The 56,860-nt window shown below is 69.7% G+C and carries 54 protein-coding genes (2 of these 54 only partly in view); 23 read left to right on the top strand and 31 right to left on the bottom strand.

The window, feature by feature from the left end; translation table 11 throughout:
* Positions 1-1,265: the 5' portion of an outer membrane protein assembly factor BamB family protein gene (locus AWC03_RS13870; protein ID WP_085241116.1), read on the bottom strand. 64 nt of this gene lie to the left of the window's left edge; 1,265 of the gene's 1,329 nt are visible here — the first part of the coding sequence; it begins with the start codon at positions 1,263-1,265; the stop codon falls past the left edge of the window.
* Positions 1,266-1,412: 147 nt separating this feature from the next.
* Here AWC03_RS13870 and AWC03_RS13865 point away from each other — a divergent pair, with 147 nt between their 5' ends.
* Positions 1,413-2,150, top strand: a complete 738-nt coding sequence (locus AWC03_RS13865; RefSeq protein ID WP_085241114.1) for an acyltransferase — start codon at positions 1,413-1,415, stop codon at positions 2,148-2,150.
* A 178-nt stretch (positions 2,151-2,328) separates the two neighbouring features.
* On the opposite strand, the gene AWC03_RS13860 is transcribed toward AWC03_RS13865, so the two are convergent.
* From AWC03_RS13860 to AWC03_RS13845, 4 genes are all read right to left on the bottom strand, one after another.
* Positions 2,329-2,880, bottom strand: coding sequence for an anti-apoptotic protein (locus AWC03_RS13860; RefSeq protein ID WP_085241112.1), 552 nt, complete (start codon positions 2,878-2,880; stop codon positions 2,329-2,331).
* A gap of 133 nt (positions 2,881-3,013) precedes the next feature.
* On the bottom strand, positions 3,014-4,342 hold the full coding sequence (locus AWC03_RS13855; RefSeq protein WP_085241111.1) for a cryptochrome/photolyase family protein: 1,329 nt from the start codon (positions 4,340-4,342) through the stop codon (positions 3,014-3,016).
* Positions 4,343-4,357: 15 nt separating this feature from the next.
* On the bottom strand, positions 4,358-4,837 hold the full coding sequence (locus AWC03_RS13850) for a TspO/MBR family protein (RefSeq protein ID WP_085241109.1): 480 nt from the start codon (positions 4,835-4,837) through the stop codon (positions 4,358-4,360).
* The gene (locus tag AWC03_RS13845; RefSeq protein WP_211279235.1) at positions 4,834-6,933 is read right to left on the bottom strand and encodes an MMPL family transporter; all 2,100 of its coding nucleotides are present in this window, start codon (positions 6,931-6,933) and stop codon (positions 4,834-4,836) included. The genes AWC03_RS13850 and AWC03_RS13845 overlap by 4 nt, the downstream gene beginning before the upstream one ends.
* Positions 6,934-7,099: 166 nt before the next feature.
* On the opposite strand from AWC03_RS13845, the gene fni reads away from it, so the two are divergent.
* Both fni and AWC03_RS13835 read left to right on the top strand, forming a co-directional pair.
* A complete protein-coding gene (fni, locus tag AWC03_RS13840; protein WP_090423441.1) occupies positions 7,100-8,125 on the top strand; it encodes a type 2 isopentenyl-diphosphate Delta-isomerase in 1,026 nt (341 codons plus the stop codon).
* Positions 8,126-8,136: 11 nt separating this feature from the next.
* Complete coding sequence (locus AWC03_RS13835; protein ID WP_085241105.1) at positions 8,137-9,384, top strand: glycosyltransferase; 1,248 nt, start codon at positions 8,137-8,139, stop codon at positions 9,382-9,384.
* Here the strand turns inward: AWC03_RS13835 and AWC03_RS13830 are convergent.
* The 14 genes from AWC03_RS13830 to AWC03_RS13760 all read right to left on the bottom strand — a co-directional run bounded on the left by AWC03_RS13830 (position 9,381) and on the right by AWC03_RS13760 (position 20,978).
* Entirely contained in the window at positions 9,381-9,965 is a 585-nt protein-coding gene (locus AWC03_RS13830) for a MarR family winged helix-turn-helix transcriptional regulator (protein WP_085241104.1), read from the bottom strand. The two genes, AWC03_RS13835 and AWC03_RS13830, sit on opposite strands and share 4 nt — an antisense overlap.
* 166 nt (positions 9,966-10,131) lie before the next feature.
* Positions 10,132-10,347, bottom strand: coding sequence for a hypervirulence associated TUDOR domain-containing protein (locus tag AWC03_RS13825; protein ID WP_085241102.1), 216 nt, complete (start codon positions 10,345-10,347; stop codon positions 10,132-10,134).
* 13 nt (positions 10,348-10,360) lie between these two features.
* Positions 10,361-11,848, bottom strand: a complete 1,488-nt coding sequence (locus tag AWC03_RS13820; RefSeq protein WP_085241100.1) for an SDR family oxidoreductase — start codon at positions 11,846-11,848, stop codon at positions 10,361-10,363.
* 1 nt (position 11,849) lies between these two features.
* Entirely contained in the window at positions 11,850-12,266 is a 417-nt protein-coding gene (locus AWC03_RS13815; protein ID WP_085241098.1) for a hypothetical protein, read from the bottom strand.
* Positions 12,267-12,445: 179 nt separating this feature from the next.
* Positions 12,446-12,739: a LapA family protein gene (locus tag AWC03_RS13810; RefSeq protein ID WP_085241096.1), complete on the bottom strand. Its 294-nt coding sequence runs from the start codon at positions 12,737-12,739 to the stop codon at positions 12,446-12,448.
* Positions 12,740-13,036: 297 nt separating this feature from the next.
* Positions 13,037-13,441 (bottom strand): DUF2784 domain-containing protein, encoded by a 405-nt coding sequence (locus tag AWC03_RS13800; RefSeq protein WP_249025879.1) that lies wholly within the window; start codon positions 13,439-13,441, stop codon positions 13,037-13,039.
* Between the two features lie 11 nt (positions 13,442-13,452).
* Positions 13,453-14,463: a Rieske (2Fe-2S) protein gene (locus tag AWC03_RS13795; protein ID WP_085241092.1), complete on the bottom strand. Its 1,011-nt coding sequence runs from the start codon at positions 14,461-14,463 to the stop codon at positions 13,453-13,455.
* Complete coding sequence (locus AWC03_RS13790; protein WP_085241090.1) at positions 14,460-16,007, bottom strand: FAD-dependent oxidoreductase; 1,548 nt, start codon at positions 16,005-16,007, stop codon at positions 14,460-14,462. Before AWC03_RS13790 ends, AWC03_RS13795 begins: the two co-directional genes overlap by 4 nt.
* Complete coding sequence (locus AWC03_RS13785; RefSeq protein ID WP_085241088.1) at positions 16,004-16,729, bottom strand: class I SAM-dependent methyltransferase; 726 nt, start codon at positions 16,727-16,729, stop codon at positions 16,004-16,006. Before AWC03_RS13785 ends, AWC03_RS13790 begins: the two co-directional genes overlap by 4 nt.
* Positions 16,716-17,027 carry a lycopene cyclase domain-containing protein gene (locus tag AWC03_RS13780; protein WP_085241086.1) on the bottom strand — a complete coding sequence of 104 codons (312 nt, stop codon included), beginning with the start codon at positions 17,025-17,027 and terminating at the stop codon, positions 16,716-16,718. Before AWC03_RS13780 ends, AWC03_RS13785 begins: the two co-directional genes overlap by 14 nt.
* A complete protein-coding gene (locus tag AWC03_RS13775) occupies positions 17,024-17,347 on the bottom strand; it encodes a lycopene cyclase domain-containing protein (protein WP_085241084.1) in 324 nt (107 codons plus the stop codon). Before AWC03_RS13775 ends, AWC03_RS13780 begins: the two co-directional genes overlap by 4 nt.
* Positions 17,344-18,300, bottom strand: a complete 957-nt coding sequence (locus AWC03_RS13770; protein WP_085241082.1) for a phytoene/squalene synthase family protein — start codon at positions 18,298-18,300, stop codon at positions 17,344-17,346. Before AWC03_RS13770 ends, AWC03_RS13775 begins: the two co-directional genes overlap by 4 nt.
* Entirely contained in the window at positions 18,297-19,829 is a 1,533-nt protein-coding gene (crtI, locus tag AWC03_RS13765) for a phytoene desaturase family protein (RefSeq protein WP_085241080.1), read from the bottom strand. The genes AWC03_RS13770 and crtI overlap by 4 nt, the downstream gene beginning before the upstream one ends.
* Positions 19,830-19,856: 27 nt before the next feature.
* Positions 19,857-20,978 carry a polyprenyl synthetase family protein gene (locus tag AWC03_RS13760; protein ID WP_085241190.1) on the bottom strand — a complete coding sequence of 374 codons (1,122 nt, stop codon included), beginning with the start codon at positions 20,976-20,978 and terminating at the stop codon, positions 19,857-19,859.
* Positions 20,979-21,259: 281 nt separating this feature from the next.
* Between AWC03_RS13760 and AWC03_RS13755 the strand changes: the two genes are divergently transcribed.
* A complete protein-coding gene (locus AWC03_RS13755; protein ID WP_085241078.1) occupies positions 21,260-21,769 on the top strand; it encodes a MarR family winged helix-turn-helix transcriptional regulator in 510 nt (169 codons plus the stop codon).
* Positions 21,770-21,981: 212 nt separating this feature from the next.
* Complete coding sequence (locus AWC03_RS13750) at positions 21,982-22,659, top strand: phosphodiesterase (RefSeq protein WP_085241076.1); 678 nt, start codon at positions 21,982-21,984, stop codon at positions 22,657-22,659.
* 55 nt (positions 22,660-22,714) lie between these two features.
* On the opposite strand, the gene AWC03_RS13745 is transcribed toward AWC03_RS13750, so the two are convergent.
* From AWC03_RS13745 to AWC03_RS13725, 5 genes are all read right to left on the bottom strand, one after another.
* Positions 22,715-23,701, bottom strand: coding sequence for an alpha/beta fold hydrolase (locus AWC03_RS13745; RefSeq protein ID WP_085241074.1), 987 nt, complete (start codon positions 23,699-23,701; stop codon positions 22,715-22,717).
* Positions 23,702-23,768: 67 nt separating this feature from the next.
* The gene (locus AWC03_RS13740) at positions 23,769-25,124 is read right to left on the bottom strand and encodes a TIGR01777 family oxidoreductase (protein ID WP_085241072.1); all 1,356 of its coding nucleotides are present in this window, start codon (positions 25,122-25,124) and stop codon (positions 23,769-23,771) included.
* Positions 25,125-25,132: 8 nt separating this feature from the next.
* Positions 25,133-26,377 carry a glycosyltransferase family 4 protein gene (locus tag AWC03_RS13735; RefSeq protein WP_085241188.1) on the bottom strand — a complete coding sequence of 415 codons (1,245 nt, stop codon included), beginning with the start codon at positions 26,375-26,377 and terminating at the stop codon, positions 25,133-25,135.
* A gap of 13 nt (positions 26,378-26,390) precedes the next feature.
* A complete protein-coding gene (locus AWC03_RS13730; RefSeq protein ID WP_090423443.1) occupies positions 26,391-27,941 on the bottom strand; it encodes a 1,4-alpha-glucan branching protein domain-containing protein in 1,551 nt (516 codons plus the stop codon).
* A gap of 26 nt (positions 27,942-27,967) precedes the next feature.
* Positions 27,968-28,774, bottom strand: coding sequence for a class I SAM-dependent methyltransferase (locus AWC03_RS13725; protein WP_085241068.1), 807 nt, complete (start codon positions 28,772-28,774; stop codon positions 27,968-27,970).
* 227 nt (positions 28,775-29,001) lie between these two features.
* Here AWC03_RS13725 and AWC03_RS13720 point away from each other — a divergent pair, with 227 nt between their 5' ends.
* On the top strand, positions 29,002-29,793 hold the full coding sequence (locus tag AWC03_RS13720; RefSeq protein WP_068057559.1) for an electron transfer flavoprotein subunit beta/FixA family protein: 792 nt from the start codon (positions 29,002-29,004) through the stop codon (positions 29,791-29,793).
* 39 nt (positions 29,794-29,832) lie between these two features.
* Entirely contained in the window at positions 29,833-30,789 is a 957-nt protein-coding gene (locus AWC03_RS13715; protein ID WP_085241067.1) for an electron transfer flavoprotein subunit alpha/FixB family protein, read from the top strand.
* A gap of 155 nt (positions 30,790-30,944) precedes the next feature.
* On the opposite strand, the gene AWC03_RS13710 is transcribed toward AWC03_RS13715, so the two are convergent.
* The 3 genes from AWC03_RS13710 to AWC03_RS13700 form a co-directional block, all read right to left on the bottom strand.
* Positions 30,945-31,328 (bottom strand): SRPBCC family protein, encoded by a 384-nt coding sequence (locus AWC03_RS13710; RefSeq protein ID WP_085241186.1) that lies wholly within the window; start codon positions 31,326-31,328, stop codon positions 30,945-30,947.
* Between the two features lie 11 nt (positions 31,329-31,339).
* Positions 31,340-32,821: a cryptochrome/photolyase family protein gene (locus tag AWC03_RS13705; RefSeq protein WP_085241184.1), complete on the bottom strand. Its 1,482-nt coding sequence runs from the start codon at positions 32,819-32,821 to the stop codon at positions 31,340-31,342.
* 159 nt (positions 32,822-32,980) lie between these two features.
* Positions 32,981-33,304: a hypothetical protein gene (locus AWC03_RS13700; protein WP_211279234.1), complete on the bottom strand. Its 324-nt coding sequence runs from the start codon at positions 33,302-33,304 to the stop codon at positions 32,981-32,983.
* A gap of 253 nt (positions 33,305-33,557) precedes the next feature.
* On the opposite strand from AWC03_RS13700, the gene AWC03_RS13695 reads away from it, so the two are divergent.
* The 5 genes from AWC03_RS13695 (at position 33,558) to mnmA (ending at position 39,326) form a co-directional block, all read left to right on the top strand.
* Positions 33,558-35,201 (top strand): GAF domain-containing sensor histidine kinase, encoded by a 1,644-nt coding sequence (locus AWC03_RS13695; protein WP_249025878.1) that lies wholly within the window; start codon positions 33,558-33,560, stop codon positions 35,199-35,201.
* A 124-nt stretch (positions 35,202-35,325) separates the two neighbouring features.
* Positions 35,326-36,186 carry a GNAT family N-acetyltransferase gene (locus AWC03_RS13690; protein WP_085241063.1) on the top strand — a complete coding sequence of 287 codons (861 nt, stop codon included), beginning with the start codon at positions 35,326-35,328 and terminating at the stop codon, positions 36,184-36,186.
* On the top strand, positions 36,183-37,031 hold the full coding sequence (locus AWC03_RS13685) for a lysophospholipid acyltransferase family protein (RefSeq protein WP_085241062.1): 849 nt from the start codon (positions 36,183-36,185) through the stop codon (positions 37,029-37,031). The genes AWC03_RS13690 and AWC03_RS13685 overlap by 4 nt, the downstream gene beginning before the upstream one ends.
* Before the next feature lie 39 nt (positions 37,032-37,070).
* Positions 37,071-38,249 (top strand): cysteine desulfurase family protein, encoded by a 1,179-nt coding sequence (locus AWC03_RS13680; protein ID WP_085241061.1) that lies wholly within the window; start codon positions 37,071-37,073, stop codon positions 38,247-38,249.
* Positions 38,250-39,326 (top strand): tRNA 2-thiouridine(34) synthase MnmA, encoded by a 1,077-nt coding sequence (mnmA, locus tag AWC03_RS13675; protein WP_085241059.1) that lies wholly within the window; start codon positions 38,250-38,252, stop codon positions 39,324-39,326.
* Here mnmA and AWC03_RS13670 read toward each other — a convergent pair.
* Positions 39,323-39,967, bottom strand: a complete 645-nt coding sequence (locus AWC03_RS13670; RefSeq protein WP_208859448.1) for a sensor domain-containing protein — start codon at positions 39,965-39,967, stop codon at positions 39,323-39,325. The genes mnmA and AWC03_RS13670 overlap by 4 nt on opposite strands.
* A gap of 97 nt (positions 39,968-40,064) precedes the next feature.
* Between AWC03_RS13670 and AWC03_RS13665 the strand changes: the two genes are divergently transcribed.
* From AWC03_RS13665 to AWC03_RS13645, 5 genes are all read left to right on the top strand, one after another.
* Positions 40,065-41,090, top strand: coding sequence for a uroporphyrinogen decarboxylase/cobalamine-independent methonine synthase family protein (locus AWC03_RS13665; protein WP_085241057.1), 1,026 nt, complete (start codon positions 40,065-40,067; stop codon positions 41,088-41,090).
* A 172-nt stretch (positions 41,091-41,262) separates the two neighbouring features.
* Entirely contained in the window at positions 41,263-43,344 is a 2,082-nt protein-coding gene (gene ligA, locus AWC03_RS13660; protein ID WP_085241055.1) for an NAD-dependent DNA ligase LigA, read from the top strand.
* Between the two features lie 48 nt (positions 43,345-43,392).
* Positions 43,393-43,998: a TetR/AcrR family transcriptional regulator gene (locus AWC03_RS13655; RefSeq protein ID WP_090422980.1), complete on the top strand. Its 606-nt coding sequence runs from the start codon at positions 43,393-43,395 to the stop codon at positions 43,996-43,998.
* Between the two features lie 171 nt (positions 43,999-44,169).
* Positions 44,170-44,616, top strand: a complete 447-nt coding sequence (locus tag AWC03_RS13650) for an MmpS family transport accessory protein (RefSeq protein WP_208859449.1) — start codon at positions 44,170-44,172, stop codon at positions 44,614-44,616.
* Complete coding sequence (locus tag AWC03_RS13645; RefSeq protein ID WP_085241052.1) at positions 44,613-47,528, top strand: MMPL/RND family transporter; 2,916 nt, start codon at positions 44,613-44,615, stop codon at positions 47,526-47,528. Before AWC03_RS13650 ends, AWC03_RS13645 begins: the two co-directional genes overlap by 4 nt.
* Here AWC03_RS13645 and AWC03_RS13640 read toward each other — a convergent pair.
* Positions 47,525-48,181 carry an ACT domain-containing protein gene (locus AWC03_RS13640; RefSeq protein WP_090423446.1) on the bottom strand — a complete coding sequence of 219 codons (657 nt, stop codon included), beginning with the start codon at positions 48,179-48,181 and terminating at the stop codon, positions 47,525-47,527. The two genes, AWC03_RS13645 and AWC03_RS13640, sit on opposite strands and share 4 nt — an antisense overlap.
* A gap of 96 nt (positions 48,182-48,277) precedes the next feature.
* Here AWC03_RS13640 and gatC point away from each other — a divergent pair, with 96 nt between their 5' ends.
* From gatC to gatB, 5 genes are all read left to right on the top strand, one after another.
* Positions 48,278-48,577 (top strand): Asp-tRNA(Asn)/Glu-tRNA(Gln) amidotransferase subunit GatC, encoded by a 300-nt coding sequence (gene gatC, locus AWC03_RS13635; RefSeq protein WP_067918254.1) that lies wholly within the window; start codon positions 48,278-48,280, stop codon positions 48,575-48,577.
* Positions 48,574-50,055, top strand: a complete 1,482-nt coding sequence (gatA, locus tag AWC03_RS13630) for an Asp-tRNA(Asn)/Glu-tRNA(Gln) amidotransferase subunit GatA (RefSeq protein WP_085241049.1) — start codon at positions 48,574-48,576, stop codon at positions 50,053-50,055. Before gatC ends, gatA begins: the two co-directional genes overlap by 4 nt.
* Positions 50,056-50,100: 45 nt before the next feature.
* Positions 50,101-51,132 (top strand): ATP-dependent 6-phosphofructokinase, encoded by a 1,032-nt coding sequence (locus AWC03_RS13625; RefSeq protein ID WP_085241047.1) that lies wholly within the window; start codon positions 50,101-50,103, stop codon positions 51,130-51,132.
* A 395-nt stretch (positions 51,133-51,527) separates the two neighbouring features.
* Positions 51,528-52,469: a MinD/ParA family ATP-binding protein gene (locus AWC03_RS13620; RefSeq protein ID WP_085241045.1), complete on the top strand. Its 942-nt coding sequence runs from the start codon at positions 51,528-51,530 to the stop codon at positions 52,467-52,469.
* 187 nt (positions 52,470-52,656) lie between these two features.
* Entirely contained in the window at positions 52,657-54,168 is a 1,512-nt protein-coding gene (gatB, locus tag AWC03_RS13610; RefSeq protein WP_085241043.1) for an Asp-tRNA(Asn)/Glu-tRNA(Gln) amidotransferase subunit GatB, read from the top strand.
* A 105-nt stretch (positions 54,169-54,273) separates the two neighbouring features.
* Here gatB and AWC03_RS13605 read toward each other — a convergent pair whose 3' ends face one another.
* Positions 54,274-55,395 carry a PQQ-dependent sugar dehydrogenase gene (locus tag AWC03_RS13605; protein ID WP_085241041.1) on the bottom strand — a complete coding sequence of 374 codons (1,122 nt, stop codon included), beginning with the start codon at positions 55,393-55,395 and terminating at the stop codon, positions 54,274-54,276.
* A gap of 261 nt (positions 55,396-55,656) precedes the next feature.
* Between AWC03_RS13605 and AWC03_RS13600 the strand changes: the two genes are divergently transcribed.
* Positions 55,657-56,517 carry a DoxX family protein gene (locus AWC03_RS13600; protein WP_085241039.1) on the top strand — a complete coding sequence of 287 codons (861 nt, stop codon included), beginning with the start codon at positions 55,657-55,659 and terminating at the stop codon, positions 56,515-56,517.
* A gap of 3 nt (positions 56,518-56,520) precedes the next feature.
* Here AWC03_RS13600 and AWC03_RS13595 read toward each other — a convergent pair whose 3' ends face one another.
* Positions 56,521-56,860 carry the 3' portion of a PH domain-containing protein gene (locus tag AWC03_RS13595; RefSeq protein WP_085241037.1) on the bottom strand. The gene runs 17 nt beyond the window's last position, so only the last 340 of its 357 coding nucleotides appear in the window; the start codon falls outside the window, past its right edge; it ends in the stop codon at positions 56,521-56,523.

Genomic DNA, 56,860 nt, shown 5'->3' with positions numbered 1-56,860 from the left:
CCCACCGACACCCCCAGCGGATAGCCGGTGGCCGCCGGAAGCGGGTAGCTGCCCAGCGTGTGGCCGGTGCTCGGATCGAAGACCAGCAGCGACATGCCGGGAGCGCCGTTTGCCGCCGGGCCGTTGATGGCCGTGTAGCCGACGCCCGCGCCGGCCAGGCTCGACGACGACAACGGGACGACGTCGTCGCGGCGCCACGCCTGATCGGCGTGATCGCCCGCGTCCTTGAAGGCGACCAACCGGGTGTCGGGGCCGCCGCCCGACACGATCAGGCCATCCGGCGAGACCGCGGGCGGCGTCTGGGCCAGGAACCCCAGGGGCGCCGACCACTTCACTTTGCCGTCGGCGGCATGCAATGCCCACAGTCGGTCGTCGCGGCCGTTGACGTAGACGGTCGACCCGTCGGAGGACAGCACCGGGCTGGCGATGACACCGGCGCCGACGGCGTCGCTGGTCCACTCCCGGGACAGCAGCGGTGTCTGCCCGGGGTGATACTTCAGCCCGACCAGCCCCGCCGCCGGCGCGTCCGGCTGCCAGACGCCCAGCACCGCCATCTGGCTGGCCGCCGAGAAAGCGGGTGCGGCGGCCACCGGGCAGCCTTGCCGCGCCGGCGCGCAATCGCCCAGCCCGCGCGTGGCATCGGTGGGGTCGACGCCGTCCACCAGGTCCATCGGGCTGCCGACCACCGCGCCGCGGTGGGCCTCGAAGACCAGCACCTGGCCCAGATGGGTCACCACAAGCAGCTGCCCGTTCCCGAGAAACCTTGGGGTGGCGGGCATTCCGATGACCGGCTGCCGCCACCGCGTCCACTGCGTCACCGGGAAGGACAGGAACGCGCCGGGCTGGCCGACGTATAGGTTGTCGAACCCGTCGAACAAGGGGCCCGCGAAGCCGCCGCCCTGGAACAGCCGCACACACCAGCGCTGCCGGCCGTTGTCGTCGTTCTCCCATTCCATCAGCGAACATCCGGCCGGGGTCTGCGCGTTGAGGGCCAGGTAACCGCGCGCACTCAGCGCCGGACCGGCGGCCAGGCTCCCTTTGACTGAGCGCGTCCACCGCAACGACAGCTTGGAAGCCCCGGTGGTGGCGGTGTAGCCGCTGTTGGCGGCGTCGCCGTATTGCGCGGGCCAGCCGGCCGAGGGGGAGGCCTCCACCCACGAGTCGGTGTTGGCGCAGCCGCCGAGTCCAACCGCGATTCCGGCCGCCAGCAACGCGGATGACCACCGCCGAAGCCCGCGCGGGAGATGTCGGTCAAGCACCTCGATTCCCAGATCCTTCTTCCACGGCGTTCGGCACGAGCGGCGAGTGAGTACAGGTGAGGGTAACCCGTCGCGACTCGGCGCCGGGGGATTGCCCGCGCTTCTCAGCCCGCCCGCCGGGCGCGGGGCGTCGGCGAGCTAGGCTGTCCGGCCATGACGAGCATGTGGGGTGCCCCGGTCCATCGCCGCTGGCGTGGATCGAACCTGCGGGACCCACGGCAGGCCAAGTTCCTCACGCTGGCCTCGCTGAAATGGGTGCTGCGTAACCGGGCCTACACGCCCTGGTACCTGGTCCGCTACTGGCGGCTGCTGAAGTTCAAGCTCGCCAATCCGCACATCATCACCCGGGGCATGGTGTTCCTGGGCAAGGACGTGGAGATCCACGCGACGCCCGAACTGGCGCAGCTCGAGATCGGCCGGTGGGTGCACATCGGTGACAAGAACACCATCCGTGCGCACGAAGGCTCGCTGCGGTTCGGCGACAAGGTGGTGCTGGGCCGCGACAACGTCATCAACGCCTACCTCGACATCGAGCTGGGCGATTCGGTCCTGATGGCCGACTGGTGCTACGTCTGCGACTTCGACCACCGCATGGACAACATCAACATGCCCATCAAGGACCAGGGCATCGTCAAGTCGCCCGTGCGGATCGGCCCCGACACGTGGGTCGGGGTGAAGGTGACGGTGCTGCGCGGCACGGCCGTCGGCCGCGGCTGCGTGCTGGGGTCCCACGCGGTGGTCCGCGGTGTGATCCCGGACTACTCGATCGCGGTCGGGGCGCCGGCCAAGGTGGTCAAGAACCGCCAGCTCGCCTGGGAGAGTACGGCCGCCCAGCGGGCGGAACTGGCCGCCGCGCTGGCCGACATCGAACGCAAGAAGGCCGCCCGCTAGCCAGATGGCGGTGACCCGCAGCGCCCGGCTTCGCCGCGCTCGCGATCACCGCTGGCCAGATGGCGGTGACCCGCAGCACCCGGCCTCGCCGCGCTCGCGATCACCGCTGGCCAGATGGCGGTGACCCGCAGCGCCCGGCTTCGCCGCGCTCGCGATCACCGCTGGCCAGATGGCGGTGCTAGCTCCGTGGTCCGGGGTGGTCGTCGACCTTGTATTCGAACCTGACGTCGCCGGCGTCGACGCTGGTGACGGTCACCTCGATGCCGTACTTGTCGGGGCCGTCGACGAGTTGGCACCATAGCGTCGCGCCCCGAGTGCCCTTCAGATTGTCCGGGCAGGTCACCGAATCCGGTCTTTTGCCCACCTGCTGGGCCAGCTTGTCGCTGATGATGCTGGCCACCTGGTTCTTGTCGACCGTCTCGACCATGTCGAATTTGACGTCGTTGCCGTGGACACTGGTCACGGTCACGTTGACGTTGAAGGTCTGGTTCTTGACCTTCATCTCGCAATTGAGTTGCGCCCCAACCTTGGCCGGCAGATCGTTCGGGCAGTTCACCGAGTCGGGCTTGTTGCCCGCGGCGTCGGTCATCTTCGAGGTGATCTGGCCGGCGACGTCACTCTTGCTGACCGTGTGCGACGAGCCAACGGAGCACGAACAGGCGCTGACCCCGGCCAGCAACCCGGCGGCGGCGCCGGAAACCAGCAATGCCCGAACGATGGTGTGTGCCATGGGTGCCTCCCGAGCGGCCCGACAACGCCTGAATCGGCTGATAATCGCATGCCAAACAGCTTCGGGCGGGGAATTGAGCAAACAATCACGCCGCCGATAATCTCGTTGCTGTGCGAGGTTGCCGGCGCGCGGGTCAGATGCTCTGGTAGCGCCGCAGCGCCTCGGCGCGCTCGGCGCCGTGGTCGACGATCGGGGCGGGGTAGCCGGCCGGCCGTTCCCCCTTGCGCAGGTGCGGGTCGTCGATGGAGCGCAGCTCGGACACCCATCGCCGGATGTACTCGCCGGACGGGTCGAACTTCTCGCCCTGCGTGGTCGGGTTGAACACCCGAAAGTACGGCGCGGCGTCGGTGCCGCAGCCCGCGCACCACTGCCACCCGTGCTGGTTGTTTGCCATGTCGCCGTCGACCAGCTGGTCCAGGAACCACTCCGCGCCCCACTGCCAGGGCAGGTGCAGGTCCTTGACCAAGAACGACGCGACGATCATCCGCACCCGGTTGTGCATGAATCCCGTCTCGCGAAGCTGACGCATCCCCGCGTCCACCAGCGGGTAGCCGGTTTCCCCGGCCTTCCAGGACTCGAAGCGGCGCTTCGCCTCGGCCCCGGTGTCGGTGCGGATGCCGTCGAACTGACTGTTCCAGTTGCGCCAGGCGCTCGCCGGCCAGTGATGCAGCACGTCGGCGTAGAAGTCGCGAAACGCCAACTCGCGCAGGTATGCCTGCGCCCCGGGTTGGCCCAGGTCCAGGTCGGCGACCATGGTGCGGGGATGGATGGTGCCGAACTTCAGGTGCGCCGACATCCGGCTGGTGCCGTGCCGGTCCGGCCGATTGCGTTCCTCGGCGTAGTGCCGTAAGCCGTTGTCGACGAACGACTTCCACTGCTTGCGCGCCGCGGCCTCACCGGCGGCGAGGTCGAGCGGGGCCCCGGGATCGGGGATCTCGGCGTGGCGGACCCGCAGCCGCGCCGGATCCAGCCAGCGCGCGGACTTCGCGCTCGAGTGAGCCGGTGCGCGCCAACCGGATTCGCGCCACTGGCGCTGGAACGGGGTGAACACCCGGTAGGGGGAGCCGTCGTTCTTGGTGACCCGCCCCGGCGAGACCAAATACGGCGAACCCGTGGCCACCAGGGGCACCGAACCCAGTGCGGCGCGGACGCGTTCGTCACGGCGCTTTCCGTACGGCGCGAAGTCCTCGGAGACGTGCACGGCCGACGCGCCGATCTCCCTCGCCAGGCGCGGGATCTGCTTCTCGGGGTCGCCCCGCGTCACCAGGAGCCGTCCTCCCAGGTCGTCGCGCAGCCGTCGCAGCGAGTCGCCCAGGAACTGAAGCCTCCGCCGGCCGGCGGAGGCCTCGAGCTTCGGGTCCAGCACGAAGCACGCGAGCACCTCCCCGTCGTCGGCCGCGGCATTCAGCGCCGGATGATCGCTCAACCGCAAGTCGCGACGAAACCACAAGAGTGTCGGCATGATTCGAGGGTTTCCTCAGCGATTGAGGCGCCAAACATGGGTGGCCAGGACGGTGGCGAACGAACACCACAGCGGGTACGCCGACTGCGCCAGCGCGGCCCGCGGGTCGGCTTGCGCGGTGCGGCGCGTGAGGTCGGCGCTGCTCGCCGCGAGCAAGGCGGCGCCGATTGCCGAGGCGCCCAGCTTGTGGAAGCGGAAGAACAGCCAACTCCATCCGGCGTTGAGGACAAGGTTCACGCCGAGCGCGGCGGCGTAGCGGCGTGCCTTGTCGTGCTGTCCCGCCGCCCGGAATCGGTCGATGGCCACCGCGGACGTGACCGCGATGTCACCGTAGAGGGTGGTCCACGCCACCGGGAAGGCGGCGTTGGGCGGCTGGTACGGCGGCTTGCGCAGCCGCGCGTACCAGGCGGGGACGGCCTTGGCGCTCGCGATGCTGCCGGAGCCGGCGGCGACGGCGACGGCGGCGCTGGTGGCGGCCAACGTGGACTTGTTCATGGGATGCTCCGTTCTTGCTGTATTTCGGCTTGTGCTGCAACGGCTTTGGCGGGCGCGGGTGTGGCGGGCCACCAGATGCGGTCCCCGATGAGGGCGAACAGCGCGGGAATGACCAGTGTGCGGACCACGAAGGTGTCCAGCAGGATGCCCAGGCCGACGATGATTCCCAGCTGGGTCAGCACGATCAACGGCAGCACGCCCAGCACGCAGAAGACGGCGGCCAACACGATTCCCGCGCTGGTGATCACGCCGCCGGTGGCCGATACCGCGGCCACCATTCCGGCGCGTGCGCCCCGCTGCGCCGACTCCTCGCGGGCGCGGGTGACCAGGAAGATGGTGTAGTCCACGCCGAGCGCGGCCAGGAACAGGAAGGCGAACAGCGGGGTGCTGTTGTCCAGCGCCGGGAAACCGAAGAGATGGCTGCTGGCCCAGCCGCCCATGCCGAGCGCGGCCAGCGCCCCGAGAATGGTGGCCGACAACAGCGTGGGCGGCGCAAGTGCGGATCGCAGCAGGATATAGAGAACCACCAGGATGACCGCGAGGATCGCCGGGATCAACACGTGGCGGTCGTGGGTGGCGGCGTCGCGGACATCGAGAGCCTGCGCATCGGGCCCGCCCACCAGCGCGGCGGGGCTGATGGCCTTCGTCGTATCACGCAGTGACGCAATGGTCTTGAACGCCCGGTCGGAGGACGGTGGCGCGTCGATCACCACCGACCACTTCGTGAGCCCGGATGTCGAGCGCGCGGAATCGGTCGCCGACACCACGCCCGGCGTGGCCCTGATGGCCTGCGGGACCCGCGAAGCGGTGGGCGCGATGACCAGCGTGGGGTTGGTCAGGCCGGCCGGAAAGTGGGCGGCCACAACCTCATAGCCGGACACCGAGTCCGCGTGCACCCGGAACTGCTCGGTCTGTGACAGGCCGATCCGCGTGCCGAGCAGTCCGGTGGCCAGCGCCGCCAGAGCGGCGATGGCGGCCGCCGCGACCAGCGCCGGGCGCCGATTCACCCACTCCCCGACGCGGTGCCAGGCACCGGTATCCGCGGTTGCGGCGTCGCCGGGGCGGGGGATGAAGGGCCAGAACAATCGACGGCCGCACAGGGCGAGCAGCGGCGGCAGTATCACCAGGGCCGACACCGCCGCGACCAGCAACCCGCACGCCGCCAGCGCGCCCAGGCTGCGCGTGCTCGGGGTCGAGGCGAACAGCAAGGTGAGCAACGCCAGCACGACGGTGGCATTGCTGGCGACGATCGCCGGCCCGGCCATCCGCACCGCGCGACGCAAGGCGTCCCGGTGCTCGCGATGGCGCCGCAGTTCCTGCCGATAGCGGGAGATCAGCAGCAGCGCGTAGTTGGTGCCGGCGCCGAATACCAGCACGCTGGTGATCCCGGACGTGGCGCCGTCGAAGCTGAGCCCGGTCAGCGGCGCCACGGCGGTGCCCACCGCCGCCGCGACCCGGTCGGCGAACCCGACCACCAGCAGCGGCACCAGCCACAGGACCGGGGACCGGTAGGTCGCGATCAGCAGCAACGCCACCACCGCCGCGGTCACCGCGAGCAGGGTGACGTTGGCGTCGGTGAACGCCCCGGCGATGTCCGCGCCGAACGCCGGGCCGCCGGTCACGTGGGCCCGCAGTTCCGTCGGCAGGCCGGCCGAGGCGGCCGCGCGCAAGTGGGTGACCGCGTCGGTCAGGGTGAGACCCGACAGGTCGGCGCTGACGGGCACCACCGCGATGGCGGCCTTGCCGTCGGCCGACACCTGCGGCGGCACCGCGACGGCGGGTCCGCCCTGCGGTGCGGCGGCCTGCATGCGGTCGCGGGCCACCTGGGCGGCGGCGAGGCCGGCGAGGCCGAGCGGCGCGCCGTCGGCGCGGCTGATGACCAGGATCAGCGGAGCGCGGTCCCCGCCGGGAAATTGGCGGGCCAGGGCGTCGACGCGGGCCGAATCGGAACCGGTCGGCACCGACAGCGGCGCCTGCCCGGCGGCCGCGTTGGCGCCGACGGCCGCCATGAAGACGATGCCCAACAGCAGGGCCCCCAGCGCGTACAGCCACGACCGTCGTCCCGTCACGGCCGCGGCCACGCCATCCCACACCACGAATCGAAGTCTTTCAGTATATTAAACATTAATCAACTGAAATTACGCATCGTCACGCAATACGCGCCGACGGCACGCAACAAAGGGGCACTATGGACATTATGGATGTGACGGGCCGGGGGTTGGTCGCGCCGGGGGCCCTGCCGTGACGGTCGACGGCGCGCCGATGACCACCCGCAAGCGGCGGCACATCGACGTGTGCCTCGGCGAGCAGGTCAACTATGAGCACCTCACTACCGGCCTGGAACGGTACCAACTGCCCTACAACGCCCTGACCCAGACCAGCCTCGGCGACATCGACCTGTCGACCCGGTTCTTCGGGGCGAACCTGCGGTCGCCGATTCTGATCGGTGCGATGACCGGCGGTGCCGAGTTGTCGGGCACCATCAACCGGAACCTGGCCTCGGCCGCTCAACAACTCGGCATCGGGATGATGCTCGGATCGCAGCGGATAATGCTGGACAGTGCGCTGGGGGAACGGGCCGCGGCCAGCTTCACCGTCCGTGAGGTGGCCCCGGATGTGTTGCTGTTCGGCAACATCGGCCTGGCCCAGCTGACCAGGGCCGCTGTGCCCGACCTGGCGAAGGCTCTCGACCGGGTGGGCGCCGACGTGCTTGCGGTGCACACCAATCCGCTGCAGGAAGCCATGCAGCGCAACGGGGACACCGACTTCTCCGGCTCGTTGGACAGACTGCGGGACGCCGCCGACGCCATAGATCGCCCGATACTGCTCAAGGAGGTCGGCCACGGGATCGGTGGCGTGGCGGCCGCGGAACTGGTTGGCGCCGAAGGCGACTTGCCGGTATCCGGAATAGACGTCGCGGGCGCCGGCGGCACCTCGTGGTCGCGGGTCGAGCAGTTCGTCCGCTACGGCGAGCTTCGCTACCCGCACCTGGCCGACTGGGGCATCCCGACCGCGAGGGCCATCGTGGAGGTGCGCGAGGTGCTGCCGGACATCCCGTTGGTGGCCTCCGGCGGTATCCGCACCGGCATGGACGCGGCCAAGGCGATCGCGTTGGGTGCCGATGTCGTGGCGGTGGCTCGGCCCCTGCTGCCGGCCGCGATCGAATCCGCTGCGGCCGTGGTTGATTGGTTGCAGCCATTCATCGACGAGCTCCGGGTCTGCCTGCACGGCTGCGGCGCCGCGGGCGTTTCGGCGTTGCGCGCGCTCGACCTCACGCCCGCCTCGTAGCTGCGTGTGACATGGCGGTGATACTGGCCTACGGGTCGCCGGCCCTGGGCCACCTGCTGCCGGTCGGGGCGCTGCTGGCCGAACTCGCCGGCCGTGGTCACGAGGTTCACGCCCGCACCATGGCGGACGGCGTCGCGACGATGCGCGCGGTCGGTGTACACGCCGAGCCGGTCGATCCCGCCATCGAGGCGATCGCCGGCGAGGACTGGCGAGCGCCAAACGCGTTGGGAGTCTTGAAGTCGACGATCGACGTGCTCTGCCGGCGAGCGGTGCTCGAGGTCTCAGACCTGCGCCGGGCGGTGGATAGGGTCCGGCCGGACGCGGTCATCGTGGACGCGAACTGCTGGGGCGCGATGTCGGCGGCGGACGCGGGGCATACTCCGTGGCTGGTGTTCTCCCCGTTCACGCCCTACCTGCGGTCCCGCGGGGTCCCGCCCTTCGGCCCGGGTTTTCGCCCCCTGCCGGGCATCCTCGGCGACATCCGGGACGCCTCGGTGCGGCCGATCGTCCGCCATCTGTTCGACCGGCCAATGCTCCCGCGCGTCAACGCCATTCGCGCCGAGCTGGGCGTGTCGCCGGTCGCTTCGGTCGACGACTTCATGCGCCGCGCGCCGCTGCTGCTGGCCGTCGGGGGCGAGCCCTTCGAGTACCCACACCCTGGCTGGGGCGGGCTGGTCCACCACATCGGTGCCTGCGGGTTCGAGCCGACCACGGCCGCGCCGGCCTGGGTCGCTGCGATCAAGCGGCCGGTGGTGCTGGTGAACACGTCCTCGATCAGGCAGGCCGACGCCGCTTTGGGGCGGATCGCGTTGCGGGCGCTGGCCGATGAGCCCGTCCACGTGGTGGCGACATTTCCGGCGGGGATACCGCCGGATCTCCCGCGACCACCCAACGCGACCATATGCCGCTTCGTCCCGCACGCGGCCGTGCTCGAGCGGGCCAGCTGCGCCATCACGCACGGGGGTATGGGGACGACACTGAAAGCCCTCGATCGCGGCGTCCCCGTCTGCGTCGTGCCGTTCGCGCGCGACCAGGCCGAGGTGGCCCGGCGCGTCGAGGTCGCCCGCTGCGGCACCCGCCTGGCCGCCAGAAACCTCACCCCGGCCCGGCTGAGGACGAAGGTGCGCGCGGCGATGACGATGGCGGACGGCGCGCGTCGAGTGGCGGTGGGATTCGCCGCGACCGGGGGCGTGCCGGGCGGGGCGGACCTGATCGAGCAGCGGGTGCTCGGCTCCGCGGCCCGGCGGCCGGTGCGTTAGGCCGGGCGCTCGCCGGTCTTGCTCACCGCACGTCCCCGGCCCTTGGCCGGCGGGCGCTTCCCGCTCGCCGCCGGCGGTTGGGGAACCGCTCCGTCGAGTTGCGACTCGAAGGTCGACATCGCCTCCATCATCGCCAGGAAAACCCGGTGTGCGGCGGTCAGGTCGCGGTCGGAGATGCCGGCGAGGGCCGCGTGCAGCTCCGCCCCCAGGGGGCTGAAGAACGAGCGGGCCAGCGCCATGCCGGATTCCTCGTAGCGCAGCAGCGTCTTGCGCCGGTCGTCGGGATCGGGCTCACGCCGCAGATGGCCGGAGTCGATCATGCGGTCCACCAGGTAGGTGATCGCCGCGGGCGACACATCCAGGCGTTGGCGCAGCTGCGCCGGCGTCAAGGGCGTCCCGGCCGTTTCGGCGACCATGATGTGCAGCAAGGCGTGCAAGTCGGTGCCGCCCACGTCGTTCTGACGGGCGAAATGCCTGCCGATGCGGTCCGATTGCGCCGTGAGCGCGCGCATGTCGGCCGACATCAACTTCTCGAGTTCGGCTCGGTCCAGTCGCCGATCAGCGGCGCCGCGCTTGGTCACTTAGCTGTGTCCTTCTGCAAGATTCGCCGACCAGCGTATCGGCGACCGCTTCACGCGCCCCACGAACCCCGACAAGTGTCGCGCTTTTCTGTCCGATCGGGCGGTTTATCGGCGAAGCCGAGCGGGCTCGCGCACCGTCTGGTCAGGACTTCGTCGGGTTGCGGCCCTAGCCGACCGGGCGCAGCGCGCTCGGCTTGTGCACGGCGTACGCACCCGACTTGTCGCTGCGGACCCGGTACTGAGGCTCGTCTTCGGACGCCCGGACGGTGCGCCCGGCGGTCTCGGTGTCGGAGGTGATTTCTCCTTCGACGGTGCCCCGGACGGTGTTGCCGTGGCTCCGCCATTCCACCTTGTCGCCGTCATGGAATCTCCGCTCACCCATGTCGGTCCTCCTCTCAACAGTGCGACGGGGCCGCCGCCCGACTCGCGCCGGCGCGTGCGGTGGCCGTGACGTCGCGCGCGATACCGCCGAACACCACATCGCGGTAGGGTGCCGACGCGCTCCAGAAGAGCTGGCCCGCAAGCCCGTACGGCTGGAACAGCGCCCGCTGCCGGTAGCGCGAGCCGCCGTCGTCGTGGGGGCTCGCGGACAGCTCCAGCCACAGGCGCCCCGGCAGCGGGATGTCGGCACGTAACCGGACCAGTCGCGGCGCGTCGATGTGCTCCACCCGCCACCAGTCCAGTGCCTCGCCCTCGTGCAAATTCTGCCCGTCGAGTGGCCGGTGCGACGGCCGGACCATCCCGAACGCGCCGTTGAGCCAGCCGCGCAGCGGCCATTCCAAGGGCAACGCCGACCAATTGCGCGCGGCCACGGCGGTGCGGATAGCCCGCCACAGCGTGTCGGGGTCGGAGCGGCTACGGCGTTGGCGCACATCCTCATACAGCGATCCACCGGCCCACTGCGGGTCGGTGGGCAGCGGTTGGGACGGTGCGCCGTTGGTGTCGGCGCGCGACCATCGGGTGCACAGGTCCTTTTCCCGGGCGTGCGCGAGGGCCCCTTCGACGGCTTCCTCGTAATGCGTCAGCCCACCATCGGGATCGGGTATGTAGCGGGCGATGTCATGGTTGGCGCACACCACGTCGTTTTCCAGCGACTCCATCAGCGAACCGGCCAATTGGCGGGGAATGGGGGTGAGCAGGTCTACCCACGGCGCCGAGAGTCGCGGTGTCAGCAACGGCACCGGTACCGCGGGTCGCCTGGGCAGGCCCGCGATCACCGCGTACTTGCGGATCATTTCGGTGTAGGTGAAGCGGTCGGGCCCGCCGATGTCGAATGGCCCGTTGACCTCGGCGGGCAGCCCCGCCGCGCGGACCAGGTAGTAGAGCACGTCGCGAACGGCGATGGGCTGCACGCAGGTACGCAACCAGCGCGGTGCGACGATCAGGGGCAGCCGCTCGGTGAGATAGCGCAGCATTTCGAAGCTGGCCGAGCCCGCCCCGATGATGGCGGCCGCGCGCAACTCGACGCAGGGGACGCCGGAGGTCCCGAGCACGCGCCCCACCTGGGCGCGTGAGGCCAGATGGTCGGAGAGCTGCTGCCCGTCGGGCGTGATACCGCCGACGTAGACGATGCGGGACAGGCCGGCCTGCCCCGCGCACTCGGCCACAGTGCGCGCGGCGCGTTCGTCGAAGTCGACGAAGTCGGAGCGCATCAGCGAATGCACCAGGTAGTACAGGATGTGCTGACCTTCCAGCGCCCGCCGCACCGTCGTCGCGTCGGCGACGTCACCCCGCACGACCTCCACCCGGCCCCGCCAGGCGACGCCGTCCAGCCTTGCCGGATTGCGGGCCAGCACCCGCACGGTGTGACCGTTCGCGAGCAGCTGGGGGACGAGCCGCGTGCCCAGGTATCCCGTGGCGCCGAACACGACGCAGTGCGTCAATTCACTCCTTTGCCGAGTCGTCGTCGGGGGTGGCGGTATGGGCCGGATGCGCGGGCGTGCGCCGGCTCTCTTTCAGCTGCGCTTCGTGGACGTGACGGCGTCCGCCGGTGAGGCGGTCTCGTACCAGGCGCTCGACTTCTCGGAAGCATCGGTAATAGCCGTCGTCGTATTCGTCGACAACCTGAAAGGTCCATCGGCCCGGTAACACGTTGCGCCCGACCAGCTCGTCGCTGATGTGTTGCGCCAGGTCGGCATGTCCGAGTTCGCGCAGCCGGGCGACAGCGGCATCGAGTTGCAAGTCGGCGTGCCCGGTCAGCTGATGAAACGAGTACAGGTGTCCCCGGGCCCGCTCCACGATCTCGAGGGCCTCGGTGACTTTGCCGACCGCCTCCGCGACCCCGTCGCGCGTTTCGCCCATGATCTTCCCCCTTGCTCGCTGTGGCATTCCCACCCGAATCCGGGCCGAACCCTCCGACGGGCTCGTTTTAGTTAAGAAAATTGATATTTAATTTACTCGGGGGAGGCGGGTCCGGCCATAGTCACAGACTCGTGAACGCCTGCCTGGCAAGGGTTTTGGGGTCCCGCTTGGGCCGGGGATCAGAGGGCCCTGAGTTGCCTCTTGGCGGCGCGCCGCAGCTGGATGATCCGGGCGGCGCCGACGAGCACCGTCGTGGTCGCGCCGGCCACGGCCGACAGCAGGTAGCCCACGCCCACCGGCAAGTTCCAGCGGAAGACGAGGAAATGCACGGCGATCGATTCGGTGTTCTGCGCGACGAAGACGAGCAGAACGATGAGGATCACCAGCCCGACGACCAGCGCCCACCACGCGGCCGCCAGCCGGGTGAACGATCGCGACGACGGCTCGGGGGCAACGCGCGGCTCAGTGCTCATGCTGGTGACTAGCCCGCACGGGCGCGCGCCAAACACCCGGGGACCGCGAAACCCCTGCCGCTCCGCGCCGTTTAAACCGCCGGGTGGGGGGTACCTGGCGTCCGATGACTGTGAAACAGCTGCCGCAGCGTGTCTGGCGCGGCCGACGCAAGGTGATGCGGCTCCAGCGCGATCTGTGGCTTGCGCAGTTGGCCCTCTGGCCCGCCGTGATCCTGTCAGCGGTGCTGCTGTCGGCGGCCGCGTGGGCCTTGTGGCACCGCAACTCTCGTCGGAGTCAACCCGACACGGCGGCGCCCGTCACCGATTCGTCGGTGGCCGGCGCGCCGGGGGCACCGGCCGGCCTGAGCGGCTGACGCGCCCCGCGAACAGACCCCAGGAGACGGCGGCCGACACGAACGCGAGGAACTGAGCCGCGCCGACGCGGCCGGAGGGGACGAATAACCCCTCGACGTACCGGTCGACGAACCCGGTGGCGGGCAAGGGATTCATGGCTGCGCGGCGGCGCGCCCACGATTCCAGAGCCGTCAGCGGGCACGGCAGCTCGAGCGTGACGACGGCGACACCCCAGGCGACTGCGGCACGGTGCAGCGTGATGGTGCGTGGCCAGCGCAGGGCGAGGAAGCCGCCCACCGGCAGGTACGCCAGGTAGGCGAGGTGCATGCCGACCGTGAGGACGACGGCGGCGACATACCCTTTCCGCACGGTCAAGCCCTTCAGCCGAGGCCGCTACGGACCTGATAGCGGCGCTCGGCGTAGGCGAGGTCGTCACGCCAGAGCCTGTTGGCCGCGAAGCGCATGAGCGGCGTGATCACAGGTGCGGCCCGGGAGGCCCGCTGGAACCCCGGCCGGTCCGAATACGCGATGGTGGCTTCCAGCACCGCGGTGCGGGGACGTCCGTCGGGGCCCAAACCGATTGGGGTGGCGTGGGTCTCGACGGTGCTGCCGGTTCCCTCACCGTCCACGATGCGCATCACGATGGTGCGCGCCTCCGGGCAGCTGAATTCCGCGACGACCGGAACGCCCAGACGGCCCATCCGGAAGGTCACCGCCACCAAGAAGCGATCGACGTGTTCGGTCGGCGTGGTGAGCACTTCGAGCCGGGTGAACGAGTAGGGGTGAAACCATGCGCCGTGCCAGGGGTCCAGCCGGTTGGCGATGATGTCGGCGGGCTCGCACACGCCGGCCATGCGGGCGACCGCGGCCAGCGTCTCGCCGGTCGGCCGGGCGGGAATCACCGGCTCCTCCAACGGCGTTTCCCCGCCCACCTCGTCGAGCCGCACCCATACCAGCGTGCCGTCGTCGTGACCGGGCAAGGGGCTCCACCCGAACTCACGAGAATGGCCGTTCAGCGCCAAGCCGTGCCACCGGCAGATCAGCGTGCCGCGGTGCACGGCCCCGGTGGCCAGATCGGCCCCCAGGTGCGGGCAACTGCGGGGGCCCACACAGAGCCGGCGTTCGTCGTCGCGCCAGGCGACGATCTCGACCCCGGCGACGCGCGCGCCGAACGGCCGGCCGGGGCGCACGTCGGCACTCCCGGCGAAAGCGAACCAGTTTCCGGTGGGCCGTTGCCGGGCCCGTTCCAGGGCGGCGTCGATGATGGCGGGATGTGCCTCCCGGTAGGTCGGTCGCTGGTCGGCCCACGACGCGCGCGGGATCACCTGAAGGGGCCAGTCTTTGGACCGGGTCGCCGGCCACAGGTGTTGCAGCTGTTCGCGAATGTTCATCGTCGGGCACGTCCTTCGCGGGTGGCAAGCCATCGCAGCACGGGTGACCGGCCCCGGGTGGGTACGGTGACCAACGCGTGTCCGGCCAGTCCCCATTTTCTCAGCAAATGGTTCGCGGCGCACCACCCCGTGGTGGCGGCGCGCTCCATCAGAGCGACGGGCAAGTCGATGCGCACCGCGTCGCCGGCCAGCACCAGTCCGGGCTGCGGCGTGACGACGGCGGGCCGGTCCGCATAGGACCCCGGAGAGAACAGCGGGCAATCGCTGCGATGCAGCAGTCGCTCGGAAACAACCTGCGCCGCCGCGGTTTCCGGGTAGACCTTGTGCAGTTGACGCAGCGCCGCCGCGCGGGACGGCGCGGCGTCGAGGGCATAGGAGTGCAACTCGACGACCGACCCGTGGTGCCTGCGGGACCATTGGGCGGCCTCGCGTTCGTAGCGCTCCAGCACGCTGATGTTGTCCAGCGGCTCGTGGCCGGCCGTGCCCAGAAACGCCGGTCGCCGGGCGGCGACGGGCCGATCCAGCCACAGCCGGTGCACGGCGAAAGGCGGGGCGGTGCGCAGCCGGGCGATCTGTCCGCGCCAGTCATCGGTGGCCAGCTCGGTCGATGCGGCCACCACCCGCTGCAATCCCGCCACGTCGGTGGCCAGCACGACGGCGTCCGCCTCGACGTGCTCGCCGGAATCGGTCTGCACCCGGAAGGGCGCCGTCTGGCCCGGGTCGATGCGCGCTGCGCCGGTGCCGAGCCGGAAGTGCACGTCGCGCGCCTCGAGGTAGGACTGCAGCGGCTGCCAGAGCGCGGTGTCGTAGTTGGACGTCGGGACGTCGAAGATGAGGCCTTCGGAGGACCCGAGGAAGTAGATGTGGAACATGGTCGCCAACTCCGCCGCGGACAGCTTCGACGGGTCGGCGAAGAAACTGCGGGAGAACACCTCGAATGCCAGATGCCTTGCGGCCGGCGGGAACCGGATGTTCTCCAGGAAGGTCGCGGCGTCGACATGGTCGAGGCGCTCGTAGATGTCGGGCACCGCCACCGCGGCCAGCGGCGCGGCGGCGCGAGCGTCGATCTCGAGGAAGTCGCGAAGCCGGAACGTGGGGCTGCGGGCGGCGAAGGCCACCGCGTTCCACGGTGGCGTGCGCGGCAGTCCCCGGAAGGTGTCGCGCCGGCCCTCCCCATCGATCAGCGGGTAGTCGTCGACGGGCGTCAGCATCCCCAAGTCGGGATCGATGCGCCCGAGCAGGGCCCGCAGGTTGTAGTACTGCCGGAAGAACGCGTGGAAGCCCCGATTCATGGCGAGGTCGGCCCCGTCGTCGTGCTCGGTCCAGCCGCCCACCCGACCGCCGAGGTAATGCTCGCGCTCGACCACCTCGACGGCGACGCCGCGTTCGGCCAGGCCGGTCGCGGCGGTCAGGCCCGCGATGCCGCCGCCCACGACGACCACCCGGGGGCGCGCGGGCAGCGCTCCCGCGTCCGGCAAACCTATTGCGGCGAAGTGTGTTTCGCGCCGGGGATCGGCCTGCTGAGCGTTGCCCGATCCGGTCATGACGGCGCGTCCGCCAGGAACGTGTGGACGATGTTGGCCTCCCAGCCGGGCATCGTTTCGCTGTGCACCGCGGTGAAGCCCGCATCGGCGAGGCGGGCCCGGAAGCGCGCCGCGCCGTCGAACTCCAGCACGCTGCGCCACAGGTAGCGGTACAGCGCGGTGTCCCGGGTGCGCCACCACCCGGTGGGAATGATGATGCCCCAGCACACGGCGTGCCAGATCAGGGTGGCGGCGGGGGAGTCGCGCACCGAGTATTCGTGCACGGCCAGGGTGGCGCCGGGCCGCAGCAGGGCCCGGAACTTTCGCAGTTGGCCGTCCCGGTCGGCGAGGTTGCGGATCAGGTAGGCGGCCAGGATGCCGTCGAAGGGTCCGGTGATGCCGTGTTCGGCCAGCTCCTCGACGGGAGTGTGCACGAACCGGACCGACGGGGGCCAGTCCTTCGCGGCCGCCGCCTCGAGCATGCCCCGCGAGGCGTCGACGGCGACGATCTCGGCCTCGGGGGCCACGGTCAGCAGCGCGGCCGTCGAGGCCCCGGTCCCGCATCCCAGGTCGAGCAGCCGTAAACCCTTGCCGCGGTCGCGGATTCGCATGCGGCGGGCCGAGAGCAGCAGTTGTTCGTGGTACCCGGGGCTGGCGCCCACCAAGCGGTCATATGCCGTCGCTCCGGCGTCGAAGGCGGCCGACAACTGGCCGGGGCTGGGCCGGGCCTCACCGACGCGCACGTTGGCGTTCCCATCCCAGCAACACCGCGGTGGCCAGCGCAAAGCCGAACAAGAAGTCCTCGACGGGAATGTCGAACGGGAAGCGCAGGCCGGTGATCTGACGAGGGTCATAGCTGACGATGGGCGAGCTGAGCTTGGTCAGCCAGCCATCGACGGGGACCTGGAAGCCGAGAACGATCAACATCGACAGCCAATAGGCCGGACGCCGGAACAGCCCGGTGCGCAACACCGCCAATTCCAGTGCGCACACGGCGAACACGGCCGCCACGGCCGGAACCGTGTAACCCAACCCGGTCATCGCCGATTCACCCTTTCCAGGATGGTGGTCACGGCGTTGTAGGTCAGCAGCGCGCAGATCGGGATGACGATGAAGAACAGCACCTCCTCGATCGGCACCCGGAACGGGATGCTCAGGCCGGTGATGTAGGCGCTGTTGTAGGTCCACACACGCGCGGCCACGGCGATCTCGTCCCAGACCAGAAACACCACTGCCACGGGGAAGACCGCGATCACGAGGCGGCGCCATTGCCGGTAGACGCCGGGACCGAACATCTCCAGGGGGGCGGTGATCGCCAGGCATGCGGCCAGGACCAAAAAATATTGCCAGCGATCGGTCATGCGGCCCCCGGAGGATCCGAAACACCGGGCGAACTGTTGCGCGCCCGCCACGACCGTATCAGCCCGATTCCGCCGACCTGCAGCCTTCGAGCCCTGCCGACCGTGGCCCGGCGACTGAACACGGCGAAATCGCTTTGTTCGATGCGGTCCAGGATTTCGGAGTACAGCGTCGCCGCCGCCGCCACGCACGGTTGCGAGCGGGGGCTGAGCATGGCGATGCCGGCGTCGGCGAATCGGTAAGTCTCCCTGGTGATCTCGTGCTGAGCGGCCAGCGCCGTGCGGACGCGCGGGTCGGTGCGTCGATTCTGGTGACACCAGGTCAACAGCTCGCGGTCGACCCCGTGGGCGGCGAGTTCGTCGGCCGGCAGGTAGACGCGCCCGCGCAGCAGGTCTTCGTCGACGTCGCGCAGGAAGTTGGTGAGCTGAAACGCCCTGCCCAGCGCGGCGGCGTAGGGTGCGGCCTCCTCGGCCGGCGTCACCGTGCCCAGTACCGGAAGCACTTGCAGGCCAATGGCTTCGGCGGATCCGCGCATGTAGAGGTTGAGCGCCGCGCGGTCGGGATAGTTGGTGATCGTGAGATCCATCCGCATCGAGGCGAGGAAGTCGTCGAACAGCCCGGTGTCGATCCGGTAGCGGCGCGCCGTGTGGGTGACCGCGGCGAGCACAGGATCGTCGAGATGGTCTCCGCCCGCGAAGAACTTGTCGGCCAACTGCTGGAGCCTCATGCCGCGAATATCGGTGCTCAGCCCGGGATCCAGGTCGTCGAGGATGTCGTCGGCGTAGCGGGCGAAACCGTACAGGGCATGCACCGCCGGCCGCTGGTCGGGCGCCAGTAGCCGGGTGGCCAGGAAGAAGGTGCGGCCGTGCGCGGCGTTGAGTTCGCGACACCGCCGATATCCCTCGCGCAGCCGCGGATCGTCGATTCCGGCCGCGCCCAACTCGCTGCGGATCATGTCAGCCCGGCTCCCATGTCGTGATGTTTCGGCATTCGGTTGGCGCGGCCGCTACCCGGGCCGGTGATGCGGTCGGCGGCGAGTCGGCCCGAGATCAGGGTGGTGGGGACGCCGACGCCGGGCACCGTCGACGACCCGGCCAGCACCGCGTTGTCGACGCCGCGCACCATGTTGGCCGGCCGGAATGGACCGGTCTGCGCGAAGGTGTGGGCCAGCGCGAAGGGGCTGCCCGCGGCCATGCCCTGCCGCGCCCAGTCGGCCGGCGTGACGACGTCCAATACCGTTGCGCTGTCGGGCAGGCCGGGCAGCAGCCGGGCCGCGACGTCGTCGATGAGGGTGTCGACATACGGCTTGCCCGCACTGCCCCAGTCGATGTCCCCGCGATCCAGATTCGGCGCCGGGGCAAGCACGTAGAGCAGATCGTGCCCGTCCGGGGCGAGTGTCGGGTCGCTGGCCGTGGGGCGGGTGACCAGCAGCGACGGGTCCCGCATCAGCCGTCCGTCGCGGATGATGTCGGTAAAGGTCTGGTCCCAGGAATCACCGAACAGGATGGTGTGATGCGCGGTGTCCGACGGAACCCGGCGACAGCCCAGATGAGCCACCACCGCCGACGGCGCCGGCCGCAGCCGCAGGGGCCGACGCGGGGTGCGGCCCAATAACGCGTAGGTCTGCGGCAATTCGGTGGTCAGCACCACCGCGTCGCACGCGATCGGGTCCAGGCGATCCGTTCGCACCGCGCTGACCCGCGGCCCGACCCGATCGAATCCGGTCACCGTGGCGTTGTAGCGGAATTGGACCCCGGCCTCGGCGGCCGCCCCGGCCAGCGCGTCGGGCAGCGCGCGAACCCCGCCGCGCGGAAAGAACACTCCCGCGATGGTGTCCATGTAGGCGATGACCGCGTACACCGCCAGCGCGTTCCGCGGCGCCACCCCCGCGTACAGCGATTGAAACGTGAAGATCCGCTGCAGCCGGGGATCGCTGATGTGGCGCTTGACCATCCGATCCCACTTGCGGAACCCGCCGATCGCGGCCAGCCGCGCCAATTGCGGCGTGAGCAGCGACAGCGGGGAGTCGAAATTGGCGGCGATGAACCCGTCGAATTCGATCCGGTACAACCGATTCAGCCACTCGCGCAACCGACGGTAACCCGCTGCCTGCCCGAAGCCGGCGAATTCTTCAATGGCGGTCGCCATCCGGTCCGCATCGGTGTGGACGTCGAGCGCGCTGCCGTCGGCGAACACCGCCCGGTAGGCCGGATCAAGCGGCAGCAGCTCCAGTCGGCCCGATCGGCTGCGGCCCACGGCCGCGAAAGTCTCGTCGATGATGTCGGTCATCGTCAGCACCGTCGGCCCGGTGTCGATGCGGTAGCCGTCGATGTCGAGCCGGCCCGCGCGCCCGCCCGGCCATGGCTGGCGCTCGACCACCGTCACCGCGCGCCCCCGGCCGGCCAGATGCAACGCGGCGGACAGCCCCGCCAGGCCGGCGCCGATCACCACCACGCGCTCGCTGCGTCCTTCGATGGTCCGCATGTCAGCATGCTCCCAAACTTGTGGCCTTCATTCGATGCGATCCGTACATGCGGTCGCCATGTCGTTCAGCGTGGCACGGACCTGCTCGTCGATCGACGCGTCGCCAAGGTGTTGCCGTGCGGCCGCGACCCGGTCGCTGATCATCTCCTCGATCAGGTCAACGGCCCCGGTCGAGACGATCAGCGCCTTCCACCGGTCGAGGGCCTCGGCGTCGAGGACGCGGGCGGTCATCAGCTCCGTCAGCTCGGCCCGGGCCGGCGGAGCGGCCAGCTGGTGCGCGGTCACCACGAGGCTGGTCGCCTTGCGTTCCAGCAGGTCACCGCCGCAGGGCTTCCCGGTGGTCGCCGGCGAGCCGAAGACGCCGAGCACGTCGTCGCGAAGTTGGAACGCCTCGCCGACGGCCGCGCCGTAGCGGCCGAGCTGTGTCAGCGTTCGGTCGTCGCAATCGGACATCGCCGCGCCGATCTCCAGCGGTCGCCGCACGGTGTAGTTGCCGGACTTGCGCCGCGCCACGTCCAGCACGGTCTCCAGGGACGGCATCTGCCGGACATCGCTGGTCAGGTCCGCGAACTGCCCCACTGCCAGCTCGGTCCTCATCGTGTCGTAGCGTGGCCACGCCCGCTGCAGCCGCCGGGGTTCGACACCGCTTTCGCGCAGCATCTGCTCGGACCAGATCAGGCAGAGGTCACCGAGCAGGACGGCGGCCGACTCACCGAACCGCCGTGACGAGCCGGACATCCCGCGCTCGCGGTGCCATCGGGCGAATTGCAGGTGCGCCGCCGGACGTCCCCGCCGCTCGGTCGACCCGTCCATGACGTCGTCCTGCAACAGGGCGAAGACATGGAGCAACTCGAAACTGGCCGCCGCCCGCAACGCCGCCTCGTCGGGTGCGGCACCGCACAGCCATCCCAGGTACACGAACATCGACCGCAGGCACTTGCCGCCGGACACGAACGCCGTCAAGATCTCGCCCGCGGCATGGATGCGCGTGTCGTCCAGTTCCGCACGCCGCGGGCCGACGAAGTCGACGAGGTGGGCAAGCACTGCGTGCCGCACCCCGGTTCGCCACTCGGTGAAGTTGGCCGTGCCGGTCGATTCGGTCGCGATCACCGACGACTCGGTGGCGGGCGTCAACGACAAAGCACCCATCTTGGCCACGCGCTTCCTCCTGGACGGCTTGGCGTTCCCAGGTAAGAACCGCTCAAACGCTCGCGATCGCGCCCGTCGACCCCGTTCTGGAATGCCACTACCTTCAATAACTTAAACGTTAACTTACTGAACTTCATCGTTCTTGGCCAGCCGTGGCGCATGGTTTGGTGAGCTGCGGCCGCGGCCCGTCCCGTCCTCACGGTTGTTGGAACGAGGCGGCGTCGCGCGCAGTTCAATCTGTTAACCGTTAACAAACTGAATGAAAGACTGCGTTTAGGGATATGCTGCACACCGTTATGGACGCTGACGAACAGCGCGGGCGCCGAGACGCGCTGGAGTCGCTGATCTCGGCCGATCTGCGGGAGATTTCTACCGAATCCGACCAGATCGGCCGTCAGTTCGCGACATCACATAGCCTGCGGCCCAACGACTTCCGGGCGCTGATGTACATCATGGTGGCAGAGACGGCGGGGCGACCGATGACCTCAGGTGACCTCAGCCATCGGATGGGGTTGTCCGGCTCGGCCATCACCTACCTGGTGGACCGGTTGATCAATTCCGGCCACATTCGGCGCGACTCCCATCCCGACGATCGTCGCAAGGTGATCCTGCGGCACGGTGAATCCGGCCTTTCCACCGCCCGGTCGTTCTTCAGCCCGCTGGCCGCCCACACCCGCGTCGCCCTCGAGGAGTTACCCGACGCCGACCTGATCGCCGCACATCGGGTGTTCGCCGCGCTGATCTGCGCGATGCGGCGATTTCAGGGCGAGCTGGGCGCCGCAGGGCGTTGACCGGCGATCTCAGGGGCGGTCGACATCGACGGCCGCGCGCAGAACCAGCAGCAAGAACCGGGCGGGGAAGCGCAGATGATCGGCCGGCGGTGGGCCGCGTGAACGGTCTGCCGGCCGTGACGCGCGGCTGAAACGCAAGAGCCGGAGCGGACTTCGGATATCGGAGCCGCGGCCGGGCGTTTTCCTCGCCGGGAAAGGGGAATCCGCCGCCGGTGAGCGTTTCCGATCTTGTCGCGTTGCCCTTCCAGTGGGGCTCGGCCCTCCGGGGCAAACGGTTGTTCCATCCCGACGGAGTGTTGGCCGAAGGCTTCATCGAGCGCGCCGCTCCCGCGGGGGAGGGGCTGCCCATCTCGTCCTGCGAGGTCGTCGCGCGGGTGTCGAAGGCCAGTGGCACCCCGGGGGCGTTGCCCGACTTCATCGGGCTGGCCTTCCGGGTCGCACCTCCGCAGGCGACGGGCCCATGGGACATCCTGGTCGTCTCCTCGGGATCGGGGATGCTGTCTCGGGCGCTGGCACTGCGGCCGGCCCTCTCGTGGAGCGGCCAGACCCTGACCACCCTGATGCCGCTGCACTATCAGGGGGCCAATTGGTGGCTGCGAGCCCGGATCGAGAGCGAGATCGGCGGTTCGGGCCTGTCGCTGGAAGGCATCCGCAGGCGACTCGAGCACGACACGATCGACGTTTCGCTCGACCAGGCCTGTGGCGGAGCCGAATTCACCCCGCTGGGCCGGCTCACGCTGACCCGCGTCGTCGACCCCCGACGCGCACCGGACGTGTCGTTCGACCCCGTCATCAACACCGCGCCCGGCGTAAGCCTGCATCCGCGGTGGCTCGCCGATCTGCGCGCCCGCGCGTACCGGCGCAGCCGGCACGGCAGAGACGCGGACTAGGAGGCGCGATGTCGCCCCGGGGGCCGCTCACCGCGCGGCGGGATGCCGTGACCTGTCAGGGCAGCGTGGTGATGGTGCCGGCCGTCTCGAGCTCGGTGTAATAGCTTCCGCCCGGGTAGAAGTCGGGTGTGGTCGTGCCCGCGACCATGTCGGCGATCCAGCCCCGGGTCAGGCCCCACACCGCCTCGATGTTGGCCGGCTTCGGACGGCCGCACACCAGGTTTTCGTAAAGGGGCGAGGAGGGACCGAGCGCGTCACCGTGCGCTCCGGTCGTGACTTTCACCCCGTGGAACGGCCGGTCCGCCAGATACCGCTCGATCGCCTTGGTGCCACGTTGGAAGTAGTTGCAGAGCAGATGTGGCGACGCCGTGGCGTAGACGGGCAGTGGGGTGCCTGCCAGACCCGCCAGCGCCTCATCGGTATTGGAACCGATGAACGACTTCACGCCGTCCTCGCTGACGATGCCGCGCAGTTGGGCGAAGGCGGCCGGGTAGCTGCTGTGCAGGCGCTCGGCGACATATTCGACGGCCTCGGCCCCCGCCGAATGTCCCACGAAGACCACCTTGTCGGGCAACGCCGCCACCGGTCGGCCGACGTCAGCCGCCGCCCTCGCGAAGGACGTCGCCAACGCGCCGTTCGGGTCGTCTTTGTGCGCGAAGACGTCGGCGATGTTGTCCAGGAAGCCCCTGTTGTCGATCAGGTGCTCCACGGTGCAGCCGAACGCGCTGAGGGTGGGCAGCGTGGTTGCCACGACGAGGTACCCGCTGCCGGCGAGCTCGGCGCCGAACGTGGACCACACCTTCTTGCCCTCGACGAACCCGTGCTGTAGCCAAACCAGCCCCGTGGGCGGCGTGCTGGGTAGATACCACGTCGTCGGCGCCGCCTGGGTGGTGCTTGCGCAGGCGATGTCGGTCGCGCTGTCGGCCTCGGTGGACTCGGCCCGGGCGTAGCGCGGGGCGAGCACCATCGAGGCCACCGCGACCACGCCCATCACGACCGCGCCGGTCCGGCGGGCTTGCCGGGCCAGCGCTCCTGAGATCATTAAGAAATTGAATCATTTTTGGATGCCGGTCGGGCATGATCAGGCGCGATTGCCGAAGTTGCTCCGATCAGCCCTCGCGCCCGAGCAGGTGCCGCAGCGCCTGCTCGAGGTCGGGGTGGCGGAACCGGTGTCCGGCCGCGGTGAGCTTCTGCGGAGCCACCCGTTGGCTGGCGCACGCAAGCTCGCGGGCGCCCTGCTCGCCGAGCAGCACCCGGGGCCCGAGCGAGGGCACCGGCAACACCGCGGGCCGGTGCATGACGCGGGCCAGGGTGGCGGTGTATTCGCTGTTGCGAACCGGGTGCGGCGCAACGGCGTTCACCGGCCCGGACAGGGCGTTGTCCCACAGCGCGCGGTGATACACGTCGACGAGGTCATCGATCCCGATCCACGAGAGCCATTGCCGGCCGTCGCCCAGCCGGCCACCCAGCCCGGCGCCGAACAACGGGCGCATCAGCTTCAGCGTGCCGCCGAGCGGCGACTGCACGATGCCGGTGCGCACCGGCACCACCCGCACTCCGGCCTGTTGCGCGGGCGCGGTCGCCGCCTCCCAGTCGGCCACGACATCGGCGAGAAAGCCGTCACCGCGGCCGCTGTCCTCGGTGAGGATGTCGTCGCCCCGGTCGTATCCGTAGTAGCCGATCGCCGATGCGGTGACCAGCACGGCCGGCCGCCGCGGGGTGCGGGCCAGCGCCTCGGCGAGTCGGCGGGTTGGGCCAATCCTGCTGTCGCGGATGGCGTTTCGATGCTTCTCGGTGAACCGGCCGGCGATCGAGGCGCCGGCCAGGTGGATGACCGCGTCTACCCCCTCGAACAGGCCGGGGTCTGGCCGGTCGGGATTCCACTCCCGCTCGCCGCCGCCGCGGGCGGGGCCGCGGACCAACCGGATGACGCGATGGCCGCCGGTGCTCAGGAACGCTGACAACGCCGAACCCACCAACCCCGACGCCCCGGTGACCGCGATCGTCAGCGGCGACAGGCCGTTCTCGGCGGCCAGCCGGTGCGCGGCCAGATCATCGGCCAGCTGACGGTGCCGGTAGGTGAACATGGGGCGCAGTAACGAGCCGGGCACCGGCGTGTCGACCCGGTCGATGACCCTGGTGCGGCCGTCGCCGACGTCTTCGAAATCGTGGGTGTGCCGCCAGCGCACCGCGGTTCGCGCCGGCAGCGCTGCCAGCCCGTCACCCCCGATCGCGTCGACGAAGCGCCGCGGCGGGTCGTATCCGTCGGCCTGGTGCACGGCGACCCAGCGCAGGCCGCCCGGAAGCGCCAACGTCGCCCGACCGTCCTTGAGCGAGGTGGCCTCCGTGACCAGCCGCATGGGCTGCCACGGCGGCGAGAGCCGGGTGAATGCGCCCGGTCTGGCGTGCCAGGCAAAGACCTCAGCGATCGGCGCGTCGACCACGCTCGAATATTCCAACCCCATACTGCAGGTTAGCGGTCGGGCAAGGCGTGCTCAACGATGGGCATGCGCGGATGGGGCTGGCGCTCGCCCCGCTTGGCCGCCAGATACACCTGCGCGGTTTCCTCGGCCACGGTCTTCCAGTCGAAAGCGGAGGTGAGTCGGTCGCGGGCGGCGCGGGCGCGCCGCTGGGCGGCTTCCGGATCGTCGAGCACCACCCGTACGGCAGCGGCCAGTCCGGCGACGTCGCGGGGCGCACACGACACCCCGGTCCGGCCGTTGATGACGGCCTCGCCCAGGCCGCCGATGTTCGACGTCACCAGCGGGGTGCCCGCCGCGGCGGCCTCCAGCGCGACGATCCCGAACGGCTCGTAGTGGCTGGGGAGGACGGCGGCATCGACCCGGTGCAGCACCGGGAGTAGCTCGGCATGGTCGAGGTGGCCGGCGAACCGGATTGCCTTGAGCACCCGATGCTTTCGGGCCTGCTCGACGAGCCACTCCTGCTGGGTGCCCTCCCCGGCGATGGTCAGTGTGGTCCCGGGATGGGTACGCCTGATCCGCGGCAGGGCGGCGATGACGTCGTGCACGCCCTTCTCGTACTCGAGGCGCCCGAGGTAGAGCAGTTCGGCGGGACCGGTGCGCGGCCGGCGCTCGGCGAACGGCCAGCGCGCGGCGTCGATACCGTTGCGGATGACCGTGATTGCGGCCAGCCCGGGGCCGAACAGTTCGGTGATCTCGTCGGCCATCGACGCCGAACACGTGATCAGCGAGTCGGATTCGCGCACCAACCACGACTCGACGGCGTGCACCTGCCGGCTGATGGAACCGGACACCCAGCCGGAGTGCCGCCCGGCCTCGGTGGCGTGAATGGTGGAAACCATTGGCACGTCGTAGAACTGGGCGAGGGCGATCGCGGGATGGGCGACCAGCCAGTCGTGCGCGTGCACCACGTCGGGGCGCCACGGCCGGTGGCTGCCCCGCTTCTTCAGCGACAGCCCGGCGCGGACCATGGAATGGCCCATGGCCAGCGTCCACGCCATCATGTCGGCGCCGAAGCAGAATTCGTGCGGGTCCTGTGCGGCCGCGATCACGCGCACACCGTCGACCACCTCGTCGGACGACGGGTGGGTGCTGGGGTCGGTGCCCGAGGGGCGACGGGACAGCACGACGACCTCGTGGCCGGCCGAGGCCAGCGCGGTGGACAGGTGGTGCACGTGCCGGCCGAGGCCGCCGATCACCACCGGCGGGTACTCCCACGACACCATCAGGATCTTCACGCGGCCAACCACCTCATCGGGGCAGCCTGCGCGCGTCGAGCGCGCCGAACAGCCCGTCGGCGCGGTTCCAACCCTCGGCCAGCCGGCCGGCGGTGTCCCGCCGCCCGGACGCCAGCGCCCCGGCGATCTCGCGGGTGGCGTGGGCGTGCAGATGCGCGCGGTAGCGCGCGTAGTCGGCGGCCGAGTCCTTGCTGACCATGAACGGCCAGTCGCTGGAGACCGTGAGCAGCGTCTCGCGCAGGATCTGGTCGGCCACGTGGTCGCGGGGGAGCGGCCCGTCCAGCGAGGCCCGCTGCGACAACGCCTTGTCCACGGTGCTCAGCGCCGTGTCGACCACTTCGGCGTTGAGCTGGACGAGATCGGCAACCTTGTCACCGGCCCACACCTGCCAGTCCTTGCCGGACCCCCACGAACTTGGCGGCAAAGCCACTGCGCGCCCGACGTATCCGTCGGCGATGGCGTCGCTCAGCGTGCCCACCCGCACGCCGGCGGCGGGCAGGGCGCGCAGCACCCGCGCAAGCCACGTCGGGCCCTCGTACCACCAATGGCCGAACAACTCGGTGTCGAAGGCGGCCACCACGTGGGCGGGCCGCCCGATCCGTTCCGATTCGCTCGCCAGCCGGTTGCGGACCACGTCGACGAAATCGGCGACATGGACGTCGACCGCATGGTCGGCGCGCTCGGGATCGTAGGGTGCCTTCCCCTCGGACGGCACGTTGCGGCCGGTCACCCGCGCCGGCTTCAGCCCGGTGAGGTGGTCGTAGGTGTGGAAGTCGCGGTAGGCGGCGTGCCCCGGGTAGCCGGACTTCGGCGACCAAACCCGGTAGCTCACCTGCAGGTCGCGCCCGAACGCGACCACGTCGGTGTCGCCGACGGGACGGCCCAGCGCGGTGTCGCCGTGCAGCGACGGCCCGTCGACCATGAAATGGGTGACACCCGCGGCCGCGTAACCGTCCTCCAGGCCCGGCGCGTACGCACATTCGGGCGCCCAGATGCCGCTCGGGCGATGCGCCATCCGCTGCTGGGGATCGGCCAGCCCCTCGCTGAGCGCGAACTCGCGGAGCCGCGGCGCGAGCAGCGGCTGGAACGGGTGGGCCAGCGGGCCGCCGAGCAACTCCACCGTGCCGGCGTCGATCAGGCCGCGCAACAGCGGACTCCCGCCGTGCCGCCATTGGGTGGCGAACTCCTCGAGCGCCCGATCCGCTTCGGCGCATTCCCGAATCCCCAAGGCCCGCAACGCTTCCGGCGTGCATGATTGGAAACCGGCCGACTTCGACCGGGCTGCGGACCGCACGCTGGCGGCCTCGGCCGCCCGCAGCCGCCAGTTGGCCAGCCAGTGGTGCATGCCGTCGAGGCAGTACGGGTCGTCCAGTTGCGCGTTGACCACCGGAGTGACCCCGAGGGTCACCAGCCCGCGACGGTCCTCGTCGGCGAGCGCGGTCAGCACCCGCATCAGCGGCAGGTAGGCCGCCGCCCACGACTGATAGAGCCACTCCTCGCCGACCGGCCACCGGCCATGGTGGGCCAGCCACGGCAGGTGGGTGTGCAGGACCAGGGTGAACATGCCGGGCACCCGGTCATGCGAATCGTTCACGGCGCTACCGCGATTGCGATCAGATCGAGGCTGTCGTCGATGTCACGGCCGTCCTCGACGATGTCGAAGTCGTCGGTGGTCACCGCGGCCACGTCGGCGGCCAGCTCAGGCGGCCAGGCCGCGCCGGCCATCGCGAGCTCGATCTGCGCGTCGATGATGGAGCCGCCGTGGCGGGCGTCCATCTCCCGCAGCCGCGGACCGTGGAACAAGCCGGAGACCGACACGTCGCGAAAGCCCGCGCCGATCAGCAACTCGGTCAGCTCGCCGGCGTTGAGTTCGCGGGTGTGGAACGGGTTGATCGGGGTGTCGCGGCCCGGGGAGAACGTGATCCGGTTGGGTGTGGACACCATCAGCAGCCCGCCGCGGCGCAGCACCCGGGCGCATTCGGCCACGAATTGTGCCTGATCCCACAGATGCTCGATGACTTGGAAATTGACCACAATATCCACCGACCCGTCGGGCAGCGGTAGCTCGGCCAGGTTCGCCCGCATGACCTCCACGCGGGGGTAGCGGGCGCGCACGTGGGCCACGGCGGCCTCGTCGTAATCCACGGCCACCACCCGACGGGCGACGCCGGCGATCAGGTCGGCGCCGTACCCCTCGCCACAGCCGGCCTCGAGCACGTCGCGGCCCGCGCAGAGCCCGGCCAGTCGCCGGTAAACCACCTGGTGGCGGCGAAACCAATAGTTTTCGACGTCCAGGTCCGGGATGGTGCGCTCGCCGGTCAACGTCAGGACGGGGTCAGCCGCCGGCGTGGGATCGCCGAGGCTGTGCCGGGGTACGTCGGGGACGGTTGCGCTCATCGCATAGGCAGGCTAACGCGAAGTGTCGGATTCGCGAACCGGGGACGAGGCGCCCCCGCTTGCCGACGGTAGACACGCCGCAAGAACCTGCAGTACGACCCGCTATGGTGTGAATGCAGGCCGCACAAAGTTACCCGGTAGTAACACGACCGTGCCCTGCGAAACGCGTACTGAAAGTCTCGTGGTCGACTGCTGCGAGACTCCTTCGAGGAGGACGAACCACACTCATGACGAATATCGTGGTCCTGATCAAGCAGGTCCCAGACACCTGGTCGGAACGCAAGCTGAACGACGGCGACTACACGCTGGACCGAGAGGCCGCCGACGCGGTACTGGACGAGATCAACGAGCGCGCCGTCGAAGAGGCCCTGCAGATTCGTGAGCGCGAGGGCGGCGAGGGGTCGGTGACCGTGCTGACCGCGGGCCCCGAACGTGCCACCGAGGCGATCCGCAAGGCGCTGTCGATGGGCGCCGACAAGGCCGTCCACCTCAAAGACGACGGCATGCGCGGTTCCTGCGTGGTGCAAACGGCCTGGGCGCTGGCGCGCGCGCTGGGCACCATCGAGGGCACCGAGCTTGTCATCGCCGGTAACGAGTCCACCGACGGCTCCGGCGGCGCGGTGCCGGCGATCATCGCCGAGTACCTTGGCCTTCCGCAGCTGACCCACCTGCGCAAGCTGTCGATCGAGGGCGGCAAGGTCACCGGCGAGCGGGAGACCGACGACGGCGTGTTCACGCTCGAGGCCTCGTTGCCCGCGGTCGTGAGCGTGACCGAGAAGATCAACGAGCCGCGCTTCCCCTCCTTCAAGGGCATCATGGCCGCGAAGAAGAAAGAGGTGACGGTGCTGACCCTCGCCGAGATCGGGGTCGAAAGCGACGAGGTCGGCCTCGAGAACGCCGGGTCGAAGGTGCTGTCGTCGACGCCGAAGCCGCCGAAGACCGCGGGTGAGAAGGTCACCGACGAGGGCGAGGGTGGCAACCAGATCTCCCAGTACCTGGTCGCCCAGAAGATCATCTAGCCGAGCACCCATCCCATAGACGAGAAGAGCGAAGAAACCATGGCTGAAGTTTTGGTGCTCGTTGAGCACGCCGAAGGCGCCCTGAAGAAGGTCACCTCCGAACTCATCACCGCCGCCCGCGCGCTGGGTGAGCCGGCCGCCGTCGTGGTCGGCAAGCCCGGCACCGCCGCGCCGCTGGTCGACGGGTTGAAGGAGGCGGGCGCCGCCAAGATCTACGTCGCCGAGTCCGACGACGCCGAGAACTACCTGATCACCCCGGTGGTCGACGTGCTGGCCGCGCTCGCCGAGTCGAACGCGCCCGCCGCTGTCCTGCTATCGGCCAACGCCGACGGCAAAGAGGTCGCGGGCCGGCTCGCGGCCCGGATCGGATCCGGCCTGCTGGTGGACGTGGTCGGTGTCCAGGAGGGCAACAAGGCGGTGCACTCCATCTTCGGTGGCGCGTTCACCGTCGAGTCGCAGGCCAACGGCGACACCCCGGTCATCACGGTGCGCGGTGGCGCCATCGACGCCGAACCGCAGGCCGGTGCCGGCGAGCAGGTCACCGTCGAGGTGCCCGCGCCCGCCGAGAACGCCACCAAGATCACCGCCCGCGAGCCGGCGGTCGCCGGTGACCGCCCGGAGCTCACCGAGGCGTCGATCGTGGTGTCCGGTGGCCGCGGGGTGGGCAGCGCGGAAAACTTCAGCGTGGTCGAGGCGCTGGCCGACTCGCTGGGCGCCGCCGTCGGCGCGTCGCGCGCCGCGGTCGACTCCGGCTACTACCCGGGCCAGTTCCAGGTCGGCCAGACCGGCAAGACGGTGTCGCCCCAGCTCTACATCGCGCTCGGCATCTCCGGAGCCATCCAGCACCGCGCCGGCATGCAGACGTCGAAGACCATCGTCGCGGTGAACAAGGACGAAGAGGCGCCCATCTTCGAGATCGCCGACTACGGCGTGGTGGGCGACCTGTTCAAGGTCGCCCCGCAGCTGACCGACGCCATCAAGGCACGCAAGGGCTGAGTTCCCTCGGCTCGGCGGCCCCCGGCACCCCGGTGCCGGGGGCTCTTGCGTCTCGAGGGTCGCGTCGCGTCTGAGTGCGCAGGGTGCACCATCGCTGGAATTTGATACCGCGGGCGCTATCGAATTTCAAAGTCGCCGAGCGGTTCTGAAGCCGACTACCGCGCCCCGGTCAGCATCGCGTCGATGCGCCGCAACGCGATCGCACACACCGTCAGATACGGTGCCGCCCACCACGGAACGGCCATGCCGACTCGCGCCCCGTGGTCCATCGGCTCCACCCAATGGCGCGTTGCGGGAACGCCCGCCACCGTCCAGGCCCAATGACGCCCCGGCTCGAAATCGGTGACGACGAACGGCACCGGAACCAGCAGCGACGTCTGGACCGTGCCGGTCACACCCAACGCCAACTCGGTATGTGGTTCGTCGAGCCGGGCGCCCCGGATCGTCGGGCCCCACTTCGGCCACGCATCCAGGTCGACCAGCACGCCCCAGACCGCCGCTGGAGGTGCCGCGACCACGCGGTCCACGGTGAGCATCATGCCGCCGCCGATCACGGGGCCGCCCCACCGAGTCGCCGCTGTTGCTCCACCACGTCGTCCAGATCCGTGAGCCGTCGCAACCCCGCCAGCGGTTGGCTCATCCGCCGGTTGGCAGCGAGTCGCCGCTTGTTGCGGTCCAGGAACCACCAGTAGCCGCCCGTATACGGGCAGGCGCGTTCGCCGACCCGCACGGTGGGCCGGTAGGGGCAGTGGCCGCAGTAGTCACTCATCCGATTGATGTAGGAGCCGCCGGCGGCATACGGCTTGGTGGCCATCAAACCGCCGTCGGCATGCTGGGACATGCCGACGACGTTGGCCACCATCACCCAGTCGTAACCGTCGACGAAGCAGCGGTGGAACCAGTCGGCGACCTCGGTGGGGTTCCATCCGCGCTGCAGCGCGTAATTGGACAACACCATCAACCGCGGAATGTGGTGCACCCAGCCGTGGTCGCGCACCTGGGCCAGCACGTCTTTGAGGCAATGCGCCCGCACCGCGTCGGCATCCAGGTCGGTAAACCAGTCGGGCAACCCGGCGTGGGCGTCGAGCGCGTTGCGGCGGCGGTAGTCCTCGCCGAAATGCCAGTAGACGTGCCAGATGTAGTCGCGCCACCCGATGAGCTGGCGGATGTACCCCTCGACGCTGGCGAGCGGTGCACGCCCGGCCCGGTAGGCGTCCTCGGCCGCGTAGGCGCATGCCAACGGGTCCAGCAGGCCGAGGTTCATGGGTGCCGACAGCAGGCTGTGCGCCATGTAGCGATCACCGGAAAGCATGGCATCCTCGTGAGGACCGAAGTACGGCAGGCGATCTCGGAGGAACACCTGGAACGCGGCCTGCGCTTCGGTCGCGGTGACCGGAAATTCGCGCGGGCCGTCGCGGCCGACGAACGCCACGCTTCCGTCTCGTTCCCAACGATCCAGGTCCGCGCGTACCCGCTCGTCGATCTCGTCCTCTTCCGGTTGCCAGGGCGGGGCCACGGAGAGGGCGTCGGCGTTCTTGGGTGGCGGTTGCCGGTTGTCGGCGTCGAAATTCCACCGACCCCCGGCGGGTTGGTCGCCCTCCATCAACACATCGAACCGACGACGGGCGTCACGGTAGAAGTTCTCCAGCCGCAAGGTCCGCTGCCGGCGGGACCAGTCTTCGAATTCGGTACGCGCGGTGCAGAATCCACGCGCGGGCAACACTTCGAGGTCTGGCATCGACCGCACGAATCTGTCCGCAGCGCGCGAGGTGGGCTGACACACGCTGATGCGGTCTTTCACTCGGTCCAACGCCTCGCGGTAGGTCCGGGTCCGAAGAAAGATGGCTTGGTCGCCGAGTTCGGCCGCGCGGTGACGCAGCGCGGAAAGGACCAGGTGGGCCTTGCGGCGGTGGAACCGCCGGCGTTCGAACACCGCCCTGGACTCGATCAGCAACACCGGTTGGTCCGGATGGTCCAGGAAGTGCGTTCCCAACTGGTCGGCGAAGCACCATCGGCGCAGCGCGGCGCTCATGCCGGCCACCGGAGTCGGAGTGCGTTCATCAAATCCGAAATGTCTTCCACCAGAGGACAGCTCGCGGGCGCGAAGTCGGAACGGCGTACCGGACGGGCCGCGGGGTGGCCGCGGTAGCCGAACGATCTGATCACCAACTTAACGATCGTGGGGCAGGTGTCAATCGGGCATCGACGCCCGGCGCGCGGACCGGTTGCCGGGATTTGGATCACCGCTCGAAAATGTCAGTGCCGCACGGGCTTCCGATGCCGCGCGGCGCGCATCCTGGGCGCGTTGCCGGACGACGCGGGCCGACTCACGCGTTTCGCGCGCCTGCGCGATGGCGTCTCCGAGCACGGGCGCCGGCACCGCCTCGTCGGCGGCGCGGCGCCGGAGGCGGGCGCGGTGGGATTTCTGCCGACACGCCGCACTGCAGTAGTGCGCGTCGGCGCGGCCATGGAAGACCGTGCCGCATTCCCAGCACTGCAGCCGGCAAGCGGCCATAACGGAATGTTACGACTAATCGTGACGCTCAGCAACAAATCTGCTATGGCGACTCCGCGCTGGTAAGGTGACCTCTACCGGCAGATCAAGGCTTGACCCCAACGACAGTTCCGCTCGTCAGCAAACATTCCCGCAGTTGGTTCTCGCCTTCACTGCCTGGCCGCCGGGCATCAGTTCTGGAGAAGGTCGGGAGATGCGCGAAGACGAGTGTGGATCGACTTTTGGGCTCCGCCGGCTTGATTTTCTGAGCCGGATGCACGAGCAGCTCGACGAATTGGCCGCGGAACGCCAGCAGATGGCGCAGCTGCTCCAAGTGGCGATCGAGATCGGCTCCGACCTCGAACTCGACGCGATACTGCACCGCATCGTCGCCGCTGCGATAGGCATGACCGGTGCCCGCTACGGCGCCATCGGGGTATGGGGACCGGAGGGAACCCTGGCGTCCTTCGTGCACAGCGGGATGGACGCGGAGACCGTGCGGCGGGTCGGCCATCTGCCGGTGGGCAAAGGTCTGCTCGGCGCCCTGCGCGACCGCACCGAGCCGCTGCGCCTGGGCGACCTGTCCGACCATCCGACCGCCGTGGGTTTCCCGGAGCGCCACCCGCCGATGCGGGCTTTCCTCGGAATGCCCATCACCATCCGCGGCGCGGTGTTCGGCAGCCTGTACGTCACCGACGACCGGCCCGGGCGCTGCTTCCGCGAGGCCGACGAAATCACCGTGCGGGCGCTCGCGTCGGCGGCATCGGTGGCCATCGACAACGCCCGCCTGTTTGACCGGGTCCGCGCGGGCGCCCGGTGGACCGACGCCAGCCGCGAGATCAGCACCACCCTGCTCTCCGAGTCTTGCCCCGACCTGCGGCCGCTGCATCTGATCGCCGAACGCGCCGCCGAGTTGACGGACGCCGAGCAGGCGATCGTCCTCGTTCCGATCGACCCCGACCAACCCGATGACGAACGCCTGGTCGTGTCCGCGGCGGTCGGCCTGCACGCCGATGAGGTTCTGGGGCAAGAGATCCCGGTCGACGGGTCCACCACCGGCGAAGTGTTTCGGTCCGGCCGGCCCCTGCTCACCGAGACATTTCGGCGTCCCATCCCGGCGTTCACCGACGTGGGCGAGCGACCCGCGATCCTGATGCCGCTCAGATCCGACCAGCAGACGCTGGGCGTGATCGTGGTGGCCCGCGGCACGGACGCGGAGCCCTTCGACGAAGCGCATCTGGACCTCGTTCGCGACTTCGCCGACCATGCGGCGATCGCCCTCACGCTGGCCACCGAACGGGGGAACGCACGGGAGTTGAACGTGCTGGTCGACCGGGAACGCATCGCCCGCGATCTGCACGACCAAGTGATCAGCCGCGTCTTCGCCGTCGGGATGGACCTGCAAGGCGTCGTCGCCCGGCTTCGCTCACCGCAACTCGCTTCGCGGCTGACCAAATCCGTCAACGAGTTGCAGGATGTCATCAACGACATCCGGCGCACCGTCTTCGATCTGCAGCGGCCACGAGCCCGGCGGCGCACCTTCGCCGAGCGTATCCAGGACGCGATCGCGCGCCTCACCGACGACGACAACCAGGGGACGATGCTGCGCATGGCCGGGACGATGACCGCGGTGGGCGACGAACTCGCCGAACACGCCGAGGCCGTTGTCAACGAAGCGCTCAGCAACGCGGTGCGGCACTCGCGCGCCGCGACCATCGCCGTCGAGGTCACCGTCACCGATGAGCTGCTCCTCGAGATCACCGACGACGGGTGCGGGATTCCCGCCGACCGCCAACGTGCGGGCGGTCTGGACGACATCGTCCGCCGCGCCAAAGACCTCGGCGGCGACTGCGCGATCACCAGTCCGCTTGGCGGCGGTACCCGGGTCCGCTGGAGCGCGCCGCTGCAGAATTCCTGACCCGGGCTCTGAGGGGGAGCCCGGGTCAGGCCGGCACTCGCAACCACATTTCGTCACCTGACGTGCACGGACACGTCACAGCCACGATGCCGGCTCGCTCATCGGCTACGCAACGTTGGTTGACATGAGCATTGCTTCTGTCCTGATTCCCAGCGACAAGCCGGAAGGGGCGGCGACGGCGTCGCCCGCCGGGCCGCACTACTCACTCCTGTTGTCCACCGACGCCAGCATGATCGAGGCGGCGCAGCGGCTCCGGTACGACGTCTTTTCCAGCACGCCCGGCTTCGCGTTGCCCACGAACGACGACGAACGACGGGACGTCGACAGGTTCGACGAGCACTGCGACCACCTGCTGGTCCGCGACGACAGCACCGGTGAACTGGTGGGTTGCTACCGGATGCTGGCGCCGGCGGGCGCGATCGCGGCAGGCGGGCTCTACACCGCGACGGAGTTCGACATCCGCGCTTTCGACCCGCTCAGGCCGTCGCTGGTGGAGATGGGGCGCGCGGTGGTGCGCGAGGGCCACCGCAACGGCGGCGTCGTGCTGCTCATGTGGGCGGGCATCCTGGCCTACCTGGACCGCTACGGCTACGACTACGTGACAGGTTGCGTGTCGGTGCCGGTCTGCGGGGACTCCGACGACCCGGAAAACCGGGTTCCGGGCCGCCAGCTGCGCGGCGTCCGCGACTTCATCCTGGGCCGTCACGCCGCACCGCCGCAGTACCGGGTGCGCCCGCACCGGCCGGTGGTGGTGGACGGCAAGTCTCTCGACGACATCCCGGCGCCCGCGCGCCCGTCGGTCCCGGCGCTCATGCGCGGTTACCTGCGGCTGGGCGCCCAGGTGTGCGGCGAGCCCGCGCACGACCCCGATTTCGGAGTTGGCGATTTCTGCGTCCTGCTCGACAAGGGCCGCGCCGATACGCGATATCTGAAGCGCCTGCGGTCCGTATCGGCCGCCGCGCAGATGGCCGGCGGCGACCGATGAGCGCCCCCGCTCGCGCCGGGCACTCCTGGCTACCGCGCGCGACGTGTGACGCGGGCTGCGTGGGCTGCGGCGACGTGGCCGCGTCATCGAGACTTGTGACGGCGCTGCGGGTCACGCTTCGCGTCATGCTGGCCCTGCTGCTGGCGCCGGGGGTGGTGCTGCTGGCGGTGCCGCTGCCCGGCCGGACGCGCGTGCAGCGCATCTACTGCCGGATGGTGTTGCGCTGCTTCGGCATCCGGATCACGGTCACCGGCAGTCCGATTCGCAACCTGCGCGGGGTTCTGGTGGTCAGCCCGCACATGTCCTGGCTGGACGTCTTCTCCGTCGGCTCCGTGCTGCCCGGGTCGTTCGTCGCCCGGGCCGACATGTTCACCGGGCCCGCCACGGGGATCGTGGCCCGCATCCTGAAGATCATCCCGATCGAGCGGTCCAGTCTGCGGTTGTTGCCCGCGGTGGTCGACACCGTCGCCCGCCGGCTGAGCGGCGGTCAGACGGTCGTGTGCTTCCCGGAGGGCACCACCTGGTGCGGTCGGGACGGCGGTGCCTTCTATCCCGCGATGTTCCAGGCGGCGATCGACGCCGGCCGGCCGGTGCAGCCGCTTCGGCTGACCTACCACCACGTCGACGGCAGCGTCTCGACCGTGCCGGCCTTCGTCGGTGACGAGACCCTGGTCGGGTCCATCCGCCGGTTGCTGACCGTGCGACGCACGCTGGCGCGGGTGCACGTCGAATCTCTGCAGCTCCCGGGGACGGATCGGCGAGCGCTGGCCAGCCGATGCCAGTCGGTGGTGGGCGGCACAGCCGTCCGGCCCGCCGGTCGCGGACCCCTGCTGGTGGCCTCCTAGCCGGAAGGCCGTCCACCTGCCGGTATCGTGGGTCGCGTCATGGTCTACCTTGATCACGCCGCTACCACGCCGATGCACCCCGCCGCCGTTGAGGCGATGACGGCCGTGCTGGGCACCGTCGGCAACGCCTCCTCGCTGCACACCAGCGGACGGGCGGCGCGGCGTCGCATCGAGGAATCCCGCGAACTGATCGCCGACCGGCTGGGCGCCCGCCCGTCCGAGATCGTCTTCACCGCGGGCGGCACCGAGAGCGACAACCTGGCGGTCAAGGGCATCTACTGGGCGCGGCGCGACGCCGAACCGCGGCTCCGGCGCATCATCACCAGCGAGGTGGAACACCACGCCGTCCTGGACTCGGTGAACTGGCTCGTCGAACACGAAGGCGCCGAGGTGACGTGGTTGCCGACCGCCGCCGACGGTTCGGTCTCGGCCACCGCGCTGCGCGAGGCACTGCGCAGCCACGACGATGTCGCGCTGGTGTCGGTGATGTGGGCCAACAACGAGGTCGGCACCGTCATGCCGGTCGCCGACCTCGCCGCCATCGCGGCCGAATTCGGGGTTCCGATGCACAGCGACGCCGTGCAGGCGGTGGGGCAGTTGCCGGTGGACTTCACCGCCAGCGGGCTGTCGGCGATGAGCGTGGCCGCGCACAAGTTCGGTGGCCCGCCGGGTGTGGGCGCACTGCTGGTGCGCCGCGACGTGGCGTGCGTGCCGCTGGCCCATGGTGGCGGACAAGAGCGTGACATCCGTTCCGGCACCGCCGATGTCGCCGGTGCGGTCGGCATGGCGGCCGCGGCCCGGATCGCGGTGGACGGAATCGACGCGAAAATCGCGCGGCTGCGGGCGTTGCGTGACCGGCTGATCGAAGGGGTGCTCGCGGGCATCGAGGACGTCAGCCTCAACGGCGCCCGCGACCCCATGCGATTGCCCGGCAACGCACACTTCACCTTTCGCGGCTGCGAAGGCGACGCGTTGTTGATGTTGTTGGACGCCAACGGCATCGAGTGTTCGACCGGATCGGCGTGCACCGCGGGCGTCGCGCAGCCGTCGCACGTGCTGCTCGCAATGGGTGCCGACCGCATCAGCGCTCGCGGTTCCCTGCGAATGTCCCTGGGGCACACCAGCATCGATGACGATGTGGATGCGGTGTTGCAGGTGCTGCCCGCCGCGGTGGACCGCGCGCGCCGTGCCGCACTGGCCGCTGCGGGGGCCCCTTAAGTGAAGGTCCTCGCCGCGATGAGTGGTGGCGTCGACTCGTCGGTCGCCGCCGCCCGCATGGTCGACGCCGGCCACGACGTGGTCGGCGTGCACCTGGCGTTGTCGGCCACGCCCGGCACGCTGCGGACCGGCTCGCGCGGGTGCTGTTCGAAAGAGGATGCCTCGGACGCGAGCCGCGTCGCCGACGTCCTCGGAATCCCCTTTTACGTCTGGGATTTCGCCGAGAGGTTCCAGGCCGACGTGATCGACGACTTCGTGTCGTCCTACGCCCGCGGCGAAACGCCCAACCCGTGCGTGCGCTGCAATCAGCGGATCAAGTTCTCCGCCCTGTCGGCGAAAGCGCTTGCGCTGGGCTTCGACACGGTGGCCACCGGCCACTACGCCAGGCTGTCCGGTGGGCGGCTGCGCCGCGCGGTCGACCACGACAAGGACCAGTCCTACGTGCTCGCCGTCCTCACCGCCGAGCAGTTGCGCCACGCCACCTTCCCCATCGGGGACACCCCCAAGGCTCAGATTCGCGCCGAGGCCGCCCGCCGCGGCCTCGCGGTCGCGGGGAAGCCGGACAGTCACGACATCTGCTTCATCCCGTCGGGGAACACCCGGGCCTTCCTCGGCGAGCGGATCGCGGTCCGCCGCGGCGCCGTCGTCGGCGCGGACGGCGCGGTGCTCGCCGAGCACGACGGCGTGCACGGTTTCACCGTCGGCCAGCGCAAGGGCCTGGGCATCGCCGGCCCGGGGCCCGACGGCGGCCCGCGCTACGTGACGGCCATCGATGCCGACACCGCGACCGTTCGGGTGGGGGAGGCGGCCGACCTCGACGTGCGCCAGTTACGCGGGCGCGAACCGGTCTTCACCGCGGGACGGCCGCCGGCGGGCCCCGTCGAGTGCGCGGTGCAGGTCCGGGCGCACGGTGAAACCGCGGACGCGGTAGCGGAATTGGTCGCCGACGAGCTGGTCGTGCGGTTGCGCGTCCCGCTGCGCGGCGTCGCCCCCGGCCAGACGCTGGTGTTGTACCGCCCTGACCCCGACGGTGACGAGGTCCTCGGCAGCGCCACCATCGCCGGGACCGCGCGTTAGGCCGGTACGTTCGCGACGATGTTCGTCATCACGATGTCGGACACCGATTGCGCAAAACCGCAGAAGGTGACCTCCAGCAGGGCCACCGACCGCAGCCGGTAGTCGCGACCGCAGCCACCGGGCCGCAGGCGCAGCGAGCCGGCGTCGGCCTTCCAGTCGCCGACGTACTGCTGGCCACCCGAGCCGTCGGCGCAATTCCCGACCGTGGTCACCAACGCGCCGAATGCGCGCCGCGCGGTGTCGACGTCCCGGTAGGCCGCGGCGCCTTCGGAGATCAGCGCGCCGTCGGGCGGGTCCTGGAACGTCGTCTTGTGGAACTCCTCGACATCGGGACCGAACGTGGCCGTCTCGGCGTAGATGAACCGGCATTCGCGGGGCGTGGTGTCGGCGAGGGCGTCGATGTCCACCGGGCTGGTGCCGTCCATGGACGGGATGATCGTCAGGTGCTCGCCGGCGCCGGTGATCGCGCGCATCCGCGACTGGTCCAACAGGATCGTGTCGACGTTCACCCCGTGCACGGACCTGCGCGCGGAACCGAATCCGGCCACCGCCGCGCCGTCCACCACCCGGGTGCACGCGGCAACCAGCACCACTACCGCCCACAGCAGCAGCGGCCGCCCCCATCTTGCCGTCCGCGACACGTTTCGCATCCTTCTCGGGTCGAACCTACCCGTGCGGTGGCGTGACAGACACCCCTGGTCAACGGCGTGGTGGTTGACGTCGAATACGGTTGGGCGGGTGAGTGTTTTCCCGCCTTCCTTCGCAAAGGCCAGCGGCATCGGGTCGTGGCCCGGCATCAAGCCACGGGAGGCCGCCGAGGTCGTCGTCGGCGAGTTGGCCGACGGGCTGTCGCACATCGTCGAGCTGCCCGCCCGGGGAGTGGGCGCCGACATGCTGGGGCGGGCCGGCGCGCTGCTGATCGACGTGGCCATCGACACCGTGCCGCGGGGCTATCGGGTGGTCACGCGGCCGGGCGCGGTCACCCGCCGCGCCGCCAGTCTCCTCGAGGAGGACATGGACGCGTTGGAAGAGGCCTGGGAGGTGGCCGGACTGCGCGGCGGCGACCGCGTGGTCAAGGTGCAGGCCCCCGGACCGATCACCCTGGCGGCGGAGCTGGAGCTGGCCAACGGCCATCGGGCGATCACCGACCCCGGGGCCGTGCGCGATCTGACCGCGTCGCTGGCCGAAGGCGTCGCCGGCCACCGCGCGACCCTGGCGCGCCGGCTCGAGACGCCGGTGGTGGTGCAGTTCGATGAGCCCTCGCTGCCGCAGGCGTTGGGCGGCCGGTTGACCGGCGTGACCGCGCTGAGCCCAGTGGCGCCGCTCGACGAAGCGGTGGCCGTCGGTCTGCTCGACGCCTGTGTCGCCGCGGCGGGGGGCGCGACGCTGCTACACAGCTGCGCCTCGGGGCTGCCGTGGAAGATGTTGCAGGACAGCAAGATCGATGCGGTATCGGTGGACGCGGGCACCTTGGTCGCGGCGGATCTCGACGGTATGGCCGGCTTTCTCGAATCGGGCCGCACGATCGTGCTGGGGGTGGTGCCCAGCAGCGCTCCGGAGCGGCGGCCGTCGGCCGAAGAGGTGGCGGCCGCCGTGGTGGCGGTGACCGATCGCCTTGGGTTCGGTCGCTCGGCGCTGCGCGACCGGATCGGCGTCACCCCCGCGTGCGGCCTGGCCGGCGCGACGCCCGAATGGGCCCGCCTGGCGATCGGGCTGGCCCGTAAGGCGGCCGAGGCCTTCGCAGACGACCCCGACGCCATCTAGCCATGCGGTGAGAGTCGATGACGACGGCACCCTGGATGCGGCTGGAACCGCAGCTCACCGCCCCTTTGTGGCGGCTACACCGGGACGGCGGAACAACCGGCCTGACGCGCGGCGAACAGGCGGCGGCAGCGCGCATGGGTACGGTGTCGGCGGGCTCGGATAGCCTGCGAGGGTGAGCTCAGCAGAAGCTGATTCGGTGTCGCCCGAGGTGCGGCGGCAGTGGCAGGAACTGGCCAACGAGGTGCGCGAACACCAGTTCCGCTACTACATCAAGGACGCGCCGATCGTCTCCGACGCCGAATTCGACACCATGTTCAACGAGCTTCTCGCGCTCGAGGATCGGTATCCGGAACTGCGCGCCCCCGATTCCCCGACCCAGTTGGTCGGCGGAGCCGGCTTCGCGACCGACTTCACCGAGGCCGAGCATCTCGAGCGGATGCTGAGCCTCGATGATGTCTTCGACCGCGACGAGCTGGTCGCCTGGAGCAATCGCGTCGAGACCGAGATCGGCCGCGATCCCCACTACCTGTGTGAACTCAAGATCGACGGGGTGGCGTTGTCGCTGGTGTACCGCGACGGCCGGCTGGAACGCGCCGCCACGCGCGGCGACGGCCGGGTCGGCGAGGACGTGACGCTCAACGCGCGCACCATCGACGATGTGCCCGAGAGGCTCACCGCCGGTGCGGATCTGCCGATTCCCGCCGTGCTCGAGGTGCGGGGCGAGGTCTTCTTCATGCTCGCCGATTTCGAGGCGCTCAACGCCAGCCTGGTCGAGGAGGGCAAGGCGCCCTTCGCCAATCCGCGTAACAGCGCGGCCGGTTCGCTGCGCCAGAAGAACCCGGCGGTCACCGCGCGGCGCAAGCTGCGGATGATCTGCCACGGCATCGGCCGCACCGACGGATTCGCGCCCAAGACCCTGCACGACGCCTACACGGCGCTGAAGGCCTGGGGTCTGCCCGTCGCCGACCAGACCGCGCGGGTGCGTGGTCTTGCCGCGGTCGAGGACCGGATCGGTTACTGGGGCGAACACCGCTACGAGATCGATCACGAAATCGACGGTGTGGTAATCAAAGTCGACGACTTTTCGCTGCAGCGCCGGCTGGGGACGACGTCGCGGGCGCCGCGCTGGGCCGTCGCGTACAAGTACCCGCCCCAGGAGGCGCAGACCAAGCTGCTCGACATCCGGGTCAACGTCGGGCGCACCGGGCGCGTCACGCCGTTCGCCTTCATGACGCCGGTGAAGGTGGCCGGCTCGACCGTAGGGCTGGCCACGCTGCACAACGCCAGCGAGGTCAAACGCAAGGGCGTGCTGATCGGCGACACGGTGGTGATCCGCAAGGCCGGCGACGTGATCCCCGAGGTGCTCGGCCCTGTCGTCGACCTCCGCGACGGGTCCGAACGCGAATTCGTCATGCCCACAACGTGTCCCGAATGCGGTACTCCGCTGGCCCCCGCCAAGGAGGGTGACGCCGACATCCGTTGTCCCAATGCCCGGTCCTGCCCGGCGCAGCTGCGGGAGCGCGTCTTTCACGTCGCCGGCCGCGGGGCGCTCGACATCGAGGGGCTGGGTTACGAGGCGGCCACCGCGCTGCTGAAGGCCGGGGTGATCGCCGACGAGGGGGACCTGTTCACCCTCACCGAGGACGACCTGCTGCGCACCGAGCTCTTCCGGACCAAGGCCGGCGCGTTGTCCGCCAACGGCAGGCGGCTGCTGGACAACCTGGACAAGGCCAAGTCGGTGGCGTTGTGGCGCGTCCTGGTGGCGCTGTCGATCCGGCATGTCGGACCGACCGCCGCGCGCGCCCTGGCCACCGAATTCGGCAGCCTGGACGCGATCATGGCGGCGTCGACCGAGCGGCTGGCCGCGGTCGAGGGCGTGGGACCGACGATCGCCGCCGCGCTCACCGAGTGGTTCACCGTCGACTGGCATCGCGCGATCGTCGACAAGTGGCGGGCCGCCGGGGTGCGGATGGCCGACGAGCGCGACGCCAGCGTGGCCCGCACGCTGGAAGGGCTCACGGTTGTCGTCACCGGTTCGCTGGCGGGCTTTTCCCGCGACGACGCCAAGGAGGCGATCATCGCGCGCGGGGGAAAGGCCGCGGGTTCGGTGTCGAAGAAGACCGACTACGTCGTGGCCGGCGACGCGCCGGGTTCCAAGTACGACAAGGCCGTCGAGCTCGGCGTCTCGGTCCTCGACGAGGACGGCTTCCGGAAACTGTTGGCCGAGGGGCCGCCGGCAACTCCCGCGGACTAGGCGACAACGGCTTCATCCGAAATTGGGCTGCACCGCCCACGCGCCTCTATCGTGGGCGCTATGACCCAGACGGCGGACCGCGCACAGGCATCCCCGTGGTCCCCCCGGGAGGCCGAGATCCTGGCGGTGACCCTGCGCCTGCTGCAGGAACACGGCTATGACCAGCTGACCGTGGATGCCGTCGCCGCTGCCGCTCGCGCCAGCAAGGCCACGGTCTATCGGCGCTGGCCCTCCAAGGCCGAACTGGTGCTGGCCGCGTTCATCGAAGGCGTCCGCCAGGTCGCGGTGCCGCCGAACACGGGTACGTTGCGCGGCGATCTGCTGCGACTGGGGGAGACGATCTGCCAGGAGGGCGGCCGGCATGCGAGCACCATCCGCGCGGTGATGGTCGAGGTGTCGCGCCATCCCGCGCTCAACGAGGCCATGCACCATCAGTTCCTCGACCAGCGCAAGGCGTTGATCCAGCACGTCTTGCAGCAGGCGGTGGACCGCGGCGAGGTTCACCCGGACGCGATCACCGACGAACTCTGGGACCTGTTGCCCGGCTACCTCATCTTCCGGTCCATCATTCCGGACCGGCCGCCCACCCGTCGCACCGTGCAAGCGCTGGTCGACGGTTTCCTCGTGCCGGGGCTGACCAGAACCATCGGCTAACGGCGCGGCCGCCCACGGGCAGGCCGTCTTTCGTCGAATGTGTACGCGCGCGTCTCTTGTACAGTACGGTCCCGTACCGTACTGTCATAGCTGTCGATCACGCCCGACCCCGTCGGCACCCGTCGTCGCCGAGCAGGTGAGGGTGTCGCCCGATGATCGAAAGGTGAACGGGTGAAGCGGATTTCGGTGGCATCGCTGGTCAAGCGCGGATGGATGGTGCTGGTTGCGGTGCTGGTCGTCACGCTTGCCGGGTTCGCCATCTATCGCCTGCACGGAATCTTCGGCTCGAACGCCAACACCTCGGCCAACAGCGGCCTTTCGAACGAGATCGTCCCCTTCAACCCCAAGCAGGTGGTGCTGGAGGTGTTCGGTGCGCCAGGCGCCACCGCGACCATCAACTACCTTGATGTCAACGCCCAGCCGCAACAAGTCAAGGACGCCCCGCTGCCGTGGTCGTTCACCATCACCACGACGGAGCCCGCGGTACTCGGCAACGTCGTGGCACAGGGCAACGGGGACACCCTCGGCTGCCGCATCACCGTCAACGGCGAAGTGAAAGACCAACGCACCGTTAACAAAGTCGACGCCTACACGTTCTGTCTGGACAAATCGGGATGAGCAACGACCAACAGTCGCGGGGCTTCGTGCCGCGCACCATCCGCCGGCTGGCCTTGCCGATCCTGCTCTTCTGGGTGGCCCTGGCCGCGATCACGAACATCGCGGTGCCGCAGCTGGAGGACGTCGGCAAGACCCACAACGTGGCGCTGAACTCACCCGACGCCCCGTCGCTCAAGGCGATCAAGCGGATCGGGGAGAAGTTCCACGAGTTCGACACCGACAGCTCCGCCATGATCGTGCTGGAAGGCGACAAGCCGCTCGGCGCGGACGCGCACACGTTCTATGACGCGATGATTCGCAAGCTCGAGCGGGACCGCAAGCACGTCGAACACGTCCAGGACTTCTGGGGCGATACCCTGACCGCGGCCGGATCCCAGAGTTCCGACGGCAAGGCGGCCTACGTTCAGGTGTTCCTCGCCGGCAATCAGGGCTCCGCGCTGGCCAACGAATCCGTCGGTGCGGTCCGCGACATCGTCGAGCACACACCGCCCCCGCCGGGCGTCAAAGCGTACGTCACCGGCGCGGCGCCGCTGATCTCCGACCAATTCGACGTCGGCAGCAAGGGGACCGCAAAGGTCACCGCGATCACCGTCGGCGTGATCGCCGTGATGCTGTTCTTCGTCTACCGCTCGGTGCTCACCACCTTGCTGGTCCTTGCCACCGTGCTGATCGAGATGTCGGCCGCCCGCGGTCTGGTCGCCCTCCTCGGCAACGCCGGCGTGATCGGGCTGTCGACCTATGCGACGAACCTGTTGACGCTGTTGGTGATCGCCGCCGGAACCGACTACGCGATCTTCTTCGCGGGCCGCTATCAGGAGGCGCGCGCGGCCGGTGAAGATCGCGAAAAGGCGTTCTACACCATGTATCACGGCACCACCCACATCGTCTTGGGCTCGGGGCTCACCGTCGCCGGCGCGGTGGCGTGCCTGGGTTTCACCCGGTTGCCCTATTTTCAGAGCCTGGGCATTCCCGCCGCGCTGGGCATCCTCGTCGCGCTTTTCGCCGCGCTCACGCTGGGCCCGGCGATCCTCACCCTGGGCGCCAAGGTGGGGATCTTCGACCCCAAGCGCGCGATGAGAACTCGCGGCTGGCGGCGGATCGGCACCGCGATCGTCCGCTGGCCCGGAGCCGTTCTCGCCGCCGCGTGCGCGCTGGCGCTCGTCGGCCTGCTCGCGCTGCCCGGGTATAAGACGAGTTACGACACCCGGCCCTACATGCCCGCGAGCGCCCCGGCGAATGTGGGGTACACCGCGGCCGAGCGCCACTTCTCCCGTGCCCGGCTGGAGCCCGAATTGCTGATGGTCGAAACGGATCACGACATGCGCAACCCGGCCGACATGCTCATCCTGGACCGGGTGGCCAAGGCGGTGTTCCACGTGCCCGGCATCGCCCAGGTGCAGGCCATCACGAGGCCGTTGGGCACCCCGCTGGACCACAGCTCGCTGGCGTTCGTGGTCAGCAACCAGAGCGCCGCCCAGCAGGAAAACCTGACCTACCAACGCGATCGGGCGGACGACCTGCGCAAGCAGGCCGACGAACTGGCGAAGACGATCAACATTCTCAAGCAGCAGTACGTCCTGCAGCAGCAGCTCGCCGACACCACCCACAGCGAGGCCCAGAACTTTCACGACACCATCGCCACGATCCAGGACCTGCGCGACAAGATCGCGAACTTCGACGACTTCTTCCGGCCGGTGCGCAGTTACTTCTACTGGGAAAGGCATTGCTACGACATCCCCGCGTGCTTCGCGTTCCGATCCCTGTTCGACGCGCTCGACGGCATCGACCAGCTCACCGAGAAGTTCGAGGACCTCACGGCGACCCTGGACAAGCTCGACGCGCTGCAGCCGAAACTGGTGGCGCTGATCCCGCCGCAGATCGCCAGCCAGCAGACCAATCGCGACCTGACGTTGGCCAACTACGCCACGCTGTCGGGCATCTACGCGCAGACCGCCGCCGCGATCGACAACGCCACGGCCCTGGGGCGGGCCTTCGACGCCGCCAAGAACGACGACACCTTCTACCTGCCGCCCGAGGTGTTCAACAACCCCGACTTCAAGCGCGGGCTCAAATTGTTCCTCTCGCCCGACGGCGAGGCCGCCCGCATGATCGTCACCCATGAGGGCGATCCCGCGACGCCCGAGGACATCGCGCACATCGCCCCGATCACCAAGGCCGCGCACGAGGCCCTCAAGGGCACGCCCATGGCCGACGCCCGCGTCTATGTCGGCGGGACCGCGGCAACCTACAAGGACATTCAGGACGGTGCCAAATACGACCTGTTGATCGTCGCGTTCGCGGCCCTGAGCCTGATCCTGCTGATCATGATGATCATCACGCGCAGCCTGATCGCCGCCCTGGTCATCGTGGGCACCGTCGCCCTTTCCCTGGGCGCCTCGTTCGGGCTCTCGGTTCTGGTGTGGCAGTACATCTTTGGCATTCAGCTCTATTGGGTCGTGCTCGCGCTGGCCGTAATCCTCTTGCTGGCAGTCGGTTCCGACTACAACCTGCTGTTGATCTCGCGATTCAAGGAGGAGATCCACGCCGGCCTGAAGACTGGGATCATCCGGGCGATGGCCGGCTCCGGATCGGTGGTCACCTCCGCCGGCCTGGTTTTCGCCGTCACCATGTGCGCGTTCGTCTTCAGCGGGTTCCAGGTGCTCGGCCAGATCGGCACCACCATCGGTCTCGGGCTGCTGTTCGACACGCTGATCGTGCGGTCCTTCATGACACCCTCGGTCGCAACGCTTCTCGGGCGATGGTTCTGGTGGCCCCAACGGGTGCGCCCGCGCCCGGCCAGCACCATGCTGCGGCCGTACGGTCCGCGGCCGGCGGTTCGGCAGCTGCTGCTGTGGGAGGACGACGATCCCGTGGTGGGGGCGGGGTCCAAGGCGCCGGCGGGCAGTAGCTAGCGCAGCATGGTGGCCACGATCCCGGCCAGATAACCCAGGCGGGCCACCTCCGAGGGCCGGAACTCGGGTCCGGGACGGCCCAGCACCACGGCCGTGTGCGTATCGCCCAGCGGCGCCGCGACCATCGTGGTGTCCATGTCGCGCCACGCCTGCGGCACCCACTCGGCGCTGCCGTCGAGCGTCGTTGCTCGGTCGATCGGCAGCCACGGCGCTGTAGCCGCCCGCGTCTCCGGCGCACCGGGACTGGCGGCCAGGCGTTGCAGCTCGTCACCGGCACGGCGCAGCACCGAGCACCAGCTCACGCGCAGCACCCGAGGCGCCTCATTGGCCAGGACCTGCAACCGGGACGCCTTGTCGAGGGCCGCGGCGACGTGGTCGAGCAGCTCCAGCTCGCGATGCGCCTCCAGCAGCCCGGTGTGCGGACGCACGCTGTCCACCCGGACACCGGAAAGCGACTCCGCGGCGGTGATCAGCGTGTCGGGCATCGCCCCGGGCGGCAACTCGATCACCAGGTCGTCGATCGCGTAGCCCGAGCTGCGCTCCACCACGTCGAGCGACAAGATGTCGGCGCCCACCGAACCGAGCGCCACCGCCAGCGAGCCCAGGCTGCCCGGGCGGTCGACCAGCTCGATGCGCAACAGATAGGACGGCACGGCCAACACTGTGACACAGCGGCGCGTGGACTGCATTTTCGCGGATATCCGGCGGCCCTGAACCCGCCCGCACGCCCGCGGCTAGGCTTTCCTGTCGTGTCTCAGATCTCCCGCGACGAGGTGGCGCACCTGGCCCGGCTGTCCCGGCTGGCGCTGACCGACAGCGAGCTGGACAGCTTCGCCGGTCAGCTCGACGCCATCCTGACCCACGTCAGCCAGGTGCAGGCCGTCGACGTCACCGGCGTCGAAGCGACCGGCAACCCCCTCAAGGACGTCAACGTCACCCGCCCGGACGAGCCGACACCCTGCCTGACCCAGGCCGAGGCTCTCGCCGCGGCGCCCGAGGCCGCCGACGGCCGCTTCGCGGTGCCGCAGATCCTGGGGGACAGCGAGTGAACGAGATCATCCGCTCCGACGCCGCGACCCTGGCCGCCCGGATCGCCGCCAGGGAGCTGTCATCGGTCGAGGTCACCCAGGCGTGCCTGGACCAGATCGCGGCGACGGACGACCGGTACCACGCCTTCTTGCACGTCGCCGCCGACGAGGCGCTGGGGGCGGCGGCGGTGGTCGATGAGGCGGTGGCCGCAGGCGAGCGGCTGCCATCGGCGCTGGCGGGGGTTCCGCTGGCGCTCAAGGACGTCTTCACCACCGTCGACATGCCCACCACCTGCGGTTCCAAGATCCTCGAGGGCTGGCGGTCCCCGTACGACGCCACCGTCACCACGCGGTTGCGCGCCGCGGGCATCCCGATCCTGGGCAAGACCAACATGGACGAGTTCGCGATGGGTTCGTCGACGGAGAACTCCGCCTACGGCCCGACGCGCAACCCGTGGAACCTCGACCGGGTGCCCGGCGGCTCCGGGGGCGGCAGCGCGGCGGCGCTGGCGGCGTTTCAGGCGCCGCTGGCCATCGGCTCCGACACCGGCGGCTCCATCCGGCAACCCGCGGCGCTGACCGCGACCGTCGGCGTCAAACCGACCTACGGCACGGTGTCGCGCTACGGGCTGGTGGCCTGCGCGTCCTCGCTGGATCAGGGCGGCCCGTGTGCGCGCACCGTGCTGGACACCGCGCTGCTGCACCAGGTGATCGCCGGGCACGACCACCGCGACTCCACCTCCGTGGAGGCGGCGATACCCGACGTCGTGGCCGCCGCCAGGGCGGGCGCGGCCGGTGACCTCACCGGCGTGCGCGTCGGCGTCGTCAAGCAGTTGCGCGGGGAGGGCTACCAGCAGGGTGTGCTCGCCTCGTTCGAGGCGGCCGTCGGGCGGCTCACCGAGCTGGGTGCCGAGGTGAGCGAAGTCGACTGCCCGAACTTCGAATACGCGTTGGCCGCCTACTACCTGATCCTGCCGTCGGAGGTGTCGAGCAACCTGGCCCGCTTCGACGCGATGCGCTACGGGCTGCGCGTCGGCGACGACGGGACGCACAGCGCCGAGGAGGTGATGGCGCTGACGCGCGCGGCCGGTTTCGGGCCGGAAGTCAAGCGGCGCATCATGATCGGCACCTACGCGCTGTCGGCCGGTTACTACGACGCGTATTACAACCAGGCGCAGAAGGTGCGCACACTGATCGCCCGAGACCTCGACAGGGCCTACGAATCCGTCGACGTGGTCGTGTCGCCCGCAACACCGACCACCGCCTTCCCATTGGGCGAGAAGGTGGACGATCCGCTGGCGATGTACCTGTTCGACCTGTGCACGCTGCCGCTGAACCTGGCCGGCCACTGCGGCATGTCGGTGCCGTCGGGGCTGTCGCCGGACGACGGACTCCCGGTCGGCCTGCAGATCATGGCGCCGGCGCTGGCCGATTACCGCCTGTACCGGGTGGGCGCCGCCTACGAGGCCGCGCGCGGACCGTTGCCGAGCGCGATCTAGCCGTCTGCCCGGCGCGGCGGGCTCGCCGCAGGGCAAGATAAGGGCATGCGGATCGGAGTTCTGACCGGAGGCGGGGACTGCCCGGGGTTGAACGCCGTCATCCGGGCGGTGGTGCGCACCTGCGACGCCCGGTACGGCTCGTCGGTGGTCGGCTTTCAGGACGGGTGGCGCGGGTTGCTGGAGAACCGACGCATCCAACTGCACAACGACGACCGCAATGACCGGCTGCTGGCCAAGGGCGGCACGATGCTGGGAACCGCGCGCGTGCATCCCGACAAATTGCGGGCCGGCCTGGACCAGATCAAGCAGACCCTGGACGACAACGGCATCGACGTGCTCATCCCGATCGGCGGGGAAGGCACCCTGACCGCCGCGCACTGGCTGTCGGAGGAGAACGTTCCCGTTGTCGGGGTGCCGAAGACCATCGACAACGACATCGATTGCACCGACGTCACTTTCGGTCACGACACCGCGCTGACGGTGGCGACCGAGGCCATCGACCGCCTGCACAGCACCGCCGAATCCCACCAGCGGGTGATGCTGGTGGAGGTGATGGGCCGGCACGCCGGCTGGATCGCGCTGAACGCCGGCCTGGCTTCCGGCGCGCACATGACGTTGATCCCGGAACAGCCCTTCGACATCGAGGAGGTGTGCCGGCTGGTCAAACGCCGCTTCCAGCGCGGGGATGCGCATTTCATCTGTGTGGTCGCCGAGGGAGCAAAACCCGTTCCGGGTTCGATCTCCTTGCGCGAAGGCGGAATTGACGAGTTCGGTCACGAAAAGTTCACCGGCGTCGCGGCCCAACTGGGCGCCGAGGTGGAGAAGCGGATCAACAAGGACGTCCGGGTGACCGTGCTGGGCCACGTCCAGCGCGGCGGGACCCCGACGGCCTATGACCGGGTCCTGGCCACCCGGTTCGGCGTCAATGCGGCCGACGCCGCGCACGCGGGGGAATACGGTCAGATGGTGTCGTTGCGGGGCCAGGACATCGGCCGGGTGGCGTTGGCCGACGCCGTGCGCCAGCTCAAGCTGGTACCCGAAAGCCGCTACGACGACGCCGCCGCCTTCTTCGGGTGACCCCGGATCCGGCAAACGGCGAGTGACCCCGGCCTGACGGTGGCCTGAATTTGCCCGGCGTTGACCTGCTGCGACACCGTCAGCGAAGATTCGTGGTTTCCCGACCGGTTCCCAGCGGTTATACCTGAGATGTGAGCAACCGCGGTTCGAGTCGCGGAGTCGTTCAGCACCCCGCCGGGTCGGCAGGGCCACCGAGCCCGCCGGTGCGTCCGCCGCGTTCCGCCGATCGGAGGATCGACGCCGATCCGGCCGCCGCTACGGTGCCGCAGCCCCCGCGTGCGGACCCATCGGGCCGCAGGCCGCCATTCAGGCCACCGCCGGCCCCGCCCCCTCCTGCGCCCGCCCCGGCATCGCGCGCCCCTTCGCGGCCGCGGCGGGCGCCACTACCGGGCGGGATGGCGCTGGACGGGCTTGACCAGCAGGCGCGGGAAAGCTCCTCGGGCTTCAGCTGGCGGGAAGCGGTCCATCGCGTGACCGGTGTCGACCTCGGCCCCGGCAAAGATGCGCAGTACAAGGACGGGCTGCGCCACCGCATCCGGGCGGCCGTGGGCGGGGCGTTCCCCCTCGCCGTGCTCAACCTCAAGGGAGGCGTCGGCAAGACCGCGGTGGTGGAGGCGCTCGGGTCGACGTTCGCCGATGTGCGTCACGACCGGGTCATCGCCGTCGACATCGACGCCGGCGACCTGCCGGAGCGGCATGGCCGCCCCAACTCCGTGGGCATGCCCGAGCTGCTCGCCGAAAAGGCGGTCACGAACTATTCGGACGTCCGGGCGCACACCTACATGAACAGCTTCGGCCTGGAAGTGCTCGGATTGCCCGATTACGCGCACACCGACTGGCGGTTGGAGCGGCACGACGTGGTCAGGGCATTCTCGCTGTTGCGCAACCACTATTCGGTGGTGTTGGTGGACTGCGCCAAGGCGCTCAATTCGGGTGTGATGGAAGCGGTCCTGCCCGAGATGCGGGCGCTGGTCGTGGTGACCAGCACCTCGATCGACGCGATACGCAAGACCGCGACCACGCTGGATTGGTTGGGCAACAACGGCTATCAATCCTTGGTGCGGTCGACGGTACTTGCGATCAACCACGTCGAGCCGGCCAAGTTGGACCTGCTGGCCGCCAGGGAACTCGAGCGGCTGTCCGCGCGTGTCGCCGCGACGGTGGTGCTGCCGTTCGACCGCCACATCCACGAGGGCAAACAGATCCAGCTGGACCGACTGAGCAAGGAAAGTCGCCGCAGCTACCTCGAGATGGCGGCCGTGCTGGCCGACATGTTCCCGGGCAGGGGAGGGGACCGCAATCGGTTCCCGGTGCCGCGCTCGCCGCACTGGTCTTGAGTTCGCCCGGTCCCCAGGCAATCGGCCGCTTCGCCCGGCTCCGCCGCGCTCGCGGTCACCACTACGCCTGTTGGTGGTGACCCGCTTCGCCCGGCTCCGCCGCGCTCGCGGTCACCACTGCGCCTGTTGGTGGTGACCCGCTTCGCCCGGCTCCGCCGCGCTCGCGGTCACCACTACGATCGACGGCATGAGTGTTGCTGCCAGCGCCGATCTCATGGACTACGACGACGTCATCGCGCGCTTCGACCCCGTACTCGGCCTCGAGGTGCACGTCGAGCTGTCGACCGTCACCAAGATGTTCTGCGGCTGCTCCACCGCCTTCGGCGCCGAACCCAACACCCAGGTGTGCCCCGTCTGCCTCGGCTTGCCCGGTTCGCTGCCGGTGCTCAACCGCGCCGCTGTGGAGTCGGCCATCCGGATCGGGCTCGCGCTGAACTGCGAGATCGTGCCGTGGTGCCGCTTCGCCCGGAAGAACTACTTCTACCCGGACATGCCCAAGAACTATCAGATCTCCCAGTACGACGAGCCGATCGCCATCAACGGGTACCTGGACGCCCCGCTGGAAGACGGCAGCACCTGGCGGGTCGAGATCGAGCGCGCGCACATGGAGGAAGACACCGGCAAGCTCACCCATCTGGGCAGCGAGACCGGCCGCATCCACGGCGCGACGACCTCGCTGCTGGACTACAACCGCGCCGGTGTGCCGCTGATCGAAATCGTGACGAAGCCCATCGTGGGCGCCGGCGAACGGGCGCCCCAGATCGCCCGCGCCTACGTCACGGCCTTGCGAGACCTGTTGCGCGCCTTGGGCGTATCCGACGTCCGGATGGACCAGGGCTCGATGCGTTGTGATTCCAACGTGTCGCTGATGGCGAAGGGCGCGTCCGAGTTCGGCACCCGGACCGAGACCAAGAACGTCAACTCGCTGAAGAGCGTCGAGGTCGCCGTGCGCTACGAAATGCAGCGGCAGGCCGCCGTCCTCGCGTCAGGCGGCCGAATCACCCAGGAGACCAGGCACTTCCACGAGGCGGGGTACACCAGCCCGGGCCGCGTCAAGGAAACGGCCGAGGACTACCGCTATTTCCCCGAGCCCGACTTGGAGCCCGTCGCGCCCAGCCGTGAACTTGTCGAGCAACTGCGCCAGACCATCCCGGAGCTACCGTGGCTGAGCCGCAAGCGGATTCAGCAGGAGTGGGGCGTTTCCGACGAGGTGATGCGCGATCTGGTCAACGCCGGCGCGGTGGAGCTGGTGATCGAGACCGTCAAGCACGGTGCGGCCAGCGAGCAGGCCCGCGCCTGGTGGGGAAACTTCTTGGTGCAGAAGGCCAACGAGGCCAACGTCGGATTGGACGAACTGGCGATCAGCCCGGCCCAGGTGGCCGCCGTGATCGCCCTCGTGGATGGGGGCAAGCTCTCCAACAAGCTGGCCCGACAGGTCGTGGAGGGCGTGCTGGCCGGCGAGGGCGAACCCGAGCAGGTGATGACGTCGCGCGGCCTGGAACTGGTGCGCGACGATTCGGTGACCCAGGCCGCGGTCGACGAGGCGCTGGCCGCCAATCCCGATGTGGCGGAGAAGATCCGCGGCGGCAAGGTGGCCGCTGCCGGCGCGATCGTCGGCGCGGTGATGAAGGCCACCCGCGGGCAGGCCGACGCCGCCCGCGTGCGCGAACTGGTGCTGGCCGCCTGCGGGCAGAGTTGACGACGTCGCGCCGATCGCCCACCACCCAATGTGCATTTCATGACGCGACACCGCTAAGCCGTCGAGAAACGCACTCTCGGCCCGGATAAGACCCGCTGATACGACCTACGTCTTGTCGTCGTTGTTGCGTGGGAAGCCGCCCCCCTGGGGGAACAGCGGGAACACCACGTCGTCGAGCTTCTCGGCGTCCCCGGCGGTCTTGTTGACCGTTGCCCCCCAGACGTTTCCGTCCGGCGACATCCGCAACGCCCACGCATGCGCATGGGTGTCCTTGCGCACCACGTCCGGTTCCCCGGTGACCGCACCCGTCGCCGGTGCCAGCCGCACGGCCACCGTCAGTTTGGTGTTGATCAGGTTGACCAGCACGGTCCCGTCCATCGCCGCGCAGCCCGCCACGCCGGGTTTGTCCGGCCACGTCCACACCGTGGAGACCTCGGAGGTCTTGGTGATGCGCTGCAACCGATCCGCCGTCGGCGTGCGGTCGGCGACGTAGAGCGACCCGTCCACGGGGTCGATGCACAGGCCGCCGCCGGAGCCGACGCCTGACAGCGCCGTCGTCGGCGGCGCCTGACCGATGGTGGTCGGCTGCTCGATGCGAAGGACCTTGCCCGCCAGCGATTTGGGGTCGGCGGCCGCCGCGGGGTCGCCCGCGTCGCCGGTCATGACCACCAGCGTGGTGGGGCTGGTGAAGATCAGCGCTCCGGTATTACCGGTGGCGCCTTTGGGGATGCCCGTGAGGATGTCCTTGGGGACGTCGCCGTCGGCCACCCGGATCACCCGGTTGTCGGTCGGCGTGCTGATGTAGGCGTACATCAGCCGGTCTTGCGTGTAGGTCGGCGACAGCACGATGTCCATCAGGCCGCCGTCGCCGGACGGGTCGACCGGGATGACGGTCTTCACCTTCGGCTCGGCGCTGACCGAGATCTCCTTGACGGCGCCGGTGGTGCGCTCGGCGACCAGCGCGGTTTTGCTGTCCGGCCCCATGATCAGCCCACTGGTGCTCTCCAGGCAGCCCTGCATCACGCCCGGCGCCGGGCACGCTTTGGGAAACGGCGTGGGCGGCAGCGGCGGCGGCGGGGGAGGCGTCGAGCTGGGTTGGGGCTTGAGTTCCGGGTTGGTGGTGAAGGGCTGCGACTGGGCATCGTTGAACCGTGCGCACCCGCTCGCGAGCAGCACCACCGCGCAGAGCGCGGCAAAGCCGCACCGAACCGAGCGCCGTAGTCGCATGACCGACAGGCTACGGACAGGGCGGCCGCCGCCGCCACACGCCCGCGCCTGGCCGCCTGACGTGACAGGATCGGAACGCTTCCCATGCTCGCCGCGGGCCGCGTCCCGCGGCGCCGGTGCGCCCGTTTCGAACGCCGCGGAGCGGCGCGCAAGGTCATTTCGGGCCGATCCGGGCCGGTTTGGCGGGAAAACCGTCGATTGCCTGGCGAAAGCGCCGCTCAAATCCCCAATTCGGCGCCAAATGCCCTTACCCTGACACGCGTGACCAGTCAAGCGAATGACGGACATTGGCAGCGGCCCGGTGAATCCCCGGCGCCCGCCCCGGGACGCCCCGCGACGGCGCGCGTGGTTGACCCGGAAGACGATCTGACGCCCGTCGGCTACCCCGGCGACTTCAACCCCTCGACCGGAACCACCACCGTCATCCCGTACATGGGCGACCACGCCGCCGTGGGCGGGTCCAGTGCGACCGGTTACCACGTGCTCGACCAGCAGGAGCCCCTGCCCTACGTCCAGCCGCAGTCATCCCGGCACGCGGCCGCCGAGCCCGTCGAGATCGATGCGGACGAACACCACGACCGGCTGCACGAGGTCGGCCGGCGCGGAACCCAGCACCTGGGTTTGCTGGTACTGCGGGTGGGCCTCGGTGTCGTGCTGGCCGCCCACGGGCTGCAGAAGCTGTTCGGCTGGGGGGGCGGCTCAGGGGTGGGCGGGTTCAAGAACTCGCTGTCCGACGTCGGCTACCAGCACGCCGACATCCTCGCCTACGTCAGCACGGGCGGTGAGCTCGTCGCGGGCGTGCTGTTGGTGCTGGGACTGTTCACCCCGGTCGCCGCGGCCGGTGCGCTGGCGTTCCTGATCAACGGCATGCTGGCCACCATCACGGTGCGGCCGCATCCGCACACCTTCACGTATTTCCTGCCGGACGGACACGAATACCAGATCACCCTGATCGTCCTGGCGGTCGCCGTCATCCTGTGCGGGCCGGGCCGCTACGGCCTCGACGCGCGCCGCGGCTGGGCCCACCGGCCCTTCATCGGGTCGTTCGTCGCGCTGCTGGTCGGTATCGCCGCCGGCATCGCGGTGTGGGTCCTACTCAACGGGGTCAACCCGATCGCCTGACCCTCACGCATAGGGGTTGGGCACGCGCCCCGAGCTGGCTTCGGTCAGCTGCGGCAGCGTCGCGAACGTCACCGCGGGCAGGCGCACGTCCGCGCCGCTCTTGAGGTGCGCGCGGGCCCAGGAACCCCGGTGGAAGCGCAGCCCGTCGATCTCCTCCCATGCCACCGACCGGCTGCCCAGCAGGGTCCGGACGGTGACCCCCCGCTCGTCGGCGACGGTGCGTAGCCGGACGATCAGCGCCGACAGCACCACCGGGATCACCAGCAGCGGCGCCGAGAGCGGCCACAGCATCACCGGTATCAGCAACCCGAGGGTCACGAATCCGACGGCCAGGTGCGCGATC

The organism is Mycobacterium europaeum (genome assembly GCF_002102155.1).
Lineage (GTDB): Bacteria > Actinomycetota > Actinomycetes > Mycobacteriales > Mycobacteriaceae > Mycobacterium > Mycobacterium europaeum.
This window is presented reverse-complemented; position numbering and strand designations above follow the sequence as displayed.

Excerpts from the sequence above, each read along its gene's own strand:
- AWC03_RS13760 (WP_085241190.1), bottom strand. The coding sequence starts at position 20,978 with ATGGGTGCTTTGTCGTTGACGCCCGCCACCGAGTCGTCGGTGATCGCG.
- AWC03_RS13825 (WP_085241102.1), bottom strand. The coding sequence starts at position 10,347 with ATGGGTGAGCGGAGATTCCATGACGGCGACAAGGTGGAATGGCGGAGC.
- AWC03_RS13695 (WP_249025878.1), top strand. The coding sequence starts at position 33,558 with ATGCACGAGCAGCTCGACGAATTGGCCGCGGAACGCCAGCAGATGGCG.
- AWC03_RS13680 (WP_085241061.1), top strand. The coding sequence starts at position 37,071 with ATGGTCTACCTTGATCACGCCGCTACCACGCCGATGCACCCCGCCGCC.
- AWC03_RS13775 (WP_085241084.1), bottom strand. The coding sequence starts at position 17,347 with ATGACCGATCGCTGGCAATATTTTTTGGTCCTGGCCGCATGCCTGGCG.
- AWC03_RS13710 (WP_085241186.1), bottom strand. The coding sequence starts at position 31,328 with ATGATGCTCACCGTGGACCGCGTGGTCGCGGCACCTCCAGCGGCGGTC.
- AWC03_RS13730 (WP_090423443.1), bottom strand. The coding sequence starts at position 27,941 with ATGTTCACCCTGGTCCTGCACACCCACCTGCCGTGGCTGGCCCACCAT.
- AWC03_RS13685 (WP_085241062.1), top strand. The coding sequence starts at position 36,183 with ATGAGCGCCCCCGCTCGCGCCGGGCACTCCTGGCTACCGCGCGCGACG.
- AWC03_RS13725 (WP_085241068.1), bottom strand. The coding sequence starts at position 28,774 with ATGAGCGCAACCGTCCCCGACGTACCCCGGCACAGCCTCGGCGATCCC.
- AWC03_RS13810 (WP_085241096.1), bottom strand. The coding sequence starts at position 12,739 with ATGAGCACTGAGCCGCGCGTTGCCCCCGAGCCGTCGTCGCGATCGTTC.
- crtI (WP_085241080.1), bottom strand. The coding sequence starts at position 19,829 with ATGCGGACCATCGAAGGACGCAGCGAGCGCGTGGTGGTGATCGGCGCC.
- AWC03_RS13690 (WP_085241063.1), top strand. The coding sequence starts at position 35,326 with ATGAGCATTGCTTCTGTCCTGATTCCCAGCGACAAGCCGGAAGGGGCG.
- AWC03_RS13715 (WP_085241067.1), top strand. The coding sequence starts at position 29,833 with ATGGCTGAAGTTTTGGTGCTCGTTGAGCACGCCGAAGGCGCCCTGAAG.
- AWC03_RS13745 (WP_085241074.1), bottom strand. The coding sequence starts at position 23,701 with ATGATCTCAGGAGCGCTGGCCCGGCAAGCCCGCCGGACCGGCGCGGTC.
- AWC03_RS13605 (WP_085241041.1), bottom strand. The coding sequence starts at position 55,395 with ATGCGACTACGGCGCTCGGTTCGGTGCGGCTTTGCCGCGCTCTGCGCG.
- gatB (WP_085241043.1), top strand. The coding sequence starts at position 52,657 with ATGAGTGTTGCTGCCAGCGCCGATCTCATGGACTACGACGACGTCATC.
- AWC03_RS13795 (WP_085241092.1), bottom strand. The coding sequence starts at position 14,463 with ATGAACATTCGCGAACAGCTGCAACACCTGTGGCCGGCGACCCGGTCC.
- AWC03_RS13770 (WP_085241082.1), bottom strand. The coding sequence starts at position 18,300 with ATGATCCGCAGCGAGTTGGGCGCGGCCGGAATCGACGATCCGCGGCTG.
- AWC03_RS13850 (WP_085241109.1), bottom strand. The coding sequence starts at position 4,837 with ATGAACAAGTCCACGTTGGCCGCCACCAGCGCCGCCGTCGCCGTCGCC.
- AWC03_RS13700 (WP_211279234.1), bottom strand. The coding sequence starts at position 33,304 with ATGGCCGCTTGCCGGCTGCAGTGCTGGGAATGCGGCACGGTCTTCCAT.
- AWC03_RS13755 (WP_085241078.1), top strand. The coding sequence starts at position 21,260 with ATGCTGCACACCGTTATGGACGCTGACGAACAGCGCGGGCGCCGAGAC.
- AWC03_RS13705 (WP_085241184.1), bottom strand. The coding sequence starts at position 32,821 with ATGAGCGCCGCGCTGCGCCGATGGTGCTTCGCCGACCAGTTGGGAACG.
- AWC03_RS13780 (WP_085241086.1), bottom strand. The coding sequence starts at position 17,027 with ATGACCGGGTTGGGTTACACGGTTCCGGCCGTGGCGGCCGTGTTCGCC.
- AWC03_RS13620 (WP_085241045.1), top strand. The coding sequence starts at position 51,528 with ATGGCGCTGGACGGGCTTGACCAGCAGGCGCGGGAAAGCTCCTCGGGC.
- AWC03_RS13865 (WP_085241114.1), top strand. The coding sequence starts at position 1,413 with ATGACGAGCATGTGGGGTGCCCCGGTCCATCGCCGCTGGCGTGGATCG.
- AWC03_RS13855 (WP_085241111.1), bottom strand. The coding sequence starts at position 4,342 with ATGCCGACACTCTTGTGGTTTCGTCGCGACTTGCGGTTGAGCGATCAT.
- AWC03_RS13720 (WP_068057559.1), top strand. The coding sequence starts at position 29,002 with ATGACGAATATCGTGGTCCTGATCAAGCAGGTCCCAGACACCTGGTCG.
- AWC03_RS13835 (WP_085241105.1), top strand. The coding sequence starts at position 8,137 with ATGGCGGTGATACTGGCCTACGGGTCGCCGGCCCTGGGCCACCTGCTG.
- AWC03_RS13790 (WP_085241090.1), bottom strand. The coding sequence starts at position 16,007 with ATGACCGGATCGGGCAACGCTCAGCAGGCCGATCCCCGGCGCGAAACA.
- AWC03_RS13625 (WP_085241047.1), top strand. The coding sequence starts at position 50,101 with ATGCGGATCGGAGTTCTGACCGGAGGCGGGGACTGCCCGGGGTTGAAC.
- fni (WP_090423441.1), top strand. The coding sequence starts at position 7,100 with ATGACCACCCGCAAGCGGCGGCACATCGACGTGTGCCTCGGCGAGCAG.
- AWC03_RS13860 (WP_085241112.1), bottom strand. The coding sequence starts at position 2,880 with ATGGCACACACCATCGTTCGGGCATTGCTGGTTTCCGGCGCCGCCGCC.
- AWC03_RS13815 (WP_085241098.1), bottom strand. The coding sequence starts at position 12,266 with ATGGGCGAAACGCGCGACGGGGTCGCGGAGGCGGTCGGCAAAGTCACC.
- AWC03_RS13645 (WP_085241052.1), top strand. The coding sequence starts at position 44,613 with ATGAGCAACGACCAACAGTCGCGGGGCTTCGTGCCGCGCACCATCCGC.
- AWC03_RS13740 (WP_085241072.1), bottom strand. The coding sequence starts at position 25,124 with ATGGGGTTGGAATATTCGAGCGTGGTCGACGCGCCGATCGCTGAGGTC.